The organism is Streptomyces sp. LBL (assembly GCF_029893585.1).
Taxonomy (GTDB): Bacteria; Actinomycetota; Actinomycetes; order Streptomycetales; family Streptomycetaceae; genus Streptomyces.
The window spans coordinates 1-57,671 of the sequence record NZ_JARXYX010000023.1; the positions used below are offsets into that span (position 1 = coordinate 1).

General features: G+C 69.1%; 47 protein-coding genes, 1 tRNA gene and 5 pseudogenes (1 of these 53 running past the window's edge). 25 read left to right on the forward strand and 28 right to left on the reverse strand.

The window, feature by feature from the left end; genetic code table 11:
- The 3 genes and pseudogenes from M2271_RS26095 to M2271_RS26105 form a co-directional block, all read right to left on the reverse strand.
- A pseudogene (locus tag M2271_RS26095) lies at positions 1–411 on the reverse strand (hypothetical protein); the annotation flags it as partial.
- Between the two features lie 103 nt (positions 412–514).
- Positions 515–643, reverse strand: coding sequence for a hypothetical protein (locus tag M2271_RS26100; RefSeq protein WP_280889772.1), 129 nt, complete (start codon positions 641–643; stop codon positions 515–517).
- 93 nt (positions 644–736) lie between these two features.
- Positions 737–1,255: a dual specificity protein phosphatase gene (locus tag M2271_RS26105; RefSeq protein ID WP_280889773.1), complete on the reverse strand. Its 519-nt coding sequence runs from the start codon at positions 1,253–1,255 to the stop codon at positions 737–739.
- A 132-nt stretch (positions 1,256–1,387) separates the two neighbouring features.
- Between M2271_RS26105 and M2271_RS26110 the strand changes: the two genes are divergently transcribed.
- Complete coding sequence (locus tag M2271_RS26110; RefSeq protein WP_280889774.1) at positions 1,388–2,194, forward strand: nuclease-related domain-containing protein; 807 nt, start codon at positions 1,388–1,390, stop codon at positions 2,192–2,194.
- A gap of 100 nt (positions 2,195–2,294) precedes the next feature.
- Here the strand turns inward: M2271_RS26110 and ligD are convergent, their stop codons facing one another.
- The gene (ligD, locus tag M2271_RS26115; protein WP_280889775.1) at positions 2,295–3,176 is read right to left on the reverse strand and encodes a non-homologous end-joining DNA ligase; all 882 of its coding nucleotides are present in this window, start codon (positions 3,174–3,176) and stop codon (positions 2,295–2,297) included.
- A 72-nt stretch (positions 3,177–3,248) separates the two neighbouring features.
- Between ligD and M2271_RS26120 the strand changes: the two genes are divergently transcribed.
- On the forward strand, positions 3,249–4,328 hold the full coding sequence (locus M2271_RS26120) for a Ku protein (protein WP_280889776.1): 1,080 nt from the start codon (positions 3,249–3,251) through the stop codon (positions 4,326–4,328).
- Positions 4,329–4,397: 69 nt separating this feature from the next.
- Here the strand turns inward: M2271_RS26120 and M2271_RS26125 are convergent, their stop codons facing one another.
- The 3 genes from M2271_RS26125 to M2271_RS26135 form a co-directional block, all read right to left on the reverse strand.
- A complete protein-coding gene (locus tag M2271_RS26125; RefSeq protein WP_280889777.1) occupies positions 4,398–4,898 on the reverse strand; it encodes a peptidylprolyl isomerase in 501 nt (166 codons plus the stop codon).
- 289 nt (positions 4,899–5,187) lie between these two features.
- Positions 5,188–5,844 (reverse strand): DUF3105 domain-containing protein, encoded by a 657-nt coding sequence (locus M2271_RS26130; RefSeq protein WP_280889778.1) that lies wholly within the window; start codon positions 5,842–5,844, stop codon positions 5,188–5,190.
- A gap of 105 nt (positions 5,845–5,949) precedes the next feature.
- On the reverse strand, positions 5,950–6,549 hold the full coding sequence (locus M2271_RS26135) for a hypothetical protein (protein ID WP_280889779.1): 600 nt from the start codon (positions 6,547–6,549) through the stop codon (positions 5,950–5,952).
- A gap of 254 nt (positions 6,550–6,803) precedes the next feature.
- On the opposite strand from M2271_RS26135, the gene M2271_RS26140 reads away from it, so the two are divergent.
- Positions 6,804–7,643, forward strand: coding sequence for a patatin-like phospholipase family protein (locus tag M2271_RS26140; protein ID WP_280889780.1), 840 nt, complete (start codon positions 6,804–6,806; stop codon positions 7,641–7,643).
- A 127-nt stretch (positions 7,644–7,770) separates the two neighbouring features.
- Here the strand turns inward: M2271_RS26140 and M2271_RS26145 are convergent, their stop codons facing one another.
- From M2271_RS26145 to M2271_RS26165, 5 genes and pseudogenes are all read right to left on the reverse strand, one after another.
- Complete coding sequence (locus M2271_RS26145; RefSeq protein ID WP_280889781.1) at positions 7,771–9,150, reverse strand: HAMP domain-containing sensor histidine kinase; 1,380 nt, start codon at positions 9,148–9,150, stop codon at positions 7,771–7,773.
- Positions 9,147–9,809, reverse strand: a complete 663-nt coding sequence (locus tag M2271_RS26150; protein WP_280889782.1) for a response regulator transcription factor — start codon at positions 9,807–9,809, stop codon at positions 9,147–9,149. The genes M2271_RS26145 and M2271_RS26150 overlap by 4 nt, the downstream gene beginning before the upstream one ends.
- A 289-nt stretch (positions 9,810–10,098) precedes the next feature.
- Positions 10,099–10,731, reverse strand: a pseudogene (locus M2271_RS26155) (phosphatase PAP2 family protein); the annotation flags it as partial.
- Complete coding sequence (locus tag M2271_RS26160) at positions 10,728–11,336, reverse strand: phosphatase PAP2 family protein (RefSeq protein WP_280889783.1); 609 nt, start codon at positions 11,334–11,336, stop codon at positions 10,728–10,730. The gene M2271_RS26160 and the pseudogene M2271_RS26155, both read right to left, overlap by 4 nt.
- Positions 11,333–12,001, reverse strand: a complete 669-nt coding sequence (locus M2271_RS26165) for a DedA family protein (protein WP_280889784.1) — start codon at positions 11,999–12,001, stop codon at positions 11,333–11,335. The genes M2271_RS26160 and M2271_RS26165 overlap by 4 nt, the downstream gene beginning before the upstream one ends.
- 150 nt (positions 12,002–12,151) lie before the next feature.
- Here M2271_RS26165 and M2271_RS26170 point away from each other — a divergent pair, with 150 nt between their 5' ends.
- From M2271_RS26170 to M2271_RS26210, 9 genes and pseudogenes are all read left to right on the forward strand, one after another.
- Positions 12,152–12,523, forward strand: coding sequence for a BlaI/MecI/CopY family transcriptional regulator (locus tag M2271_RS26170; protein WP_280889785.1), 372 nt, complete (start codon positions 12,152–12,154; stop codon positions 12,521–12,523).
- Positions 12,520–13,449, forward strand: a complete 930-nt coding sequence (locus M2271_RS26175) for a M48 family metalloprotease (RefSeq protein WP_280889786.1) — start codon at positions 12,520–12,522, stop codon at positions 13,447–13,449. Before M2271_RS26170 ends, M2271_RS26175 begins: the two co-directional genes overlap by 4 nt.
- Before the next feature lie 598 nt (positions 13,450–14,047).
- Positions 14,048–15,712 carry a hypothetical protein gene (locus M2271_RS26180; RefSeq protein ID WP_280889787.1) on the forward strand — a complete coding sequence of 555 codons (1,665 nt, stop codon included), beginning with the start codon at positions 14,048–14,050 and terminating at the stop codon, positions 15,710–15,712.
- Between the two features lie 168 nt (positions 15,713–15,880).
- Positions 15,881–16,164, forward strand: a pseudogene (locus tag M2271_RS26185) (M48 family metalloprotease); the annotation flags it as partial.
- A 96-nt stretch (positions 16,165–16,260) separates the two neighbouring features.
- Positions 16,261–17,322, forward strand: a complete 1,062-nt coding sequence (locus M2271_RS26190; RefSeq protein WP_280889888.1) for a YihY/virulence factor BrkB family protein — start codon at positions 16,261–16,263, stop codon at positions 17,320–17,322.
- Between the two features lie 22 nt (positions 17,323–17,344).
- Positions 17,345–17,494 (forward strand): annotated as a pseudogene (locus tag M2271_RS26195) (ribonuclease BN); the annotation flags it as partial.
- Positions 17,495–17,689: 195 nt separating this feature from the next.
- Complete coding sequence (locus M2271_RS26200; RefSeq protein WP_280889788.1) at positions 17,690–19,036, forward strand: Clp protease N-terminal domain-containing protein; 1,347 nt, start codon at positions 17,690–17,692, stop codon at positions 19,034–19,036.
- Positions 19,037–19,131: 95 nt separating this feature from the next.
- Positions 19,132–20,616, forward strand: a complete 1,485-nt coding sequence (locus tag M2271_RS26205) for a histidine kinase (RefSeq protein WP_280889789.1) — start codon at positions 19,132–19,134, stop codon at positions 20,614–20,616.
- Between the two features lie 4 nt (positions 20,617–20,620).
- On the forward strand, positions 20,621–21,274 hold the full coding sequence (locus M2271_RS26210) for a response regulator transcription factor (protein ID WP_280889790.1): 654 nt from the start codon (positions 20,621–20,623) through the stop codon (positions 21,272–21,274).
- A gap of 238 nt (positions 21,275–21,512) precedes the next feature.
- On the opposite strand, the gene M2271_RS26215 is transcribed toward M2271_RS26210, so the two are convergent.
- Positions 21,513–23,030 (reverse strand): ATP-binding protein, encoded by a 1,518-nt coding sequence (locus M2271_RS26215; protein WP_280889791.1) that lies wholly within the window; start codon positions 23,028–23,030, stop codon positions 21,513–21,515.
- 1,113 nt (positions 23,031–24,143) lie between these two features.
- On the opposite strand from M2271_RS26215, the gene M2271_RS26220 reads away from it, so the two are divergent.
- Both M2271_RS26220 and M2271_RS26225 read left to right on the forward strand, forming a co-directional pair.
- Entirely contained in the window at positions 24,144–25,076 is a 933-nt protein-coding gene (locus M2271_RS26220; protein ID WP_280889792.1) for a hypothetical protein, read from the forward strand.
- 39 nt (positions 25,077–25,115) lie between these two features.
- Positions 25,116–27,239, forward strand: a complete 2,124-nt coding sequence (locus tag M2271_RS26225) for an AIPR family protein (RefSeq protein ID WP_280889793.1) — start codon at positions 25,116–25,118, stop codon at positions 27,237–27,239.
- A gap of 27 nt (positions 27,240–27,266) precedes the next feature.
- Here the strand turns inward: M2271_RS26225 and M2271_RS26230 are convergent, their stop codons facing one another.
- The 3 genes from M2271_RS26230 to M2271_RS26240 form a co-directional block, all read right to left on the reverse strand.
- On the reverse strand, positions 27,267–28,883 hold the full coding sequence (locus M2271_RS26230) for a serine/threonine-protein kinase (protein WP_280889794.1): 1,617 nt from the start codon (positions 28,881–28,883) through the stop codon (positions 27,267–27,269).
- Positions 28,884–28,962: 79 nt separating this feature from the next.
- Complete coding sequence (locus M2271_RS26235; RefSeq protein ID WP_280889795.1) at positions 28,963–29,154, reverse strand: hypothetical protein; 192 nt, start codon at positions 29,152–29,154, stop codon at positions 28,963–28,965.
- Positions 29,155–29,165: 11 nt separating this feature from the next.
- Entirely contained in the window at positions 29,166–30,017 is an 852-nt protein-coding gene (locus M2271_RS26240; protein ID WP_280889796.1) for a helix-turn-helix transcriptional regulator, read from the reverse strand.
- A gap of 242 nt (positions 30,018–30,259) precedes the next feature.
- Between M2271_RS26240 and M2271_RS26245 the strand changes: the two genes are divergently transcribed.
- On the forward strand, positions 30,260–30,397 hold the full coding sequence (locus M2271_RS26245) for a hypothetical protein (RefSeq protein ID WP_280889797.1): 138 nt from the start codon (positions 30,260–30,262) through the stop codon (positions 30,395–30,397).
- On the forward strand, positions 30,349–30,663 hold the full coding sequence (locus M2271_RS26250; RefSeq protein WP_348539194.1) for an ATP-binding protein: 315 nt from the start codon (positions 30,349–30,351) through the stop codon (positions 30,661–30,663). Before M2271_RS26245 ends, M2271_RS26250 begins: the two co-directional genes overlap by 49 nt.
- 52 nt (positions 30,664–30,715) lie before the next feature.
- Here M2271_RS26250 and M2271_RS26255 read toward each other — a convergent pair whose 3' ends face one another.
- The 7 genes and pseudogenes from M2271_RS26255 to M2271_RS26285 all read right to left on the reverse strand — a co-directional run bounded on the left by M2271_RS26255 (position 30,716) and on the right by M2271_RS26285 (position 41,332).
- Positions 30,716–33,916, reverse strand: coding sequence for a DEAD/DEAH box helicase family protein (locus M2271_RS26255; protein ID WP_280889799.1), 3,201 nt, complete (start codon positions 33,914–33,916; stop codon positions 30,716–30,718).
- Positions 33,917–33,922: 6 nt separating this feature from the next.
- Positions 33,923–34,537 carry a DUF4276 family protein gene (locus M2271_RS26260; RefSeq protein WP_280889800.1) on the reverse strand — a complete coding sequence of 205 codons (615 nt, stop codon included), beginning with the start codon at positions 34,535–34,537 and terminating at the stop codon, positions 33,923–33,925.
- Positions 34,534–35,214 (reverse strand): AAA family ATPase, encoded by a 681-nt coding sequence (locus M2271_RS26265; protein ID WP_280889889.1) that lies wholly within the window; start codon positions 35,212–35,214, stop codon positions 34,534–34,536. The genes M2271_RS26260 and M2271_RS26265 overlap by 4 nt, the downstream gene beginning before the upstream one ends.
- Positions 35,215–35,604: 390 nt before the next feature.
- Positions 35,605–35,775, reverse strand: a pseudogene (locus tag M2271_RS26270) (AAA family ATPase); the annotation flags it as partial.
- Positions 35,776–35,782: 7 nt separating this feature from the next.
- Positions 35,783–36,976, reverse strand: a complete 1,194-nt coding sequence (locus M2271_RS26275) for a restriction endonuclease subunit S (protein WP_280889801.1) — start codon at positions 36,974–36,976, stop codon at positions 35,783–35,785.
- An 86-nt stretch (positions 36,977–37,062) separates the two neighbouring features.
- Complete coding sequence (locus tag M2271_RS26280; RefSeq protein ID WP_280889802.1) at positions 37,063–39,129, reverse strand: class I SAM-dependent DNA methyltransferase; 2,067 nt, start codon at positions 39,127–39,129, stop codon at positions 37,063–37,065.
- A gap of 79 nt (positions 39,130–39,208) precedes the next feature.
- Positions 39,209–41,332, reverse strand: coding sequence for an N-6 DNA methylase (locus M2271_RS26285; protein WP_280889803.1), 2,124 nt, complete (start codon positions 41,330–41,332; stop codon positions 39,209–39,211).
- Between the two features lie 200 nt (positions 41,333–41,532).
- Between M2271_RS26285 and M2271_RS26290 the strand changes: the two genes are divergently transcribed.
- The 4 genes from M2271_RS26290 to M2271_RS42585 all read left to right on the forward strand — a co-directional run bounded on the left by M2271_RS26290 (position 41,533) and on the right by M2271_RS42585 (position 46,612).
- The gene (locus M2271_RS26290) at positions 41,533–43,227 is read left to right on the forward strand and encodes a TIGR04141 family sporadically distributed protein (protein WP_280889804.1); all 1,695 of its coding nucleotides are present in this window, start codon (positions 41,533–41,535) and stop codon (positions 43,225–43,227) included.
- A 327-nt stretch (positions 43,228–43,554) separates the two neighbouring features.
- Positions 43,555–43,914 carry a hypothetical protein gene (locus M2271_RS26295; RefSeq protein WP_280889805.1) on the forward strand — a complete coding sequence of 120 codons (360 nt, stop codon included), beginning with the start codon at positions 43,555–43,557 and terminating at the stop codon, positions 43,912–43,914.
- Between the two features lie 112 nt (positions 43,915–44,026).
- Positions 44,027–45,958 (forward strand): DUF262 domain-containing protein, encoded by a 1,932-nt coding sequence (locus M2271_RS26300; RefSeq protein ID WP_348539192.1) that lies wholly within the window; start codon positions 44,027–44,029, stop codon positions 45,956–45,958.
- A 147-nt stretch (positions 45,959–46,105) separates the two neighbouring features.
- On the forward strand, positions 46,106–46,612 hold the full coding sequence (locus tag M2271_RS42585; RefSeq protein WP_348539193.1) for a hypothetical protein: 507 nt from the start codon (positions 46,106–46,108) through the stop codon (positions 46,610–46,612).
- A gap of 76 nt (positions 46,613–46,688) precedes the next feature.
- On the opposite strand, the gene M2271_RS26305 is transcribed toward M2271_RS42585, so the two are convergent.
- The 5 genes from M2271_RS26305 to M2271_RS26325 form a co-directional block, all read right to left on the reverse strand.
- Positions 46,689–47,207 carry a hypothetical protein gene (locus M2271_RS26305; RefSeq protein ID WP_280889806.1) on the reverse strand — a complete coding sequence of 173 codons (519 nt, stop codon included), beginning with the start codon at positions 47,205–47,207 and terminating at the stop codon, positions 46,689–46,691.
- Positions 47,208–48,298: 1,091 nt separating this feature from the next.
- Positions 48,299–48,712 carry a PIN domain-containing protein gene (locus M2271_RS26310; protein ID WP_280889807.1) on the reverse strand — a complete coding sequence of 138 codons (414 nt, stop codon included), beginning with the start codon at positions 48,710–48,712 and terminating at the stop codon, positions 48,299–48,301.
- On the reverse strand, positions 48,709–48,972 hold the full coding sequence (locus M2271_RS26315) for a CopG family transcriptional regulator (RefSeq protein WP_280889808.1): 264 nt from the start codon (positions 48,970–48,972) through the stop codon (positions 48,709–48,711). Before M2271_RS26315 ends, M2271_RS26310 begins: the two co-directional genes overlap by 4 nt.
- Positions 48,973–50,023: 1,051 nt before the next feature.
- On the reverse strand, positions 50,024–51,445 hold the full coding sequence (locus M2271_RS26320) for an ATP-binding protein (protein WP_280889809.1): 1,422 nt from the start codon (positions 51,443–51,445) through the stop codon (positions 50,024–50,026).
- 569 nt (positions 51,446–52,014) lie between these two features.
- Positions 52,015–52,086, reverse strand: a tRNA-Arg gene (locus tag M2271_RS26325).
- A gap of 119 nt (positions 52,087–52,205) precedes the next feature.
- On the opposite strand from M2271_RS26325, the gene M2271_RS26330 reads away from it, so the two are divergent.
- The 5 genes from M2271_RS26330 to thrC all read left to right on the forward strand — a co-directional run.
- A complete protein-coding gene (locus M2271_RS26330) occupies positions 52,206–52,730 on the forward strand; it encodes a response regulator (RefSeq protein ID WP_280889810.1) in 525 nt (174 codons plus the stop codon).
- 215 nt (positions 52,731–52,945) lie between these two features.
- Positions 52,946–54,184, forward strand: a complete 1,239-nt coding sequence (nrtL, locus tag M2271_RS26335; protein WP_280889811.1) for an ArgS-related anticodon-binding protein NrtL — start codon at positions 52,946–52,948, stop codon at positions 54,182–54,184.
- Positions 54,185–54,242: 58 nt separating this feature from the next.
- Positions 54,243–55,634 carry a diaminopimelate decarboxylase gene (gene lysA / locus M2271_RS26340; RefSeq protein WP_280889812.1) on the forward strand — a complete coding sequence of 464 codons (1,392 nt, stop codon included), beginning with the start codon at positions 54,243–54,245 and terminating at the stop codon, positions 55,632–55,634.
- Positions 55,635–55,848: 214 nt separating this feature from the next.
- Entirely contained in the window at positions 55,849–57,138 is a 1,290-nt protein-coding gene (locus M2271_RS26345; protein WP_280889890.1) for a homoserine dehydrogenase, read from the forward strand.
- 6 nt (positions 57,139–57,144) lie between these two features.
- A protein-coding gene (thrC, locus tag M2271_RS26350) for a threonine synthase (protein ID WP_280889813.1) crosses the window boundary here: on the forward strand, positions 57,145–57,671 show its 5' portion. Its footprint extends 532 nt past the window's final position; 527 of the gene's 1,059 nt are visible here — the first part of the coding sequence; the start codon lies at positions 57,145–57,147; the stop codon falls past the right edge of the window.

Sequence of the window (57,671 nt, forward strand, 5' to 3'; positions counted from 1 at the left end):
GCTGCCGCTGCCGCTGCCGCTGCCGCTGCCGCTGCCGCTGCCGCTGCCGCTGCCGCTGCCGCTGCCGCTGCCGCTGCCGCTGCCGCTGCCGCTGCCGCTGCTGCTGCTGCTGCTGCCGCTGCCGCTGCCGCCGCCGGTGTTGGTGCTGTTGCTGGTGCTGCTGCCTGCGTCGGCGGTGTTGTTGCCGCTTGCGTTGCTGTCGGGGCTGCTGCCGGTGCTGGTGCCGCTGCCGCTGGCGCCGCTGCCGCTCCAGTCGCTGGCGCTGCTGCTGGTGCCGGTGTTGGCGGTGTTGCTGCCAGTGCTGCCGGTGTTGTTGCCCCACTCGTCACCCGCGACAGCAGGGGTGGCGGCGGCTGTGGCGGCGAGGGCGCCGGCGGCGACGGCTATGGCACAGCGGAAACGCAGGGACATGGGATACCTCCGTGAAAAGGGGCGAAGTTGACCATTCGCCACATTAGGAGGGGGTCTCGGTCGTCGCGAGCCACGCTGGGCCATAGGGGCGCGCACTGCCCCTTCAGGGGTGCTCTCGCCGCAGGGTCAGTTCGGCGACGGCTCCCCCGTCCACCGCGTTGCGGAAGGTGAACCTCACCCCCAGCACCTCCCCCGGTGCCCGTTCGCCACCGGATCGGTTCGGGGCGAGCATGATCGTGGATGACGTGCAGCTTGTTCCGCGGGACGTCCTTTGCGTACAAGGCGAAGAGCGGGGAGGGCGGGGGAGAAACGATTGCCCAGACGATTATTCGAGCGACTGTTCGGTGAGCTCTTCCAGCAGCCGGGCCGTCGGCAGCCCGGCTTTCAGGTATGCGACGAACAGCTCGTTGTGCAGTGCCCAGGGCGAGCGACGGGACCGTATCAGCCCGATCGCCTCGTCCGCGGAGCACCCCTGGCGGATCAGGGCGTGCGCGATGACCAGGCCCGAGCGGTTGTAGCCGTGATAACAGCGGACGAGGACCTTGCGGCCCTCGTCCAGCGCGTCGCACGCGGCCCGCGCGAGCCGGATCACCCCCGCGAGCTGGGTGCCGTCCAGCGGCCCGTCGGGAATCGGCCACACATGGTGCTCGACACCGGGGTCCGGCCCGTGTCCCGGCAGTCTCAGCAGGGTCTGCACGACGTCGAACTCGCTGTGTACGACGACGAACTCGACCTGCCCCGGCCGGCTCCTGAACGCGTGCCCGCCCATCCACAGGCCGGGCACGATCTCGCTCCACGGACGGTCCGGAGCGGGTACGTCGGGTTTCTTGCTGCGTGTCCGCAACGGCGCCTCCCCAAGCCCCTGCCCACTCACACCACGGCCGACAGAACCTACCCGGGTCAACTCCTCCTCAAAGGTAACCGGCTTCTTGCGATGGGCGCACCCGCCTGTTCCCATGGGCAGGGGTGATGGCACATGAGTGGACTGCGCGTCGTACCGGCCTGGCGGCACGGTCAGGAACGGCTCTACGTCTGTCTCACGGACGGCAGGAACATAGCCTGGTACGACCGTGAGGCGGCCCGGATCAACCTGCTCAGCGAGGACCGCAGACAGGACGTCCTCGACGTACTCGGACCCTTCCTGACCGGGCCGGTGGCCGTGGGCCCGCCCCCGGTCCCGACCCCCGCGGAGCTGGCCCGGCTGTCCCTGCACCCGGACGACGACCTGGCGCCCAACCGCCCCGGCGAGGCGCTCTTGATCGCCCTGGACCGGGACCCCGGTCCCGCGCACCGGCTGCGCCCCGACCCACGCCGCCGGGCGCTGGCGGCGGAGCAGGCGGTGGGGGAGGCGCTGGACCGGCTGGACAGGGCCGGCTGGCACACCCTGCACTCGATCCCGCTCCCCGGCGGCGACCGCGTGCACCACCTGGTGATCGGCCCGGGCGGTCTGTTCGCCGTGCACGCGCTGTCTGCCCGTAAGCAGCGGGTCACGGTCGCCGACCCCCTGGTCACCCTGGGCCGCCGCGAACCGCTTCCGCTGCTGCGCCGCGCCCGCGCCGACGCCGACCGCGCTTCCTACGCCCTGACGGCCGAGGTCCGCCCGGTCCTGGCCCTCCTCGGCCCGACGGAGGTGTCGGTCACCGTGCCCCTGCGCGAGGCCCGGGTCCTGACAGACACGGAGATCGAGGGCCTGGCCCGTACCGGAGGCGTCCTCAAACCCGCGGACGTCGAGGCACTGCACGCGATGGCCCGCGACCGGCGGACGTGGGCCTCCGGCGGTTGAGCCGTCTACGGTGCGGGTGGGTGGGGGTGGGCGCAGGGCGCAGGGCGCAGGGCGCAGGGCGCACACGGCGCACACGGCGCACATAGGGAACACGGCGCGTTCAGGGAAGTGATGCCGCTCGGTCCGCGTCGAACAGTGGGCCCAGCAGGTCGCCGTGGTCCTGGACGCGCGGAGCGACGTCCGGTGCCTGGAAGGCCAGCTGCGTGGGTGTGCCGCACTCCTCGACCTCCGCCCAGGTGACCGGCGCCGAGACCAGGGGCTCCGCCCGGGCCCGCAGGGTGTAGGGCGTGGCCGTGGTCTTGCGGGCGGCGTTCTGGCTCCAGTCGACGAACACCTTTCCGGGCCGCAGGCTCCGCGTCATCCGGTGGACGACCAGCCGGGGCATCGCCCGCTCCGCCTCCACCGCCAGCTGTCTGGCGTACTCCGACACCTGATCGGAAGAAGCGCCGCGCACCGCCGCCAGCAGGTGCAGCCCCTTCGACCCGGCGGTCTTGGGGTATGCCTCGATGCCGTCCGCCGCAAGCCGTTCCCGGAGCCAGAGGGCCACCTCGCAGCACTCGACGATCGTCGCGGGCGTGCCGGGGTCGAGGTCGAACACCAGCCGGTCGGCCTCGCCGGGGGCGTCGACCAGCCACTGGTGGGTGTGGAACTCGGTGACCAGGTTCGCCGCCCAGATCAGGCTCGCCAGGTCCTGCACCAGCACCATCCGGGCCGGCCCCTCCGAGCGGGGCACCTCGGCGGTGGTCACCCAGTCGGGCGTGCCCGGCGGCACGTTCTTGGTGAAGAACACCTGGCCCTCGGGCCCGTTCGGATACCGAAGGAAGGACACCGGCCGGTCACGCAGGTGGGGCAGCAGGACCTCGGCGACGGTCGCGTAGTAGTGCAGCACCTCGCCCTTGGTGAAGCCGGTCGAGGGGTACAGCACCTTCTCCAGATTGCTGAGCGCGAGCCTTCGCCCCTCCACCTCTGTGATCGGCGTCATACGATGAGAATCCCAGACTTTTAGCTTGAAATGGATGTAAGTCATATCAAACCGATCGAAAGGGTGCTGAACGTGCGATCCATCTGGAACGGCGCCATCTCGTTCGGCCTGGTCAGCATCCCGATCAAACTGGTGAACGCGACCGAGAGCCACTCGATCTCCTTCCGTCAGATCCACACCGAGGACGGCGGCAGGATTCGCTACCGCAAGGTGTGCGAACTGGAGGACCGTGAGGTCACCCAGGCGGAGATCGGCAAGGGGTACGAGGACGCGGACGGCACGATCATCCCGATCACCGACGAGGACCTGTCCCATCTGCCGCTGCCGACGGCCAAGACGATCGAGATCGTGGCCTTCGTGCCGACCGACCGGATCGACCCGCTCCAGATGGACGCCGCGTACTACCTCGGGGCAGGCGGTGCCCCGGCCGCCAAGCCGTACATCCTGCTGCGCGAGGCGCTCAAGCGCAGCCAGAAGGTCGCCATCGCCAAGTACGCGCTGCGCGGTCGGGAGCGCCTCGGGATGCTGCGCGTGGTCGGCGACGCCATCGCCCTGCACGGGCTGCTGTGGCCGGACGAGGTCCGTGCCCCCGAGGGCCTCGCCCCCGACGCGGGGGTCACCGTCAACGACAAGGAACTCGACCTCGCGGACGCCCTGATGGACACCCTCGGCGAGATCGACCTGGACGACCTGCACGACGAGTACCAGGAGGCCCTGGAGGAGGTCGTCGCCGCGAAGGCCGCCGGCGAGGCACCGCCCGAGGCGCCCGAACCGGCCAGGGGTGGGAAGGTCCTCGACCTGATGGCGGCCCTGGAGAAGAGCGTGCGGGCGGCGCAGGAGTCCCGGGGCGAGGGGGTGGCCGAGGAGCCCGCCGAGGTCAGACGGCTGTCGGGCGGCACGTCGGCGCGGGCCACGCCCAAGCAGGCGGGCGGCAAGGCATCGACGGTGTCAGGGGCGAAGAAGACCGCTGCTGCCAAGAAGACCCCGGCCAAGAAGGCGACCGCCGCCGCGAACAAGTCGACGTCGACACAGGGCGCCAAATCGACACAGGGCACCAAGTCGACACAGGGCGCCAAGAAGACCGCGTCGGCGAAGAGCACAGCCAAGAAGACCCCGGCGAAGAAGACCACGTCCCGCAAACGGACCGCGTGACCTGCGCACCGCGTCGACGGCGTATCCCAGGCCGCGGGCCCCGGCAGCCCGTCGTGTGCCGTCGTTCCGTCAGCCGAGGACCTTGGCGGCCTCGATGATCACCGGCTGGGTGGGCACGTCCTGGTGGCCGCGGCTGCTGCCGGTGCGCACCTGCTTGATCTGGTCGACGACGTCCTGGCCCTCGGTGACCCGGCCGAAGACGGTGTAACCCCAGCCGCGCGCGTCCTTCGACGTGTGGTTGAGGAACTCGTTGTCGGAGACGTTGACGAAGAACTGCGCGGTCGCCGAGTGCGGGTCGCCGGTGCGGGCCATCGCCACGGTGTACGCGGTGTTCTTCAGGCCGTTGTCGGCCTCGTTCGGGATCGGCGCGAGGGTCGGCTTCTGCGCCATCTCCGCGGTGAAGCCACCGCCCTGCACCATGAAGTCTGGGATCACCCGGTGGAAGATCGTGCCGTCGTAGTGCCCGTTCCGGACGTACGTCAGGAAGTTCTCGACGGTCTTGGGTGCCTCGGCGTCGTTGAGTTCCACAACGAAACGGCCGAAGTTCGTGGTCAGCTCGACGCTGGACATGGAGTACGTCCCTTTCTGGCGGGGCTTGGCCGCAGCAGTTTGTCACACGGCCTTCTTCCCGCCGCTCGGTCGGGCCGACCTCCCGGGTCAGGCGCGGGGGGCAGCCTTGGGTACCGAGCGGTGTGTGCCCCCGCCCAGCGAGGCCGGTGATCCGACCTCGCTGGAGACGTCGACGCTCCGCTGCTCCGCAACGGCGATGCGGGGAAGGCCCAGGGATGCGGCCCCGCCCGTAAGGTCCACAGGTCCACAGGTCCACAGGTCCACAGGCCCCCCGGACCGTCGTACGGGCTCAGGCCCCCGTCAGCCCTCCCGAGCAGGCGGCACCCGGCTCGGGAGTCTGCGCACCCTGGACGTACTTGGCCAGGAACTGCTCGACCCGAGGGTCGGACACACTGGTGACGGAGAGCTGACGCCCCCAGGCCGACAGCATGATCGCCCCGGCCTGGTCCTTCTCCGGACTCATGAGCGTGTACGGCGTGCCGGACACCTTGGCGGCGAGCTTCTTGACGTCGGCGTCGGAGGCCTTGTCGCTGTACGTGACCCAGACCGCCCCGTGCTCCAGCGAGTGGACGGCGTTCTTCTTCGCGACGGCCTTGGTGTAGACGGTGCCGTCGCACGTCATCCACGCCTGGTCGTGATCACCGCCGACGGGCGGCGTCATCGGATACGACACAGCGCTGGTCACGTGGTTGCGCCCGAGCTTCTTGGCATCCCAGCTCTTCTCGCCGCGCACCGGCTCCTTCGCCGCGGCGGCCTCCTGCTCCTTCTTCTCGTTGGCGCTGTTGAGGGCGTATCCGCCCCAGCCGACGAGCCCGGCGACGATGACCGTGCTGACCCCGATGGTGAGGAAACGATTGCGCCGCTCGCGGGCTCTCTCCGCCCGGCGCATTTCCTCTATCCGTGCCTTGCGGGCCTCGGAGGTCGCCTTCTTGCTGGTCTTGCTCATGAGTACGTCCTTGTCCCCGCCGCGCGGTGATCGGTGTCGTGGGGCGGCGGTGCGTGAGTGCAGGGGTGACGGGTGACGCGCCCTCGGGGCGCGGGCATCCGTCGTCTACGTCCGCTGCACCTGCAGGACGTGAAGATCGGGGGCACCCCGGTCGGACGGGGACCTCTCGGCCGGTCCGGAACGACCGTCCGGAGCGGGGAGCCGCGACAGCCGGGGAAGGAGGGCCGCGAGGGCCTGGACGGTGCCGGGAAGCGTCGTCCGTACGGAATGCAGGGCGGCGAGCTGAGGCCGGGCGAAGCAGCGGGTGCCGGAGGGGCAGGGTTGGGGGCGTTCCGCGGCTACGGGGGGCTGGTTGAGCTCTGTGTCGTGCTGGTTTTGCTTCTGGTACTGGGATTGGTACTGGTACTGCTTCTGGCTCTGGCTCTGGTTCTGGTTCTGGTGCCGGTACTGGGCCGGTGCGTCGTGGCCGGCCCCGGCGTGCCCCTCGTACGCCTGTACGTCTTCCCGTACGTCTTCCCGTACGTCGACAGCGGCCGTCGCCCGTACGTCGGCAGCCGTCGTCGGGGTCGGGTCGGCGTCGGTCCGTCCGACGTGTCCCGGGCACACCGCCAGGGAGAGCAGCACACCGAGGACAGCCCACAGCATCGCGAGGGGTGTCCGTGTCCCCCCGCCAAGCCCTGTGCGCTGCTCTGCCCGGCTGTCCATCACGGAGATGCTAAGCGGTGCCTGCGCACACGCATCAGGCCGCCCCAGCAGCCCCGTCGCCAGAAACCTCCAACGGGCCTCACGCACCACTCGGCGTCATCGGTCCAGGGATCGCGCCCGGCCCCGGGCCGCACAACGGTCTCCGCGTCCAGTGGGGGACAGTCCGCCGAAACGGGGACCGTTCCCCGCTTGCGTGTTAGCGTGAGGACGAAAAACGGGGAGTGGTCCCCGTTGGTGTGGGAGGGGTAGCGGACGTGGCGGATACGGCACTGGTGTTGGGCGGCGGCGGGCTGACCGCGTACGCCTGGCAGGTCGGAGCCCTGGCGGGACTGGCCGAGGCCGGGGTTGACATCAGCGGCGCCGACGTTCTCGTCGGCACATCGGCCGGCTCGCTGCTGGCGGTGGAACTGGCCGCTGGGGCGGTGCCGGCCGACCTCTACGCGGAGCAGGTCGCCCGTAAGCGGGCCATGATGAAGGTGAACTTCACCCTGGCCATGACCGTCAAGTACCTGTGGGCGGCGCTCGGTTCACGCGACCCGGACACCGTGGTCATGCGGCTGGGCAAGCTGGCGCTGAACGTGCGCGGAGTGTCGGAGGCCGAGGTCCTCGACGCGATCCGCCCCCAACTGCCGGTGCGGGAGTGGCCCGAGAGGCCGGTGCGACTGATCGCCGTGGACGTGCTCACCGGCGAGCCGACCGGCTTCGGCGCCGACAGCGGGGTCGAGCTGGCACGGGCGACGGCGGCCAGTTGCGCCCTGCCGCCCCTGTTCCCGCCGATCACCATCGGAACGGGACGCTGGATGGACGGGGGCGTACGTTCCACCGCCAACGCCGACCTGGCCCACGACTGCCGACGGGTCGTCGTCCTGGCCCCCATCCCCAAGGGTCCCGGCGCCGGCCCGAGCGCCTCCGACCAGGTGGCCGCCCTCGCGGCCGGCGGCACCAGGGCCGCTCTGCTGACCCCGGACCGGCCGGCCCGTCGAGCGTTCGGCCGCAACCCCCTGGACGCCTCCCGCATCCCCGACGCGGCCCACGCAGGCCACCGTCAGGCCACCGCCCACGCCGAACAGATCCGCACCATCTGGCAGGGCTGAGCCCTCGCCTGCCGTGTCGCCTGCCGTGTCGCCTGCCGTGCGTCGGCTGTGCCGTGTGTAGCCGTGCGTAGCCGCGTGTCGCCGTTGTCACGCCGCGATACGCCCGTACCGCCGAACGGGGCTGCCGTCACCCGGCCGGCAGGCTGACCGTGAACCGTGCCCCGGGCGTGTGCCCGGGATCGTACGTCACCTCGCCGCCGGCGGAACGGGCCAGCCGTCGTGCCAGCGGCAGCCCCAGACCCGCTCCGCCGTGTCCGTCGCCGGGATCCGCACGCTGACCGGGCTCGAAGAGCTGTCCGGCGAACGGGTGCGGTACGCCGGGTCCGTCGTCGATGACATCGACGCGTACGCCGTCGGGTGTGCGGTGCGCGCGGACGGCGACGCTGGAGCGGGCGTAGCGGGACGCGTTGGTGAGGAGCGGGCTGACGATGCGTTCGAGGAGGGCGGGCGGGACTCCGGCCACCACACATGGACCCTCAGTGATGACCGTCAAGTGGCCTGGTAGGTAAAGGACTTCGGCGAGGCGGTGCAGTGTGGGCAGGATCTCGGCAGTGCCTGGGGCGGTGAGTGCGCCGCCCCGGGCGTCGTCCAGGAGGGTGTCGCAGATGGTGCGCATGGACTCGGCGGCATCCGCGATGACCTGGTGGGTGGCGCGGGTCTGGTCGTCTGTGCGGGGACTGGTCTGCCACCAGTCGAGTTCGGCGATGATCCGGCTCAGGGGCGTACGCAACTCGTGCGAGAGTTCCCCGGTGAGCTGCCGCTCGTGGCGCAGAAGTGTGCGGATGCGGTCCAGTATGGCGTCCAGCGATGTTCCGAGGCGGGCGAGTTCGGCCGGGTGCCGCACGCTGCCGAAGCGTTCATCGGAGGCGACGGCGCTCCACTGGGCCGCCTGGTCCGTCATCGTGCGGACGGGCCGCAGCGCGCGGCCGACCGCCAGCCGTGTCAGGGCGTAGGTGCAGGCGAGCATGACGGCGTCCAGGGTGAGTGATCCCAGGAGCAGGGTGTCGGCCGAACTCCGGTAGGGGGAGAGGTCGAGCGCGGTGACCACCGTGGCGTCGCTCTTCTGCCCGGAGACCGGCTGGGAGCACAGCCGGAGGGGCCCATGGACGTCGGCGGTGACGCACCGCCGCCCGCCGCGCCCGGCGAGTGCGTCGGCGACGTGGGTCAGCGGGCCGGCGGCCGGTGGCTCCTCCAGCAGGCGTCCGTCGACGTAGATCCACACGTTGGCGTCGAGGAGTTCGTCGTGGGAGGTCTCCAGGACACGTACCGTCGGGCCGCTGGTGTCCACGGTCGTCGCGACGGCGGCGGCGCGGGTGCGCAGTTCGTCGTCCGCCTGGTGCTGGAGGCGGTGCTGGGCCACGGCGTTGAACGCGACGGTGAGGACCAGCATCAGCAGCGCGGCCGTGGTGAGGGCCACGAGTGAGAGCCGACCGCGCAGCGTGCGGGGCCCCAGACGGTGGAGGGAGGCGGCCACGGCGGGCCGCAGCCGGTGGCGGGTGCCGCTCATGACAGACGGTGGCCGATCCCGCGGGCCGTGCGAATCGCCCGGTCGCTGCCGGCCTCGCGCAGCTTGCGGCGCAGTCGGGTCAGATACTGGTCGAGGGTGTTGTCGTGTACTTGGGCGCCCTCGTGCCAGCCTGCCCGTACCAGGTCGCGCCGGCGCACGATACCGCCGGAAGCCGCCATGAGAGCGGCCAGGAGACGGAATTCGGTCGGGGTCAGGTCGACCCGGGTGCCTCGGACGCTGACCAGGTGCCGGACGGCGTCCAGTGCCAGGTCTCCGGCTGTGGTGGCAGGCGGCGGCGCGGTCCGTTTGAGGGCTGCCCGCAGTCGGGCCGCGAGTTCGGCGAGATGGAACGGCTTCGGCAGGTAGTCGTCACCTCCGGCCGAGAAGCCGGACAGCCGGTCGCTCAGCCGGTGATGGGCGGTCAGGAAGATGACGGGGGAGAGGAATCCGTTCGCGCGCATCGCCTGGCACACGTCCCGCCCGTCGGCGTCGGGCAGCCCGATGTCGAGCACGGCGGCGGAGATGTCGGCGGTGGCCAGCCGCAGGGCGGTGGCGCCGTCCGGCGCGGGCACGGTGTCGAAGTCCTCGTCGCGCAGCCCGCGCAGCAGCACGTCACGCAGGGCGTGATCGTCCTCGACGACCAGGATCGTCTGGCGCATGGTCCTCCCTCTGCTCTCGTCGCGCGTCCGTCTGTTCTGGTGCCGGAGCGGTCTGTTCTCGTGCCACGTCCGTCTGTTCTCGTCGCGCGTCGGTCTGCTGTCGTGCCACGTCCCTCTGTTCTCGTCGCACGTCCATCTGCTCTCGTGCCGGGGCCGTTCGGCTTCCTGTTGTGACCGTCGGCGCTGACGTCCGGCGCACCGTGTCCATGCCCATGCCCATGCCCATGCCCATGCCCATGCCCGAGTCCGAGTCCGTGTACGTGTCCGTCGTACGGGGGGTCAGTCGCTCGGGCAGCCAGCGGGCCACGGCGGACAGGCACGCTCCCAGCCAGCCGAGGGCGAACAGCCAGCCGCCGACGACATCGGTGAACCAGTGCACCCCCAGGTAGACGCGGGTCAGTCCGACCAGCGCGCCCCAGCAGCCGATGACCAGGATGAACGGGGTTCTGCCACGCGGGCCGTGGACGCGGACGGCGATGATCAGCAGTCCCGCGGTGAGGGCCGCCGTGGTGGTGTGACCGGACGGGAACGCCCATCCTGAGGCATGGGTGTGCCAGTCCGTCCGGGGTGGCCGCGGCCGGGCGACGAGCGCCATCACCGCGTACCGAAGCGCCTGGCCCGCCCCAAGGCAGGCCAGGCAGAGCGCGACGGCGATCGCCCGCTGCCGGATGGTGCGTCCCGCGACGATGCCGGCCAGCGCGGCCAGCGCGAACGGGACCACACCGGTCCCGGTGGCGGTCAGCCCGCGGGCGAACGCCAGGGCCACGTCCGGCCGGTGGCCGACGGACCACGAGAGGAGGTCACTGTCCGCGAACAGAGGTGTGCCGTCGTGGCCCACCACGACCATGGTCAGTACGCCGAACGCCGTCCACGCGCCGAGGCCGCAGCTGCCGGCCAGTTCGACGACGTCGCCGCGCTTCATGACGCCACCACCAGCAGCGGACGCAGGCGGGTGGCCGTGAGCCGCAGGGCCAGGGCCTCCGCATGTCTGCGCAGTGCCGACATGACGAGCAGCACGGTCAGGGCGCCCACCAGAACCCCTGCCAGCACGTCGTGGGGGTAGTGCGCGCCGACCCAGACCCGTGAGACCGCCATCGCCCCGGCGGCCACCGCCGCGACCGTGCCGAGCCGGCGGGAGACGAACAGCAGGCCGACGGCCGCCGCGGCGGCGATGGCCGCGTGGTTGCTGGGGAAGGACCAGTCGCCGGGCGCCGGACACGCCTCCAGCGTGGTCACCCACAGGCTCTGGCAGGGCCGGTCCTCACGCACCAGCAACTTCAACGCCGCGTCCACGCCGTACGCGACAACCACGATGAACGGCACGGCGAGCGCCGTCACCGACGCGGTGGCGCCCACCCGTCGGGCGCGCCACCAGCCGATGGCCATGAGCACCACGAACAGGGCGAGCCCGTAGGTCGACCAGGCCGACACCGCGTCGTTCAGCCACGCGGGAGTGTGCCGGGCGAGGTTCACCACGTCGGTGTAGGCCGAGCCGTCGACCGACGAGGCGTCGAGGGCGAGAATCATCCGCGTGTCTCCTTGGCCTTCGTGTCCCGGCGCGAGCGGTACACCTCGGAGGCGAGCGGAATCAGCGACAGGGCCACGATGACCGCGACGATCGGCAGCAGATACCGGTCCACGTTCGGTACGGAGGAGCCCAGCGCGTAGCCCGCCAGTGTGAGGCCCAGGCTCCACACCAGCCCACCGGTCACCTGCCATACGGTGAAGGTCCGCACCGGCACCCGCAGGGCGCCCGCCATCGGGTTCAGGACCGTGCGCACCACCGGAACGAAGCGGGCCAGCACGATCGCCTTCGCGTACCCGTAGCGCTCCAGCAGCTCCTCCGCGCGTCTCGCCCCCTCGTGCAGGCGGGCCGACCGGCTGCGGGCGAGCACGGTACCGCCCGCTCTTCGGCCCAGGAAATATCCGCACTGCGCGCCCGCGAGCGCGCCCACCGCCGCGGCGATCAGGAGCGGGGCGAGTGACAGCTTCAGGCCACGGTCGGCGGTGCCGGTGCACAGCAGACCGGCCGTGAACAGCAGAGAGTCGCCCGGGAGGAAGAAACCGATCAACAGCCCGGTCTCGGCGAACAGCACCACACCCACGCCCAGCACGCCGAACGCGGACAACAGTGACCGCGCATCCAGCACATTGACCGCGAGCTGCGACGATAGGTGCATGGCTGTGGTCATCGCCGGGATTCCCCTTCATCCTTCTTCCGGACCGTCGGATGCGGCAGCACAGTGGCACGGCGACACCCGACGACTGATGTCTGACGGCTGACTACAATCTTGTAGACGGTCTACCGAACTGTAGACGATGGCGGAGTGAGGAACGTTCCCATGACCGAAGCGAGGGACGAGAGGCGGCCGGCCGGCGAGCTCGAAGCCGCTGTCATGGCGGCGCTGTGGGCCGCCGGGGCCCCGCTCACGCCCGGACGGGTGCAGACCGAACTCGGCTCCGGCCTGGCCCGGACGACGGTGACGACGATATTGACCCGGCTGCACGAGAAGGGCGTTGTGGACCGTGAGCGGCAGGGGCGCGGCTACGCCTATTTCCCCGTCCAGGACGCCCCGGGGCTGACAGCCCGGCGCATGCACACCGAACTCGACCGGGACACCGACCGGGAGACGGTCCTGGCCCGCTTCGTCGCCCAGCTCAGCCCCGGCGACGAGCAGCACCTGCGCCGGCTCTTGGAGGGTGACGAGCGATGACCGTCCTGCTGCTCGTACCGCTGATCCTGCCCTTCCTGGCGCCGCCGCTGGCCCGCCGAACCCTCGACCGCCTCGCCCCCGCCACCGCGCTCCCGGTCCTCACCGCCTCGGCCCTGGCATTGGCGGGCGCCTGCGTCGCCGCCCTCGGAGCCCTCGTCCTGACCGGACTGCTCACACTCCCCGCCTTCGCCGTCCTCGGTGAACTCATCCACCCCCTGCGCACCCCCTCGGACTACCTCGTCCTCCCCGCGGCCATGGCGGCCACCGGAGTGCTCACCCTCAGCGCCTGGACCCTCGTACGCTCGGCCCTCCGGCAGACCCGCGCCTTCCGCACCGCCCGCACGCAGGCCGACCGCCGCCCCGCCGCCGGCGACCTGTGCGTCGTCGACTCGCCCCACCCGGACGCGTACGCCCTGCCCGGACGGCCCCACCGCATCGTCGTCACCACCGCGATGCTGCGCAGCCTGGGACCCGGCGAGCGTGAGGCCCTCTTCGCCCATGAACGCGCACACAACCGCGCCGGCCACCACTACTTCCTGGCCGCGGCCGAACTCGCCGCCCACTGCCACCCCGCCCTGCGCACCACCCGTGACACCATCCGGCTCGCCGCCGAGCGGGCCGCCGACGAGGCCGCCGCCACCGCCATCGGCGACCGGCGCCTGATCGCCACGGCCATCGCCCGCGCCGCCCTGGCCGGCCACGCTTCCCCGTCCACCCGGCCGGACTTCGCACCCGCGGCGGCGACCGGCCCGCTGCCGCAACGCGTCGCCGCCCTCCTCGAACCCTCCGGGGGGCGCTCACGCGCCACGCGCCGTACCGCCTTGCTCCTCGTGGCCTGCGCGGTCCTGTCCGTCGTCGCCGGAGCAACCGGCGTCGTCGACTTCCACCACGAGGTCGAGATCGCCCAGGGCGAGGAGGGTCCCTGACCGGTTCGGTCCAGGTTCGGTCCCGGTTCGGTCCCGGTGGCAGGTCGGCCTCCGCCGGATTCTGAAACGCCTTCCGCGTCGGTCAGGCAACCCCACCTGCTGCTGCCGGTCCTCGCCTACGGGCTGATGCAGAAAACGGCAGCGAACCGGGTCGTCACCCGGCTGCGGTACGGCTCCGCCTCCGCGGCACCGCCTTGAACGGGTGGCCATCGCTCTGAAGGGCCGGCCACCGCTCTGTGAACGGGCGGCCATCGCCCGAGCGGCCGCCACGCCCCTGAACGAGCCACCGCCGTTCCGGCCTCGTCGCCACCACGCAGGTCCTGCTGCGGCGCTTCAATCGGCGCGTGGCGTACGGGCGTTACGCCACGCGCATGACGACACCCTGAACACCAAGCCACCTTCTTGTGACGCTTTCACCCTCCGCCGATGAACCCGGCGTGCCCGTCTTCGCTCTACATGCTGTAGTGACAGAGTGGAGAAGGTGGACATGAGTAGCTATACCGTCACAAAAGTGCGGCGACGTGACGCGCCCCCGTCCGCTGTCACCCGGTCCCGGGCGACCGATGGTGCAGGCCCTCCGCAGCAGTGGCACCGCGGTATGACGCTGATCGCCACGATCAGCCTGTTCATCGGCACCCGCTCGGCCTGGACCCAGGCGATGCTCTCCCATCCGCCCGTCGCGGGAGTCATCTCCGTCTGCTATGCGGGGATTCTCGTGTCCGGGGTGCTCGTCCTGACCGTGCGGAGCAGGCGGGCGCTGGCCCGGGTGGACGCCGTGGTTCTCGTCCTCGCGGTGACGCTGCTGGTCTGCGGTTACTGGCTGAACCACGCCGGCACCGACGAGGGCGTGCTGACCGCGCAGGCCGCGAACGAGATCCTGCACGGCCGTCCGGTCTACGGACAGCCCTGGCCGTGGCTGTTCGGTACCCCCAAGTCCGGCCTGACCAAGACGATGTACGGCGGGGCGGATCTCACGTACGGCTATCCGCCGCTGACCGCCATGCTCGCCGCACCGGTCCACGCCGTGCTGCACTCGACGGCCGCCGCCACCGTCGTCACCACCGGTGCGCTGATCGCCGGAGCGGTCGGGTTGTGGCTGCTCCTCCCGGTCCCCTGGCGGTCGGCGGCCACCGCCGTGTGCCTCGGCTTCGGCTTCCTCCCGAACTACGCGCGCTCCGGCTACCCGGCCATCGTCGCCCTGGCCCTCCTGGTCCCGGTGGTGGTCCGATGGCCCGCCACCGGCGCGGGCGGACGGCTGGGACGGAACGGGGTACTCCGGGCGGTGTGCCTGGGCGCAGCCTGCGGGGCTCAACAACTCGCCTGGTTCCTGACCCCTTTTCTTCTCATCGGCCTGTACGCCGTGCGGCGCGGCGAACTCGGGGCCCGGCCCGCGACGGCCGTACTGGCCCGTTTCGCCGGCATCGCGGCCCTGACATGGGTCGCCGTCAACGCCTACTGCGCCGCCCAGGACTTCTCCGCGTGGCTGCACGGGATGCTGTTGCCCCTCACCCAAAAGGCGATCCTGCACGGCCAGGGCCTCATGGGCATCTCCTATTACTTCACCGACGGCAGTAGCCGTCTCGACTACTACTCCTACGCCAGCATGCTGCTCCTCGCGGGCCTGCTCGCCGCCACGGTGCTCTTCGTCCGCCGCCTGGGAACGGCCCTGACCGTCCTGCCCTGGCTGGCCTTCTACCTCGCCACGCGTTCCCAGGACGGCTACTACCTGATGATGACCCCGCTGTGGCTGGCCGCCGCCGCGACCGTCCCGCCCTCCGCCCTCGCCTCCGCCTGGGAACCCCGCATTCCCCGCATCCCGCGTATCCCCCACATCCCCCGCCTCACCGGCCGCCCCGCCAAGGCCGTCCTCGCCGCGGCGCTCGTCACCCCCGCCCTGCTGTGCGCCGGCATCGCCGCCGCCAGCCCACCCCCACTCGACATGACCCTCACCGCCCACCTCACCGACAGCGCCCGCCCCGCCGTCAGCTCCGTCACGGTACGCGCGGTCAACACCACCGGCACCGCCCTCACCCCGCACTTCGCCAGCCGCACCGGCCACAGTGCTTCCAACTGGTGGACCATCACCGCAGGGCCGACCACCCTCGCCCCCCACAGCACGGCCGTGTACGTCGTACGGCCAAAGGGCGGCCACCGTGCCCTCCCCACCAGCACGGACCAGTACATGTACCTCATCGCCGTCACCGGCAGCCCCATGACGATCACCACGGCCTCCCTGGGGAACGCCGCCCACCCCCCAGGCTGACGACCGTTCAGGTCTTGGCCCGGCCCGCGGTCTTCTCCCCGACTCGGCGGACGGTCCCGGCGCTTGACAGCGCCGCCCGGGTGACTGCCGCAGGCTGGTTCGGCGCGGGAGCGGCGGTCCGGCGGCCACGTCTTTGGTTCGACACCCGCGTCGTCGACCGCCACGTCGAGGTATGCCCGCGCCGACCGCTGCCGTGCCCACCGGGCCCCGGCCGGGCTGCCGGGCACCCAGGTGGCGGTGCCGGCCGACGAGGTGCCGTACGCGTACGCCCTCCCCGGGCGGCGACGGGACCGGGTCGTGGTCACCACCGCCCTGCTGTCCTGCCTCGAACCGGCGGGGCGCCGCGCCCTCTTCGCCCGCGAGCGCGGCCGGTCGGCGGCCGCCGGGATGTGGCCCGCGCGATCGGCGAGGCGGGCCTGGTCTCCCGCGGCACCCCCGCGCTCACGCTCGCCCAGCCTGCCAGCCGCAAAAGATGGCAAAACCAACAAAGCGCCTCAATGATTCATAAGCGCATGTATAGGTCGATTGCCTCCGGATACCCGGGTGAGATGACACTGACATTGAGACGGCATCGAAGGCACAGCGGGCACGCCGTGGCAGACCGCGAGGTCGAGACCGGGCGGGGGACGGGTGTCGGACCGGATGCGGAGGTGGAGGAGCGGGCGCCGGACAGTCTGAAGGACCTGCCGAAGCGCTCCTGGGGGGCGGTGCTGAAAGGCACCCTGAAAGAGTTCAAGAAGGATGAGCTGACCGACCGGGCCGCGGCGCTGACCTACTACGGGATCCTGGCGTTGTTCCCGGCACTTCTGGCGCTGGTCTCGCTGCTGGGAGTCGTTGGCCGGTCGGCGACACAGCAGGTGCTGGACAACATCCAGAATCTGGCACCCGGCGCGGCGCGAGATGTCCTGAGCAACGCGGTGCAGCAGATGCAGGGCAACGGCGGCCTCGGCTCGATCATGGCCATCGTCGGTCTGGTGCTCGCGGTGTGGTCGGCATCAGGCTACGTCGCCGCGTTCATCCGCAGCGCGAACGCGGTCTACGACGTCCCCGAAGGCCGTCCGGTGTGGAAGGTGATGCCGGTCCGGCTCGGGGTGACGGTGGTGCTGATGGTCATGGCCGTGATCAGTGCGGTGATCGTCGTCTTCACCGGCGGCCTGGCCCGCCAGATCGGCAGCGCGCTGGGCCTCGGGGACACGTTCCTGACAGTGTGGTCGATCGCGAAGTGGCCGGTCCTCGCGCTCCTGGTCACGATCATGATCGCCATCCTCTACCGGGCCACACCGAACGCGAAGATCCGCGGCTTCCGCTGGATCACGCCGGGCAGCTTCCTCGCGCTGCTCATCTGGATGATCGCCTCCGCCGGGTTCGCGCTGTACGTGGCCAACTTCGGCTCGTACAACAAGACCTACGGTGCGCTGGCGGGTGTGATCATTTTCCTGGTGTGGCTGTGGATCACGAACCTGGCGATCCTCCTGGGCCTGGAGTTCGACGCGGAGCTCGCCCGCCAACGCGCTGTCGAGGGCGGTCACCCGCCCGAGGAGGAGCCGTACGTGCAGCCGCGTGACACCCGGAAGTGGGACGAGGAGGATCGCCGCCGTACTGAATCCTGAGCGACGCCGTCATCCCGGGGGCGATATCGCGATCCTGCTCGGCCTGGAGTTCGACGCGGAGATGGCCCGCCGGCGCGCCGTCGCCGGCGGTCTGCCCGAGGACGAAGAGCCCTATGTCCCGCCCCGCGACACCCGTACGTGGAGCGAGGAAGACCGGCGCCGTCTCGAATGACCCCCGCCGGTCGGTGATCTGGTCCAGCGCTCCTCCCAGCAGTTGACGGAGCTGGTACGTGCCGCGAGGTTGCCCTTGGACGAGAGCCGGTTTGGCCGATCGGACCGTGAGTATGGCCGGTCGGCCGACGCGGTGCCGTGGGAGGCGCGGTTAGCGTCGTCCGGGCCAGCCACCGCGCTTTGAGGGGAATGTTCGATGGAGCAACGAGGGACGACCGGAGCATTCGCCGACGGCACCGCCGTGGTCGGAGTGACCACGGAGTTGGAATCGGACGTCATGAACCTGCTCGTGGACACACTGCGCCGTGCGGTCAGGAGCGAGTTGTCGGCCGTGGGGACCGACACCCTGCTGGGGGAACTCGTGATGGGGGACACGGACGCCGGCGCGGCGATCGCCCCGGGGATGCGGAAGGCCGGTGCGCTCAGCGGCGTGATCCGCGGCCGGGCGGGCCAGGGTTGGGTGAGCGACGACGAGGTGCGCAGTGCGCCGGGCATGGCCGACGGCGCCGATGAGGAAGCCCATCAGGAAGCCCAGCGGCAAGCCGATGAGAGCGAGGTCGACGCCGCCTGGCGCGAGGCGCGGTGGCGCTTCGGCCTCGGTTCGCGCGGATCGGCCCCGGACAGCGGCCGGTCGCTGCCCAGGATGACCGGGGCCATGCGCGCGTGCCTGCTGCTCGCGCTCAGGTCGGCCCGCGCCGAGGGGACGATCTCGGTGCGCTGTCGGCATGTGGCCCGTGCCCTGCTGGACCTGCCGGACACCAGAGCACGGGAAGCCCTGCTGCTGCAAAGGCTGGATCCGGCCGCCGCGGCGACCACGCTCGACGGACTGGACGCGAGTGCCTCGGCGGACACCGAGGGACCGGAATCCCGCGGCGTCACCCTTCTTCGCCGGGCCGGAACGCTGGGCAAGAGCGGTAACCGCCTGACACGCGCGCTGACTTCGTGGACCTCCGGGACCTCCGTGAACGGCTCACCGGTTCTCTTCGCGGTGTCCGTCGAGGCCGCGCGGCAAGCGGTGCGATGCGGACGTGTCGTGGTGGAGCCGGTGGATCTTCTGCTGGGGATGCTGGCCCTGGACCGGGCACTGTCCGTTGCCGGGCTTTCGCTTTCCGGGAGTCTGGCCGATGCCAACGTTGGTGCGACCCTGATGCGCCGGCACGGCATACGACAGTCTTTCCTGGTCTCCTCGGCTACGACGATCCTGTCCGCCGCTGTTCCCGATGCCGATACCGCAGCCGATACGGAAGCCGATGCCGATGCCGATGGCGACGGCGACGGCATTCGCGTACCGCGGTCCGCGGCCGAGGGCGACCGCGTACGGCAGTCCGCAGCCGCCGACCGGATCATGGCCGTCGCGCGCCTGTCCGCCGCCGAGCATGGTTCGCCCACGGTCGGTACGGTTCACCTGCTGTCCGCGCTGCTCGACGAGTCGGCGACGGATGCGGACGCCGGGCATGGTGGCGCGGTCGTACGACTGCTGGCCGCCGACCAGGTGGACGTGCCCGCGTTGCGGTCGGAGCTCAGCCTCCGGCTGGGCGCGTGACGCCCGGGGGCCCGCCGTACTGTGACCGCCGACGCCGCAGCTACTGTTCCTCACCGGAGATCCACGGTGGCGGGGCAGAGGTGATGATGCGTCAGATGCCCGAGGACGCGCGGCCGTCGCGCCCAGCCGGAGGCCTGGGGCACTCCCTGAACGGTGTGCCACGGAGGGTGTGGCGCGAGGCGGCCGAGAGCTGGGCCGCGGTACGCGCCGCCACGCGCCGTACAGTCGTCGTCGAGGCGTTGGCCTGTGCCCTGACGGCAGCCTTCGGTCTGATACCGCTGCTGTTGATGCCTGCGGACCGGCTGGTGTCGGCGGTGCTGGAGGCGTTGTGGGCGGCGCTCCTCGTTCCCGCTCGCCGTGGCCGGCCGGTTGTGGCGGTTCTGGGCGTGTCTGTGCTGCTCGTGGGAACCAACGTGTGGACGCTGGCGGTGGTGCCGCTGATCGTGCTGTCCGCCACCCGTCGTATCGCACCGCCGCGGCGTGCCTGGCAGGTCGTCGGGGTGGCCTGCGCCGCCGTGGGTGTCCTGACCGTCGTCCGTGCCCTGGTCCGGTCCGATGCCCTGCTGTGGGAACTGGCCGGCAACGCGGTCTCGGCGGTGCTGCTACTCCTGCTTCCCGCCCTGGCCGGGACCCTGCTGGGGCGTCGGCGGCCCCTGGTCAGCCTGCTGCGGGAGCGCAACGCCTATCTGGAACAGGCCCGCACACTGACCGCCGCGGCGGCCCGGACGGAGGAACGGACCCGGATCGCGGGAGAGATGCACGATCTCCTGGGACACCGGCTGAGCCTGATCTCGGTACACGCCGGGGCGCTTGAACTCGCTGCCGCGCGGCAGGCACCCGCCCTCGTCGGACAGGCCGAGCTGCTGCGCACGACCGCCGGTACGGCCATGGGGGAACTGCGCGAAATCCTCGGTGTCCTGCGGCAACTGGACCTCACGGACCTGACGGACAGGACCGGGGACGAGAGAGGAACGCGTGAGGACATCACCGCACTGGTGACGGAATCCCGGCAGACAGGCAGCACCGTCACGTTGGACTGGTCCGTTCCCGACCCGGCCGAGGTGGCCCTTCGCACGCGTCAGGCGATCCACCGGGTGGTCCGCGAAGGGCTGACGAACGTGCTGAAACACGCATCCGGCGCGCCCGCCAAGGTGGAGGTCAAAGGCACGGACAGGGGGATCGAGGTGTCCGTCACCAACGAGGCACCGCGCGCCATGGACCGCTCCTACGGGGGCACTCGCAGCGGCTTGGCAGGTTGTCAGGAGCGGATCTCGTTGCTCGGCGGCACGTTCGAGGCGGGTGCCCTGATGAACGGCGGTTTCCGCATGGCGGCTTGGTTGCCCACCCACGGGAGCAGACCCGTGGAACGCGCCGCGCTCCCGGGGACCTGTGCGGAAACCTCTCCGGATACGGCCTACCTCACGTCCGGCGGCCTCGAACAGACATGGACTCATGCCCCGCTGTCGGCCGAGACCCTGACCTGGCCGCGCGTCCTGGGAGCGGGCTGCGTGGCGCTGCTCGTGGTCCTGCCGACGGTGGGCTTCCTCGTCGTACTGCTGACAACGGCGGCCCTAAGATGAGCTGATGATCCGAGTCCTGGTCGCCGACGACGAGGCGCTGATGCGTGCGGGAATCCGGCTGATCCTGGAGAACGCCGAGGATATCAAGGTCGTCGCCGAGGCGGGTGACGGTCGGGAAGCCGCCGCGGCATGCCACGCCCAGGACATCGACGTCGCCCTGGTCGACATCCAGATGCCGACCAGGGACGGAATCGCGGCCGCCGAGGACATCGCCCGCCTCTCGCCCCGCACGTGTGTCGTGATGCTGACGGCGTTCGGCGAGGAAACGAGCGTGACGCGCGCCCTGCGGGCCGGGGCGAGCGGATTCCTCCTCAAGGACACCGGTCCCGCCGAACTGATCCGGGCCGTGCAACTCGCCGCGAAGGGCGAACCCGTACTGGCACCCCGGATCGCCCGGCAACTGCTGGAACGGCACGTACAGTTCGGCCGGCACACCGAGGCCGCTCTGCGCAGAACCGAAGAACTGACCCCGGCCGAACGGGACGTCCTGCGGCTGCTCGGCACGGGCCTGTCCAACACGGAGATCGCCGATCAGCTGTATCTGAGCACCGGCACGGTCAAGGCGCACATCAGCCGGATCCTCACCCGCACCGGCTGCACCAACCGCGTACAGGCCGCAGTCCTCGCACACGACGCCGGACTGCTCACCGACCGTTGATCCGCCCCTCCGCCCCCTCCGCCCCCATCCCAGAGCGGCCCGTGCAAGGCCCCGCGCGAGTCGGGCGCATCGGCGGACCTGCAACACCGGATACGACTGCTCGGACTCACCGGTGAGGACCGCTGGACGGATCCGCACTGGCCTGGACACCGCTACTGACGGCCGGCGGGCACGAACGCTCCCGCGGCTGCCGCGGAGCGGGAGGACTACTGCCGGCTCCGGAGCACGCAACGCCGGCTCACGTCAGGCCGTGGATGGGTCCGGCGCCGTACAGCGCGCCGACGTCGACCAGGAGGACATCGCGGCGGTGTCCGGCGGCGTCGATGAGGTCGGGATGGAAGCCGTGCAGGGAGAACAGAGCGAGGGTCGCGTGATCGGGCCGGTGTCCCTGGTCGGTGAGAAGGGTCCGGATGTGCTCAAGACGCTCGAGGTCCTTGAGCCCCCGGCGTTGGACGGTGGCCTTGGCCTCACCGATCAGGGCGATGGCGGCTCGCGGGTTTTGAGGGCGTTCGCCGGGGGCCATGGCGAGTAGATCGACCTCGTGATTGGTTCGGGCGGTCGGGTCGGCGATCTCCGCCGTGCCCACCGCGCCGAGCGACAGCCCCGTCTCGTCGATGGCGAAGGAGCGGGCCCATTCGCGCGCGGTCTCCTCGAAGTGCGGGCCGAGGATCTTCGAGTGGTACGTCGGTCGGGACGACTGCCAGACCTGGGCACCGCGCCGCCGTTCCACCATGTCCACCATGGGCAGTGTGATCAGCTGGTTGAAGCGGATCACCGGGTCCGCCACGCTGATGGTCGGGTGCCGCGCCTTGAGCATGTCCTGCTCCTTGCGGATGTAGCCGGTGGACTCGAGCACCTCCAGCGGGGCGACCATGGCGGAGCGGGACCGTTCCAGCATCGAGCCGACCTTCGCCGGGGTCGAGGCGCCCCGGGCGACCGCGGACAGTACGTCGTAGTACAGCGTGCGGTGGGTGATCCGCGGGTCCTCGCGCAGCAGGAACTCCGCCTCCACCCGGGAGTACAGGGCCCGTCCCGGGTCCAGCAGGGTGCGTTCCACCCAGGGGGCGAACTCCTCCTCCGTCTGCGGGGCTCGCCCCGCGGCCAGCGGCCGATAGCCAGGGGCGCCGCCCAGCACGGAGTCGACCTGCAGTGCCACCGCCGGGTCCGTGATCCCCCAGTGGGTGCGGGCGGTGCGGTAGTCGAAGGCCGGCAGGCGCAGGTCCAGAACGGCTCGGCCGCGTAGCGGCTTGGTCCCGGACAGCAACTCGGTCATCACGCTCATCGCTGAGCCGCACAGCACGATCCGGCCGCCCGGTGCCTTGCCTGACTGCGACTGGTCGTACAGCAGTTGCAGGAACCCGGAGATCTCCGGGGAGTGCTGCAGCAGGTACGGCAGCTCGTCGATGACGATCAGCGGCGCCCCCGGCGCCCGGTTCACCACCTCCAGCGCGGCGGTGAGCACATCCCGCCAGTCGTCCAGCCGCATTGCCCCGGGCCGCACACCCGCGTGCGCGGCGATCGTCTCGGTGAACCGGTGCAGCGCGGGCACCCGGCCTTCCTCCTGTACGGCGGTCAGGTACAGCCCGCCCACTGCATCTGCGAGCGCCTCCAGCAGGAACGACTTCCCGTTTCTCCGGCGCCCCGAGACGATGGCCAGCCGCAACTCGGTGGCTGGATCGGCGAGAAAATCGTTCAGAAGGGCCCACTCGTGATCGCGGTGCAGCAGCCGCCCCGGCTTGTCGATCCGTCCAGCCACAGTTTCCCATTTCTGTTCAGGTGTACCTATACAGAAACCGTACAGGTTGAGCTTAACCCTCACGCCATCCCCGCAGTGCCACGCTGCGGGGATGGAGCGTTCCTCCCGATGATGTTCCGTGAGCATCCTGCGACGGACGGGAGCGACTCCACGCGTAAACGGCTCTGGACGGTGTTCGGGTGACACGCGGAGTGGAATCCGGTCTGGCCGCCTGCTCCGCGCCCCTGGGGCACTGAGCATGGCGAACGTCTTGATCCAGGGGCCGCAGACGCGGTCGTGCATCTGCTGGCGCAGAGCGGTGCCAAGGTACGCGACGGGTTATCCGAGGCCACTCCGGACCTGGTACGGGCCGTGCTGCTCAAGCGAGCGGGGCGGTCTCGGGGGCCGCAGTAACCATTGGCGCGTGTGGCGGGCCGCTCGGGAGTATGCGCTCTCGCCAGACCTTCTCCCGGCGACGCCTGAACCGTTCAACAGCCGTCGCCAGCGACAGCGGCCTGCGCGCAGCGCTGACTGGGCGGCCAGACAATCGGTGAGTCCGTCGGCTTGGTCCCCGAGGAACTGGGCGAAGACGTATCGGAGCCGGTCGGGGGGCGGCGAGAACTGGGGACGCGGAAGCCGGAAGCTGGAGCGGGCGCGCTACCATCCCCCTGAGCTTGGCTCGGTGTGGTGGCAGGCGGTTCGGGGGATTGGATGGCATTAGCACGACCAAGGCGGGCACAGCTCCCGTCTTCGGCGCGATCGCCGCGGCTGGCGATTTTGCGCCCTGACAATGACTTACTTCGTCTGCTCGATGCCGACCACGCCAAGGAAAGGTCCTACTCCCAATCCTGCCGTGACTGGCCCGAGGTCAAGTCACACCTCGCGATCCTGCTTGCTCCTGTCGACCAGCAGGGTGACGAAGGTGGCGGGGAGCAACCGGAGCGGATCTGGGGGCTGGGTATCGTGCGCCCTGTTCGTGGGACCGACCGAGACCGGAGTGTCGTCGTCACCTGTGCGCGAAGCCTTCGAGGTCCGGTGCCCTTCGCAGGGCTCTGGTGCGCTGGCGGCGAGCGAGACGCCGCACTCGCCAAGTCGTTACCGGAAAGCGGCCCTGTCACAGTCGGCGCGGACACCGTGTTCGCCAATCTCCGGCGGATCTCCCCTGATGTCGAGGCCGAAGTCCAGAGGCTGATGCCTTTGCTCGACGCCGCCGAAGGCTGGAGCGAGGGGGAACTCCGATGGCGTGATGAGCGTGACGCTCTTCTGCTCTTCGCCAAGATAGCCGGGTTGGCTGCCCCGAACGACTTCTCGGAGGTACGTCTCTGGGACAGGACAGCCACCCGGGCAGCCTTTATCAGCGGGCTTGTCGGGACATCGGTCCAGCCGATGCTCGATGACATCCGCGGGCGGGCAGCGACGAGGTTCAGCGGTGTCGGCGAGACGGTCGTCCAAGCGTTCGCGAGTCGCGGAGTTAACCGAAGCTATGACTTCGAGGCCACGTCGATAACCGATCAGTCGGTGGTGGACGGTCGGGAAGGCTCTCTCGACGCCTACTACTACCACGTCGACACTCGGACGCTCGTCATGCTGCGCTACGTGCGCCCTGGCCCGAACGGACTCTTCTCGTCCGACGCCCGGCACAGTCTGGACGAGTTCCACAGCCGTGTTCACCGCCTGCCGAGACGCGACCGGCGGAACGCCGACGATTACAGCTTGCTGGACGACCCTCTCTTTCTCCGCATTCATGATCCGGTGCCCTTCACCGCCGCTCTGCACCGGACGAGCCCCGGTGCGATCTACCCCTGCGAGCAGGTCGCCGCAGCGATCTCGGCCGCGGCGGAACCCGGTCTCCCAGGCCCTTCCGTGGGCGCGCTCACTCGCCATCTGGTACCGACCCACTTCGCCCAGTTGGTGCGCGACGGTTGGTTCGGTGCGAGCGGGGTGCCCTTCGAAGCGGCCTTGGACTGGGTGGAGGCCACGATCGACACGGCTGGTGTTGCTTTGGTGGTCGTGGACTTCAGCCTCCGCCAGCGTGGCAACGGCTCAGGGATCAAGGCGGGGGCCTAGGCCATCAACAAGACACCACCAGTGGGAAGGCAACCATCCATGGCCACCTCGGGGGCGGACACACCGCGCCAGGTCACGCAGGTCCGCGAGCAACTGCACGAGACATTCGACGGGGTGATGGACGTCAGTGACATCGCCCACTTCCGCGGCGACAACTACGAACAGCGCTTCCTCTCCCGCGCCCTCGCAGCCCTCGCGGTACGACGCGTGGCCAAGTGCAGCGTGGCCGAGGCGGCCCGGTTCGTGACGGACGGCATTGCGGACCAGGGGATGGACGCCATCGCCCCTCTGCCGGAGAGCGGACAGGCTCTGCTGGTCCAGGCGAAGTGGAGCAACGAGGGCAAGGCGACCTTCGATGTGCACGCCGCCAAGGCGATGGTGGACGGCCTGAACCGTATCGAGAACGAGTTGTACGACCAGTTCAACCAGCGTGCCGGCGCGCTCGCTCTGGAGGCCAGGCCGTTCATCGTCAACGAGAGAGCCACTCTGGTCATCGCGCTGATGGGCACTGTGGAGCCCTCTCCGCCCGCACGCGAGGTTCTCGACAACGCTCTCGACGAGTTCAACAAGCACGGCGCCCGCATGAGCGTCGAAGTGCTGTATGCCGCAGACTTTCATGACCAGATCCACGCGGATCTCCGGCCGGAGCCGATCTGTCTGGACGTACGCCTTGACGACTGGTACCAGCAGAAGGGACCGCTCAAGGCCTATCAGGGCACGGTCTCTGCTGAGAGCGTCGCCGAGTGGTACGAGACGCACGGTACCGGCCTGTTCGAGCAGAATCTCCGGGCCCCGCTCGGGACCACCGTCACCAATGCGGAGATCGGTCAGACCCTTACGTCCGATCCCACGAGATTCTGGCACCTGAACAACGGCATCACCATGATCTGCGACTCGCTCACGGCGAAGAACGACAGCGCCAAGGCACCGCAGAGCAAGCCGACCACCCTCACCGTGACGGGGGCGAGCATCGTCAACGGCGCTCAGACGGTACGGGCTGTCGCCAGGGCCATGCACGACGACGGTGAGGCTGCGGCCAACGCCACCCTGAGCATCAAGGTCATCAACACGCATGAAGACCGGGAATTCGGCGTCCAGGTCTCGCAGGCGGCGAACCGGCAGAACGCCATCGAGCAGCGCGATCACATCGCGCTGGAACCCGTGCACCAGGCGATCAAGGCCAACCTGCGTGCCGAACTGCGCAAGCAGTACGTGATCAAGCGCGGCGAGCCGGTCGCCGCGCCCGAGACCGGTTGCTCACTGGACGAACTCGCTCTCGCACTCGCGTGCCTGCACCCCGATGCGGAACAGGCCGCCCGGGCCGCCAGTTCCACGGAGAACCTCTGGGAGCAGGGCCCCAAGGGCAGCCACACCCTGCTGTTCAAACGTGAACCCTCTCCGCAGAAGGTGTGGCGCTCCGTGCTCACGCTGCGTGCGGCACGGAGTGCGGTATACGAACTGGGCAGTGGTCAGAACAGCCGCGAGGCTGCGACCACCGAGCACGGTGGCTTTCTCGTCACCCACCTGCTCTTTCAGCATCTCGGTGCCACGAGTATCGACGACCCCGACTTCGACTGGGACAGCGAGGTCCTGGAGAAGATTCCCGCCCTCGTACCAGATCTGGTGCGTCGGCTGACGCACCAGATCGTCACTCGTTACGGGCCACGTCCCCAGATCAGGACTGCGTTCCAGACCGCGGAGACGTGCCGGGAGCTCGCGAAGCATGTCCTCGGCGACCTGGCCGATGGCGTCGCCGTTCCCGCACCTCCCGTGAAGGAACGCAAGCCGCGTCGCCCCAACACCGTGCCGCTCCTGGTCGACCGCCGTGTCATCAAGGACGGAGCTCCCCTCCTGTACGTGGCTTTGAACGAGCCTGAGCGCGACGCCATGGAAGAGTGGCTTGTCCAGGACGAACGGCGGCGCCAGGCGACCTGGGTGAATCACCGGACCAAGCCGATCCTGTGGGCGTACGACGAGCAGCAGTACTCGCCGTCCGGGCTGGTGGCGAAGATGTGGGCGGACGCCGACTGGGACGAGCGACCCGTGGCCAACCAGGGAACGGCTCGCTGGTTCCAGTCGGAGGGCCTGAGCCTGTGGGATCTGGCTCAGCGCATCCACAGCGAAGATACCGAGGCCGAGGACGAGGACGGGGCCGAGGCCTGACGGCGTGTGCACCGCACCGGCAGGACGTCAGTAAGGGCGTGGTCCCTCCGGGCCGCGCAGCCGGGCGAGGAGATCGGCGATCTCGCGGGTCTCCTCATGGTCCTCGCCGAGGAGGACGCACATGTCCTCGTGGAGGGCGTCGAGGACCCCCTCGGCCTCGGTGCGGCGGCCCTCGGAGAAGAGGAGCACGCCGATACTGCGGCGCAGGTCGAGAGCGGTTTCGGAGGCGTCCCCGGCCGCGTCGGACACGACCTCCAGGACCTCCTGGAACTCCCGCAGGGCGACCGTGGCCTGACCGAGGTTGGCCCGGCAGTGGGCGGCGTGCCGACGGCACTCCAGCGTGCTTTCATCGGCCGGTCCCGCCGTGCGGGCGTAGACGGCGGCCAGCGCGTCGAACTCCGGCAAGGCACGCCGGAAGTCCTCGCCGGCCATGAGGACCGCCGCGCGCTGCCGCCGCAGACCGAGCACACGGGGGTTGTGTGCGCCGAGAGTGGTGGCGGCCTTTGCGACCACCGCCTTGAGGACGTCCGCGGCCTGGGCGAACCGTCCGCTTTCGGCGAGGTCCGCGGACCGGGCGTAGGCGTTCCGGATCGCGTCCCGCAGTGCGGTGTCGGCGCGTGCGGGGACCGGTACGGGAGCCGTCGGCTCGGGTGAGGGCGCGGGAACTGTGGCCCGTCGCAGGGGTGCGTTCGGCTGTCGGTAGACCACCGTCGGGTCGGGAACTTCGGACGGGGAGCCGCCGTGGGTGAGGGTCACGGGTTCGGCTGCCGATCCCGGTTGCGGCAGGTGCGGCGACAGGCGCTCGTACACCGCGTACGCGTCGGCGGGACGCTGCTCGGGCACCTTGGCCAGCAGGTCCAGGGTCAGCGCCTCCAGGTCCTCCGGCACGTTGGGCCGCAGGTTGCGCAACGGCTTCGGCGGTACGTTCATGTGCTGGTGCAGGAGCGGGTACTCGTTGTCGCCGCTGAAGACCGGCTCTCCGGCGAGGAGTTCGTGCAGCACGCAGCCGAGCGCGTACAGGTCGCTCAGCGGTGTGATCTGCGCGCCGTCGATCTGCTCGGGCGGCATGTACCGGCTGGTACCGACCCGGCTGTCGGTGGCCGTGAGCCGGGTGACGTCCGTGTGCAGCAGCTTCGCGATGCCGAAATCCAGCACCTTGACCGTGCCGTCAGCGGCGATCAGGACGTTGTCCGGCTTCAGATCGCGGTGCACGACCGGGATGGCGTGCGCGTACGACAGGACGGTGCAGATCTGCGCGGCGATCGACGCGGCCCAGCTCACCGGGAGCCGGGCCGCCGCTCCGTCCTCCGCGCCTGCCAACACCCTGCGCAGGGAGATCCCGCGCACGTACTCCATCACCAGGTACAGCCGGTCGTACGACGCCTCGTCGAGTACCGCGTCGAACACCTGCGGCACCCCGTGATGCCCGATCCGAGCGGTGACGCGCGCCTCGCGCTCGAAGCGGCGGGCGAACTCCGCTGCCTGCGCGGGCGATGCGACGACGTCGGGCCGGATGAGCTTGACCGCGATCTCCCGGTCGAGAACGGCGTCGTAGCCGCGCCAGACCGTGCCCATACCGCCGGACTCGATCTCCTCGATCAGCTCATAGCGGCCCTGCTCGCCGATTCTCCTTGCCTGCGACACGCGTTGAGCCCCGGTCGTCCTGATGCCACGTCAGTCGATCGCTGTACACGGTACCTATCGGCGGGGCGCGCGGCAGGTGTTACAGCAGGTGGTCGGCCTTGCCGGCCTTGATGTCGGTGATGAGGGTGCGCAGGGCTTCGAGGGAGTCGGTGAGGTATCGGTCCTCTTGTCCGTTGACGGCTATGTAGCCGTTGCCTTCGGCGTCGGTGCCGAGGCGGAAGCAGTTACTCGCATCCTGGCAGAAGGGGGCTTCCCAGCTGATGTCAGACATGACCAACTCTCCTAAAGGCTCTGGGAAATGGTGTGCATGAGATCGAGGGTCTCCGCAGGCTTGAGCGCGATCCTCTGCATCTCGTCGAGTTGCAGACGGTACTTGCACAAATGGGCGCCCAAATAAAGGAATTCTCCTGCCGTGGTGCGATCCAGTTGCACGGTGTCGAGCGGGGGCATCTGGCCGAGGGCGTACAGGATCGCCTGGCCCGAACCGGGGAACGCCCCCGCGGAGAAGGGGATGGCCTGGATCGTGACGTTGCCGCGGTCTGCGGCTGCCATGAGGTGACCAAGCTGGTTTCGTAGCACCGCGCGTCCACCTACTTCGATCCGTAGGGCGGCTTCGTGGATGATCAGCACGTAGTCCGGAGCTCCTGGCCGGTCGATGACCTGGTGTCTTTGCACGCGGTGGGCGACTCTGGCCTCGAACTCCTCGGCGGGCAGCGGCGGGATGGCAGCTTGGAAGAGAGCGTGCGCGTATGCCTCGGTCTGCAACTGTCCCGGCATGTGCGTCATCGTGCTGACACGCAAGCCCTGGGCGTGCCACTCCAACTCGGCGATGTCCAGGAATGTCGCGGGCAGGAGGTCGCGATACGCCTCCCACCAGCCGATCGTGCGGTCGCCGCACATGGCGACCAGTGCATCCACCAGGGCCTGGTCAGTGCACTCATACCGGAAGGCAATGCGCCGGACACGCTCCGGGCTGACGCCGTGGCGTCCCGCCTCGGTGCTGGTGATCACGGTCCGTTTCGTGTCCAGCAGCACGGCGGCCTGTTCCGTGGACAGCCCCGCCCCTTCCCGTAGCTTGCGAAGCTCTGCGCCCAGACGCTGCTGGCGTGCGGTCGGATTGCTCCTCGGCGGCATACGTTCCCTCTCGTCGCGTGCGGCTCAGTTTGCCGCGAAGCGAAGTTCGCTCCAACGGACCTTCGGGACGTGGTAGCACATGTACCCCCGTTGCCCTACTGTGAGTATCGCGCACGCTACACACCGCAATGCCGGAAGCGCACCGCGTGAGCATGCCCGTCCGCCCTGGGACGGGTGTGTCCGCGACCAGGGCGGTAGGTCACCGGCGGCCCCAAACCCCTCACAGAGTCGTGGAGTTCGCCATGCCCGAGATCCCCCTCGTCCCCGCCCACTGGCGCTTCCCCGCCCATCCCGCCTCCGTACGGGGGGCCGGCACGCCGTCGCCGAATCGCTGCCGGACGTCCTCCGTCCACAACTCGGCGACGACCTGGGCCTGTTGACCTCGGAGCTGCTCACCAACGCCATCCGTCACGGCGCCTGCGGGAAGGACGGGGACCTCGTCGAACTCGTTCTGTGGCCGGCCGACGGACACTACTGGCTGGCCGTCTCCGACCCGGGTACCGGCAAGCCCGTCCTGGCCCACCCGGGCACTGACTCCGAGAGCGGCCGGGGCCTGATCCTCGTCGAGAGCCTCGCCACCGCCTGGACCGTCCGGCCCCGCCCCACACGCGGAACGTCCGTGATCGCGGGGCTCTCGTTCCGCTAGGGAGGCTGACCAGGGGAGTGGTCGGCAGGGAGGAGACCGAAGGCGGGGCGGGTCAGGCCGCCTCGTCGTCGATGTTCTCCTCCCGGCGGATCATCCGCCAGGCCGCCCGGCGCGCACTCTGGTTGAGCGACTGCTTGAAGCTGTCGTCGTGGCTGAAGTACTGCCGTCCCAAGTCGGCGATGGTGTCGATGTGTTCGGCCATCTTGTCCTCGAAGACCTCGTCGAAGACGAGACCGAAGTTCTCCAGGTCGTTGACGGCAGCTGAGCGGACCCTCGGTTCCGCGTTCGTCTCCAAGAACGGTGTGATCACGTCCTGATCGGTGAGATTGGTGCCGTACTTGTCGTTGAACTTCTCGATCAGCTCCGACAACAGCGACTTCTCCTGCTCCTTGGCACTGCCCCCACCTTCACCGAAGCCGCGCAGCTCCGCCGCTCCCTCGGCGGTCAGCGCGAGGTCGTGCTCGCCGGTCTTCTGGATGCGCAGGTGACTGAGGTCGACGTCCCCTATGTCCACGCCGCCGTCTCCGCGTCGCGGCAGGCGGTTGAGCAGGTGGCGGCCGTAGAGGTAGAGGCATTCGAGGTCGGCGTCGCGGTAGGGCACGATCTGCGAGAGGAAGCCGTACTTCCGTACGTAGTCGTTGAGATCCGCGCGGAACTGCTCGGCGGCCTCGGCGGCTTCCTCGTCGGGGTCGCCCGCCTCGTCCTTGCGGTCCAGTAGCTCGGTGAACCGTTTGACGGCGGGGTCCAGATGCCGGTACAGCTCCGCGTGGAGCTTCTCCCAGCGGGCCACCGAGCCCGCCGCCTTCTCCTCAGCTGCCAGATAGGCATCCGCGAACTCCCGCATCTCCTCCTCGACGAGGATGTCGGGCCGCATGACCTGGCTCTGGGCGGTGTAGAGGAGATTGGGGTCGGAGGGAAGGGTGTTCGCCTCCTCGAAGTACGGGCGGAAGGACTCCTTGATGTCCTCGGCGTCATTGACGAAGTCCAGTACGGCCAGGTCCGCCTGCGACTTGCGGTCGGCGGTGCGGTTCAGACGGGAGAGAGTTTGGACGGCGCTGATGCCCGCGAGCTTCTTGTTCACGTACATCGTGGTGAGCAGCGGCTGGTCGAAGCCGGTCTGGTACTTATCGGCGACGACCAGGATGCGGAACTCGCGCTGAGTCACCGTCCCGCCGGTGCGCACGGCCTTGTCGTCCTTGCGCGTGTACGCGAACGCCTTCGGCAGCGCGGACTCGGCGAGGCCGCGGTTCTCCTTCGGCTCGGTGGTCTCCTCGCCGTCGTACGTCAGGCTGCCGGAGAACGCGACCAGGACGCCGGGGTCGGCGTACGCGTTGTCGCCGACGTACTTCCTGATGGCGCGGGCCATCTGCACGGCACTGTGTCGGGAAGCCGTCACCACCATGGCCTTGGCACGCCCGCCGAGCCGCCCGGCGGTGTGCGTGCGGAAGTGCTCGACGATCACCTGCGCCTGCTGGGTCACGGTGGAGTCGTGCGTGAGCGCGTACCGGGCGAGCAGGGGATTCGCCTTGGACGGGTCCACCTCGCGCTCGGCCGGGTTCTTGTTCACCAGCTTCCAGTACGTGTCGTACGTGACGTAGGTGCGCAGGGGGTCGAGGATGAAGCCTTCCTCGATGGCCTGGCGCATCGAGTACGTGTGGAAGGGGACGTACGCCGGCTTGCCGTTGACGGTGTCCAGGGTGCCGAAGAGTTCGAGCGTCTTGGCCTTGGGCGTGGCCGTGAACGCGAAGTAGGAGAGGTTCGCGGCCTTGCTGCGCTGGATGGCTTTGCGGACGAGCTTGGCGTCGGTGGTGGCCGCCGCCGCCTGTTCGGTTGCCCCGACGTCGTCGGAATCCGAGTCCAGTCCCAGGTCACGCAGCGCCGCGCGTACGTCGGTGGCCGCGCCGCCGGACTGGGAGGAGTGCGCCTCATCCACGATGATCGCGAAGTTGTGGCCCTGGAGTTCGGTGGGCTTGCGGCGCAGGTAGTCGATGAGGGCCGGGAAAGTGTGCAGCGTGACCGTGATGATCTTCCCGGTCTCGCGGGACAGCGCCTTGGCAAGCTGCTCGGACTTCGCACCGTGCTTCTCGTCGATCTTCACCACCAGACCGGCGTTCTTCTCGAAACTGCCGACGGTTTCGCGCAGTTGGGCGTCGAGATTGCGGCGGTCGGTGATGATCACGACCTTGTCGAAGACGGGCGCACCGGGCTTGAGTCCGGCGGCCAGGGCATCGGGGTCGATCTCGGCGGGGTCGGTGGGCGTGTGCAGCGACGACAGGCGGTGCGCCAGCCACCCGATGGTGTTTGACTTGCCGGAGCCGGCGGAAGCCATGCCCAGGTAGTTGTGACCGGCGCCGTGACGGGCCGCATGACCGGCGAGCTTCTTGACGATGTCCCACTGGTGGTAGCGCGGGAAGATCAGCTTCTTGCGCGTCCGCCCGTCCGGGCCCTTCTCCTTGCTGAGGTGCACGAACCGCTCGATCAGGTCAAGCCAGGTGTCCCGCTCCCAGATCTGCTCCCAGAGGTATGAGGTCGCGTACGTCCCGGGGACGGTAGGCGCAGGATTCCCGGCACCGCCGGGCTTCCCCGGGCCCTCCGATCCCGTGTTGAACGGTAGGAACCGCGTCAGCTTGCCGCGCAGTTCGGGCGCGACGTAGACCACGTCCGTGTCCACGGCGAAGTTCGCGATGACGCGGCGCGCGAAGATCAGCTCAGTGGGGTCCCGCTTGAGCCGGTACTGCTCCTTGGCGTGCTCCGCCCCCTGCCGCGTGAGGGCGTTCTTCAACTCGGCGGTCGCCAGCGGGATTCCGTTGAGGAACAGGGTGAGGTCCAGCTCGTTGCCCTTGTCCGCCTGCTTCGCCGCGTACTGCAACTCCTTGACGAAGGTCAGCCGGTTCGCCCGATAGTCGTCCAGGACAGCGTCCGAGGCGACGAGCGACGGCTTGAAGTACGCGAGCCTGATCAGGACTCCGTGGTCCTTCACGCCCTTGCGGAGTACGTCCAGCACACCGTCGGTTCCGATCGCCTGGTCCACGCGCTTGGCGAACCCGGCCTGGGCGGCGTTGGCATCATCGCCGTAGAGGGCGATCAGTTCGGCCCAGTCGTCGGCTTGCGTCTTGCCGATGAACTCGGTGAGCTGGGCGGTGTCCAGGCCGAGTTGGGGTTGGTAGTTCTGCTTGTTTCCCTCAGTCCAACCGCGCTCCAGCAGGGCGGCGACTATGGCGTTTCCGAATGCGGCTTCGTCGTGGACGGACATGAGCGGCTATTCCCCCCGCTTTCCGGTGACCAGATAGGTGATGTCGCGGCAGAACTTGTCGAAGGAAGGTGAGTTGGCGCGGGCCAGGTCGAGATCCATGTCCTGGGTCAGGGCAGGCTGGTCCACACGCGGGCGGTACCGCACTCCGTCGCGCCGGTGGTGGGTCAGCCAGCCCTTGCAGTCGCGTAACGTCTCGCTGTTGGCCGGGACCTCCAGGTGCTCGGCGAGACCCGCCCGGCTGCCGAGCGAAGGCGCTGACGCGAGGAACCACGCCTCGAACTCCCGGTTCGCCAGCACGACGGCCGTCCGACGGTCTGGGCGGGTGGCCTCGGCCCTGGCGAGCAGCGAAGGCCCGAGGCTGGCCGGGCAGTCGTCGTCGGCGTCGATCACGACCAGGACGCCGCCCGGGTGGTCGGCTGGTACGCGTCGAGCCTGGGCCTCTACGGCGGCTTCCAGCCCGCCTGGCCGGACGAGTCGGCCGCGGTCGAGTAGGAAGGGCCGCTGGATGTCGGCGGTCCAGATGCCCGCCTCGTGCATCAGCCGCCGGAGGAGGACGGGCAGCGCGCTCATCTCGCCCTCGCCCTCGACGATGGAGGCGATCGTGACTCTTGGGTGGTTCACTCCTCGTCCTCCGGCTGCTCGTCCGGTTGGGCTGGGGGCTTGACGACCGGGCGTAGCTGGTCGGAGCGCAGTAGTTCGGCCGTGGTGGCCAGGCCGTCGGCCACGATCGACCGGCTCACGGGGTCCACTTCGCCGATCACCGTCACCCCGTGCTCGGCGGCGACAACGCGGATCGCCGACAGGTCGGCCTCTTTGCGGTCGAACAACTCCGCGCTTTGTGTGGTGGCAAGGACCTGTACGTGCTCACTGGCTTCCGTGAGAGCGTCGTAGAGGGCCCCGGCCGCGAGCGGGTGCAGGGCGAGTTCGGGTTCCTCGACGGCGATGAGCGGAATCCAGCCGTCGCGGGCGTCGTGCTGGAAGAGTGCGGTCAATAGGCCGATGGCTCGGATGGTCCCTTCCGACATGGACTCGGCCCGGAAGACGTGCGGTTCGGTGTCGCCGTCAGTGGCGAAGCTGATCCGCGCCGCGATGTAGTCGGCGGAGGGGTCCGTGGGGCCGACCTCCACGACACCGGGCACGATCGCCCCGAGGTACTGCGAGATGCGCTCCCGCTGCTGCTCCCCGAGCGCGGCCAGCGCCGGACCGAGGTCGCTGCCGTCCTCCTTCAGCGTCCCGGCGGTTGGCATGTTGGGGCGGGCCGCACGGAGGCTGGACAGGTCAGGGCTGTAGAAGAACATATCCGCGAGAGTCCCGTGAAGTTTAAAGAACGGCTCTGTGTCAGCCACTTGTGAAAGCCTCAGCCGACTCGGACGACGTCCCGCTTCCGGGCGGTCTGGCACCTCGAATCGCTTGGCGTCAGTCCCGCCCTGGCCGCCAGGGCGACTCATTTCGCAGAACTCACGCTGGACACGGACATCAGATCCTGAGTATCGGCCCGACCTTGTGGCGGCCGCCGGCCCGAGGGTGATCTCGTACGACCCCACCCATGCCTTCCTGTCGTGGGGGAACGGTGGCAGGTAAAATTCCAGACCGATCGTGCAGGAGGTTGCCGGCTCAGGGACCCGGCGCACAACCTCCTCCCACCCGCCACGCGCCGCCACGGCCTCGGCCGGACCGTTCACCAGCGCGTCGCGGACGAAGCGCAGGGCGTCCAGGAAGTTCGACTTGCCTGCGGCGTTCAGTCCGAGCAGCACGGTGAACGGGCCGAGAGTCACGTCGCAATGAGCGATGGACTTGTAGTTGTCGACGCGGACACGGGTGATGAGCGGCATCGGGAGGTGAGGCGCGGTGGGGCTCATGACGCGATCATTCCTCGATCCCTCGTCCGCTAGCGGTGGACACGTCGATCTGGCCGGTGACGGCGGCGGTGATCAGGGCCTGGCGGCGCTCGGCGAGTAGACCAATCTGGCGATCGATACGTCGCTGCAGATCCTTTCCCTTTCCAGCCGCATCGTCCATCAGTAGAGCGATTCTCTTCTGCTCTTCAGCGGGCGGACATGGGATTGAAATTTCGAGAAGGGTTCCGATGTTTACGCGCGTGAAAGTGCTTCCAATCTGAACTGCGCGCAGCTCGTTTAGTGCCACTGTGTTCAGTGTGTAAGTTAGAAAGAGTTGATCTTCCGTCGCGCTCGTGATTTTACATACGTCCTGCCCCATGGTGAACGGAGTGTCGGTATCGACGTATGCGGCGGTTCCTAGGGAAGCATTCCGGCTGTATACGATGTCGCCTCGCCGAGGGCGCCGCAACTGGTCCGCCAAGTCCGCAAAGTCCTCTTCGCCGACGAAGCGGTTAGCTCTCGCTAGGTCAACTCTACCTGGTGAAATATCACCGGGACTCATTACTGCGTACCCTTCGGTCAAGTACGAAGGCGTTCGATGTTTGCAGTCAATAATTGACCATCTCCTCTTCAGGGGTAGCACATTCCAATTGATTGGAATGCGCGGAATCCATGCGTTCTGGGTGTCCTTTTGCTGGGGAAGGTTGCGGCCGGTGCACAGATCTGCAATACACTGTTGCGTGCGCTCTTTGAGCAGCCCTTGCTGTCTCTTTCTGAGATTGATCAAAATGTCAACGCGTGCGGTCTCGGTGTCTAGGAAGCCGGCGATGCGACGCTGCTCCTCCAGCGGTGGCAGGCTGATTGGAAGTGCACGTACTCGTTCAGCACCCAGGTGGTAGATGTTCGCGCCTGACGCAATTGACGCAAATACTCCAGAGCCGAATGCCGAGCGAGCCCACCATTCCAGGTATCGTCCATCAACGCCCACCCGGGGGCGAAGGCGCAACAGGGTGTTCTGGAAACAGACCATGCCATCCAGTTCACCGCGCCATACCGCTGAAGCACCTACGCTGCTGAGGCTCCCGCTGCCTTCGCTTACGAGGACATCGCCGGGTCGCAGCGCGAAGGTACTCTGTTCGGCTGGGGTGAAGTTCATCGACTGAACGTCGGTGAGGTCTAGCGTGCCGTCTTTTACGTTGGCGGCTCGCAGATAGCGCACCATGTGCTCGCCGTCAGCGTGCTGAGGGGATCGTTGCCTTCCAAGTGCGACTTCCGCGGCTGAGCGGAGCGTCGTTGTGCTTGTCCCGGTCATTCCGTTACCTCGCCCAGCAGCGCCTGGATCTCTGCCTCCAGAGCCTTCAGCTCCGCGTCGATCTCCCCCAACGGCCGCGGCGGCTTGTACACGTAGAAATGCCGAGTGAACGGAATCTCATACCCCACCTTCGTCTTGCCGTGGTCGATCCACGCGTCCGGGACATGCGGCAGCACCTCCCGCCGCAGGTACTCCTCCACGTCCTCCTCCAGCGGCACGTTCTCGTAGTCCCGCAGCTCCGGATCCGGTTCCGGCTCGCCCTTGATGCGCTGGACCTCGCCCTCCGGGTCGCGGACGCCGACCGCCTCCCGTAGGGCCTTGCCGAACGGCGCGCCCGTCGGCCACAACAGGCCGGCCGCGACGATCGCGTCCTTCAGGTCGATCCACGCGTCGGACTTCGTCGTCCAGGACTTGCCGACGAGCGGGCGCAGCGCCGCTACGAACGCCTCGACGTCCGTGACCCTTCCCATCGGCTTCGACGCGGTGAGGGCCGTCAGCGTCTCCTCCGTCACCTCGAAGCGGAGCTTCAGCGGCCGTTCGACGGTGATCCGGTGATACCCGAAGTTTTCGTTGCGGAAGACCTTGATCTTCCCGGCCCGGTCGGCCAGGTCGTGGCCGCCGCCCTTCTCCGCCGCGTCGACGACTGCCAGCGCCTCCGTGTACAGCCGCGTGATCTCGGAGATGTGCTGCTCGCCCAGTTCCTTGCGCTTGTCGCCGAGCGACTTCCGCATCTTGCGCCAGTAGTCGCGCGCGTCCAGCAGGACGACTTTGCCGCGCCTGTCCCTGGCCTTGCGGTTGCTGAGCACCCAGAAGTACGTGGAGATGCCGGTGTTGTAGAAGAGCTGGTCAGGCAGGGCGACGATGCCCTCCAGCCAGTCCTTCTCCAGGATCCACTGCCGGATCTTGGACTCACCCGACTCAGCCGCCCCCGTGAACAGCGGGGAGCCGTTGAAGACGATCGCGATGCGGCTGCCGCCCGCCCCCGACGCGTCCACCGGCTTCATCTTCGAGATCATGTGCTGGAGGAAGAGCAGCGACCCGTCGTTGATGCGCGGCAGGCCGGCCCCGAACCGCCCGCTGTCACCGAGGTGTTCGTGTTCGTCCTCGACGGTGTCCTTGACCTTCTTCCACTCCACGCCGAACGGTGGGTTGGCCAGCAGGTAGTCGAAGGTGGCGCCGGTGTGGCCGTCGTCGCTGAACGAGTTGCCGAACTTGATGTTCTCCGGGTCCTGGCCCTTGATCATCATGTCCGACCGGCAGATGGCCCAGGACTCGGGGTTGAGTTCCTGGCCGAAGACCTTGACCGTGGCGTCCCGGTTGTGGGCGGTGATGTGTTCCTCGGCCGCGCTGAGCATGCCGCCGGTGCCGCAGGCCGGGTCCATGACCGTGCGGACGGTGCCCGGCAGGGCCAGCGCGTCACTGTCCGGTGCGACGAGCAGGTTGACCATCAGCCGGATGACTTCCCGGGGTGTGAAGTGTTCACCGGCCGTCTCGTTGGACTGCTCGGCGAAGCGCCGGATCAGTTCCTCGAAGGTGTAGCCCATCTGGTGGTTGGTGACGATCTCGACCGGATTGCCGTCCTCGTCGAGCACGACATTGCCGTCGGCGTCCCTCTCCACCGGCCGCAGGTCGAGATCGGCGAACCGCCCGACCACCTGGTACAGCAGGTCCGCCGCCTCAAGCCGCTTGATCTGCTGGGCGAAGTCGTACCGCTCCAGGACCTCCCGCGCGTTGGGGGAGAAGGCGCCGTAGTACTGGTTGAGGTACTTCGCCGCGTGCGAGGCGTCGCCCGCGATGGCCTTCAGCGTGTAGGTGCTGGTGTTGTAGAAGCTGTGGCCGGACGCCTTGCGCAGGAAGCGGTCGGGGTTGATGTCCTGGTTCTCGTAGCGGGCGGCGACCTCCAGGACCTTGTCCTTGGTCGGGGCGAGGACGCACTCCAGGCGCCGCAGCACGGTGAACGGAAGGATCACCTTGCCGTAGTCGGACTGCTTGTAGTCGCCGCGCAGGAGGTCGGCGACCGACCACGCGTGGTTCGCCAGTTCCGTGTGCTTACTGCTGTTCAACGCTGTCCTTCCGGAGTTTCGCCGTCCCAGAGGGACGGAGAGGTCAAGTCTGGTCGTTCGTGGTGCCAGGCCGCACGTTTCACGCCGATCCGGGATCGAGCGGCAACAGCGCGCCGCCGGTGAGTCCGGTACTGAGGAGACGTGTGACGTCCTCGGCGGCCTGGTCGGCACGGTTGGCGGCGGTACGCAGCTCGTGCAGGTGGCGGAACGCGTCGCCGTAGCGCTGCTGTTCGGCGAGTGGGAGCAAGGGAACGCGTAGTCGTCGTGGGTCCACTCGAACGATGGATGTGCCGGTGGCTGCGGCGTTGACGTTCTGCTCCGCTGAGAGGAACCCGGCCAGGAACCAGGGGTCGAGCCGACGCTGATCCGGGCGGAACAGCAGCAGATGGGGCCCTAGGGAGCAGCCTGTCTCGCCCGGCTCGACGACCCGGGCCACGGCGGCACGCCCCACGTGGAGCGTCTCTGTGAGCAGCACGTCACTTCCCTGGATCAAGGGGAGGTCGGCGCCGGTGGGAAGGTCCGCTTCCGTTCCGGAGGCGGGTCGGTTCTTCACGACGTCGGTTGCCGTGATCGTCGGTCGTCCGCCGAGTTCTGGTTCGGGCTGCGGTAGTGGTTGGCCGCTACGGGTCCGGCGGCTTCCGGGCGCGGTACGAAGCAAGCTGAGAGCGCCGCCACGCAGAAGATCCGCGACCGTCGCTGTGCGCCAGTCGCGGGGGCGGTCGTCGGCCGGTGACCAGTCGCCTTCGGCGCTGAGGCCGGTCAGGTCCCTTGCGGCTCGGTGGAGTTGGCCGTACAGCTCCGATGCCTGCCGGGCCAGTACGGCGGGGCGCAGAGTCTGCCGGGAAGCGGTTCGGATGTGGCGGGCCGGAGTCAGGTCCACGGCCTCGTTGAGGAGGTCGGTGATCGGTACGGCGCCGGCGATGCCCGGGGCTCCGGTGAAGCCGTCCTGGTCGGCAAGATACGGCCGCCATGCTGAGAGCACGGTGTCGTCGATGGCGGCCCAGTCGAGATCCCGGTTCTCGGAAGTGGCGGCATCGACGAGCAGAACCGTCCCCGGAGCTTCGGCCTGCGGATCGGGCCGTTCGAGCACCCACAGGTGCAGGCCGATGTGGAGCGGAGTGGCCGCGCCCTGGGGAAGCGAGACGACCGCGCGGAGGGCTCCGTCGCGTACGAGCTGTGCTCGGATACGCCGGCCGGCGGTGCGCTCCGCGACCGCGGGCGGCATGAGCAGCACGGCACGGCCCCCCGGCGCGAGGTGGGCCAGGCAGTGCTGGACCCAGGCGAGTTCGGGCTCGCCCTTGGGTGGCACGCCGTAGGCCCAGCGTTCGTCGTACGCCAGATCCTCGTGCCCCCAGTCACGGACTCCGTACGGAGGATTGCACAGGACGGCGTCAGCGGTGAGGCCCTTGAAGGCGTCCGAGCGCAGGCTGTCTCCCGCACGTACGGTGACGGCAGCCTCAGGGGCGCTCAGTCGGAGCCGCACTGCGGCATGGGCGGCCTGCGCGGCCAGGACGTCCTGGCCGCGCAGTGCGGTCGCGCCGACGGATGCCGCAGCGGCGAGCAGCGATCCGGTGCCGCACGCGGGGTCGAGAACGCTCGCGGGGAAGGCGCCCGCGCTGTCGGTCAGGAGCCGGGCCATGAGGTCGGCCAGGGGGCGCGGCGTGAGGTAGGTGCCGGTGCCGCCGGTGTCCTCCAACAGGCGTTCGGCCAGGACATCCGTCGCGCTCTCGGCGCCATCCACGACGACGGCCTGCAACAAGGCCCTCAGCGGTCCGGCTGCCTCTGGGCCGTATGCGGCGTCCTCTGCTCCCGGGATGTCCTGGGCTCCGTCGTCCGCGGCTGACCGGACCCACCGCAGCAGTGCGTCGTCACGCAGTTCGGGAAGGGCTTCGCGCCAGCTCCGGTCCAGCCGGGCAGCTGCGAGCACTACAGGGAGCAGGTGCAGGGCCAGTTCGCCGTCGCCGGGGTGGGTGCGCAGCGCGGTGCGAAGCCGGTCCGCCGGTGTGTCCTCGGGAAGTTGGCCACGGGCGGAGAGCCAGGCGCGTACGGCGTCGAGATCGTACGTGGGGCTGGCGTCCGTGCCTCCCGTAGGGGCGGGGAAGTCCGGATGCCGACGACGCCAGTTACTCACCGTGGCGCGAGTGACGCCGGCCAGCCGGGAGATGTCGGCGGCGGTCACGAGGGCACTGGCCTGCTGGTTCATGGGCTCCTGCCGGGTGACGTGGGGGCGGGCGTGCTGGACGGCTTCACTCTATACCGACACCTAACCGATGTGAAGTATTTGACAGTGCTTTCAGTTGTTGCTCTACTGGTTGTGCTTTCACTGGCTTCCCGGCTTCCCGGCTTCCCGGCTTCCCGGGCATCCCCCTGCCCGCAACACGTCGATTCGAATGGAGCGGCACCATGGCCACCAGCACTTCCGGCACGTCCAAGCGCACCCTGTACCGGCTCACGGGTATCGCTCCCACCGTCGACGCGATGTTCGACGTACTCGACCCGGCTCGGCTCGAAGCCGTTGACGCGGAACTGCACTTCCCGGAGGAGCGGTTGGGTGTTCCGGCGCTGCTGGTCACCGGCAGCTTCGAGCAGCCGGTCGCGAGTTGGTGCGGCGAGATCACTCGCACGACCGGGTGCGAGGTGTCGCGGCCCGTGAACCGGTCGGCTGGGCTGCTGATGCTCGCGGTCGACGACGAGGTGTACGCCGTCGGCTACGACCAGGGCTTCCGCCTGGTGCCCGACCGGGTCAAGGACCGGCGGTTCGGACTGAGTTTCGTGATCCGCAAGGTGGACCCCGCCCAGATCCGGGACATGGTCTCCCATACGCCGGGCGGCGGCCGGACCGACATCACCCTCGTGCCCGGCGGTGCTCCGGTCTGGAGCCTGGGTGTCCAGGAGCACGCGCAGATCGTGCGGCGGCTGGGCGGTCGGCTGGACGCGCTTCAGCTGACGATCGCTCAGGACGACCGTACGAAGATCTCCAGCGTCGAGGGCGGTACCGGGCTGCGGATGCGCCTCGGCATCGACGCCGCAGACCTGGTCGCGGACATCCGGGCCATTGCCCGTGTCCTTCAGGATGAGGCCCCGACTCCGGAACTGGAGTTCGTCGAGCACATCGTCCCGGTCAAGGACGACGACCTGGTCACGCGGCTGGAGGGGCGGCTCGACGACATGCTCGGCGAGCAGCCGGACGGACGTATCGCCGTCGCCGTCCCGTCCGATCGCTGGGACGACTACGGCGTCGCCCAGGCGTTCGCCACCAAGGTGCACAGCAAGGACGCCCACCTCACCGACGACTTCAGCCTGGAGTACGTCCTCAACCGGGCACGTGTGCAGAGGGCGGGAACGCGCTTCGCTGCGCTCCGGGACGGCACCGTCACCCTCCACGCGCACACCCGTGCGGACAAGGGTGACGTCATCTGGACGTCGAGCGTGCTGCGGTGGATCGAGGCGGAGGTGGCGCTCGGTGCCCGCCGGTTCTTCCTGCTGGACGGCCAGTGGTACGAGATCGGTGAGGCATACCTGGAGGCGATCCGTTCGCAGGTGGAGCGGCTCATCACCGACACGCCCTCGGTCGACCTCCCGGTCTGGGTGCTCGGGGACAAGGAGCGGGACTACAACGATTCGGTGCCCGACCTGCGGCCCGGGTACGTCTGCTTCGACCGTGACAACGTCCGGACCGCGCTTCATCGCGGCAACGGCGTGGAGATCTGCGACCTGCTGAGCCCGGACGACGTCCTGGTCATGGTGAAGCGGGCCAAGGGGTCCGACGCGCTGAGCCATCTGTTCGGTCAGGCCGTGGTCGCCGTGCAGACCCTGCTGCACTCGCCGCAGGCCGCGGACGGGTTTGCCCAGAAGGTGGCCGCGGCTCGGCCCGGCCGTGCCCTGCCGGAGGGTTTCCGGCCGTCGAAGGTCGTCTTCGCGATCCTGCTGAAGAACGGAACCGACCTCACCGCTGACACGCTGTTCCCGTTCTCCCAGGTCACCCTCGTGCAGACGGCCAAGATCCTTGAGGCCTGGGGCGTCGAAGTCGAGGTCACCGGGATCCAGGCCACGGTGGTGCCTCCGAGCCGGGCGGGAATCCGTCACCTGGCCGCGTAGCGGGGGGTCTCAACACGCATCCACCAGCAGGTCGAAGCAGTCGTACAGTACCGCCCGTTCGGTGCTGCAGGGCGTGATTCACTTGATCTCTGACGCAAGCTTCGAGGAGCGCGCCAGGGGCCAACTCAGAGCGATCTATGGGTGATGTGCATCAGCCTGTAGAGGGGCTCGAATGTGGTGACAGTCCGAGGAGCCTGCACGGTGTCAGAGGTGTGTTGCGACCACTGAGAGACAACGAGAGACCCCGGCCCCGACCCCGAGCCGCATCCCGATCCCACGGCCCGTTACCGGCTGCGCGGGGGACCGATCGCTGAGGAAGCCGGCCGCGTGCGCGCGAGAAACTCCCTGCGTGGCCGGAGCCGTCGCGCTTCTTGGCTGGGGCGGGGCGAGTTCGCCGACCGGATCGCCCTGGCCAGGGCTGAACTCGACTCCACAGGACCCGCTGCCGAGTGCGCGCAGCTCGCATCGGCGCTCGCCCGTGCCCTGTCCGCGTGGGGCCCCAGGGAACCCGCCGTTGTGGATGCGCAGTTGGTGTGCGCGGACGCGGCGCGCCTCGACGGCGACACCGGGCGGGCGAGGAGGCTGTACGAGGAGGTGGCGGTGGCGCTCGGAGACAGCGCGGATCCTCGCCTCTCAGCACTGGTGCTGGAGGCTCGGATCGGCCTCGCGGAATGCTGTGTCTCTTGACTCAGTTTATGAACGCATCGTTCAGTGTCGAGATTTTCCGGTTGCTCCCGTGCACACCCCTGATCGTGGAAAATGGGCAGCCGGTCGGGGACATCCAGGGGGAGAGGCGCGCGTGCACGCTCAGGAGACCACGTTCAAAGAGCTCGTCCAGGGTGAGAAGCAGTACCAGGTGCCGCTCTACCAGCGTACGTACAGCTGGCAGCGTGAGCAGCTGCAGCAACTCTGGGACGACGTGCAGGAGTTGGTCGACGAGCAGCTGGAAGGGCGGGCGCCCGCAGCGCACTTCCTCGGCTCCGTCGTGCTGGCACCGGGCCGGATCACCGCCGGCGGCATGCAGCGCTGGCTCGTCGTCGACGGCCAGCAGCGGCTCACGACCCTCATGCTCGCCTTCACCGCGCTGCGCGACCGCCACCGGGAACGCGGCGGCGCGGAACGGCAGGCCGACCGCATCCATGACCTCGTGCTCGTCAACAAGTACCGCAACGGTGACGACCACTACCGGCTCCTGCCGACGCAGGCGGACCGGGATGCCTTCACCGCATGTGTCGAGAGCTCACCCAAGGCGGGGGGTCCCGGCAACGTGGGTGCCGCCTACCGGTTCTTCCTCGCCGCGCTGACCGAGGGTGAGGAGAGCGGCGGTGAGGCGTGGACGGACGCGGTGGAGACCGTACTGAGCGGCCTGCTGTCGATCGTCGAGATCACCGCGGCCGAGGGCGACAACGTCTACCGGATCTTCGAGTCGATCAACAACACCGGTGTCGGACTCAGCCAGAGCGACCTGCTGCGCAACTACCTCTTCATGTGTCTGCCGGTCCGCGGCGAGTCGGTCTACCGCAACCGCTGGCTGCCCATGCAGGAACTGCTCGGCCCGGCCAACCTCGAACTCCTGGTCTGGCTCGACCTGGTCGTGGCCGGCAACAGCCGGGCCAAACAGAGCGAGATCTACCGCGACCAGAAGAAGCGCCTGGAACCCCTGAGCGCGGACGAAGCGGCACTCGAAGCCGAGATCGAGTCCCTCTCCCGGCGGGCCGAACGCCTGATGCGGATCCTGGAGCCCGAACGGGAGCCTGATCCGGAGTTGCGCGAGGTGCTGGAAAGACTGTCCCGCTGGGGCGGCCAGACCCACTACCCGCTGGCGCTCCAGCTGCTCGACCGGGTGGACGGTGGACAGGCCACACCCCATCAGGCCGCCCGCGCACTGGCGTACGCCGAGAGCTACATGGTGCGACGGCTCTTCGCGGGCTACTCCACCACGGGCAGCAACCGGGTCTTCATGGAGATGCCCAAGGAACTGGAGAAGGACGAGGACCCGGCGGAGGCCGTGCGCCGCATCCTGTCGAAGAACAAGACGGGCGCGCGCGTCTGGCCCGACGACGACGCGGTCCGCGAAGCGATCCGCACCCGGCCCTTCTACAAGGCGGGCCGCGGCAATCAGCGGTTCCAGGTGCTGCGCAGGCTGGAGGAGAGCTACGGGGGGAGCGAGCCGGTCGACTACGCCAAGGCGCGTCTCACCGTCGAGCACGTACTGCCGCAGAACCCCGCCGAGCAGTGGTTCGACCTGCTCGCCGAAGAGGCCGAGGACGGACAGGGCCCGGACGAGCTCCATGCCCTGCTCGTCCACACACTGGGCAATCTGACCCTCTCCGCGGACAACGCGAAGCTCTCGAACCATCCGTTCCGCCGCAAGCAGGAGATCCTGGACTCCAGCGCCCTGCGCATGAACCAGGAGATCGCGGGGCGGGAGCGGTGGGGGAGAGCGGAGATCCTCGACCGCGCCGCCGGCCTGGCCGACCGGGCGGTGCGGCTGTGGCCCGGCCCCGTCGCCGGAACGGTCCCCGAGGACGACGAGTGGTCCGGCTGGAAGGAGCTGCGGGCCGCGCTCCTTGCCATGCCGGCCGGTACGTGGACGACGTATGGCGATGTCGCGGCGCTCATCGGCACCCATGCCGTCCCGGTGGGCCAGCACCTTGCGTCCAAGGCCGGCCTGCACGGCGCCTACCGGGTGCTGACGGCGGACGGCCGCGTCTCGGCGGGCTTCCGGTAGCCCGACGGTCAGGAGTTCGGAGATGCGCGAACCCGCCTGGAGGCGGAGGGCGTTCCCTTCGACGACGCGGGCCGGGCCCGCCGCTCCCACCGGCTGACGACGGCCGACCTGGCGGCCCTGCTGGGCAGGGAAACCGCCGAGGAGACCGTGCCGTCGCCGGGGACCGAAGACGAGCGGCAGTCGGCGGCAGACCGGTTCGAAGCGCAACTGCGTGACAACCAGACCAAGGAAACCGCCGAAGGTGTTCTGGGCGCGCTCCGCTTCTGGGAGCAGCAGGGCGGCCACCTCGCCTACGGCCGGGCGAGCGAGACCAGTTGCTTCCCCATGGTGCGGTTCGGCGGCACACCCGACACTCGCGCGCTGTGGCCGCTGGCGATCTACCCGGTCTCCGGGACGGTCGAAGTCGTCTTCCAGTATCTGAAGCGGCGCCCTCCGTTCGACGACGAGCCGCTGCGGCGCGAGTTGATGACGCGGCTGAACGGCATCGAGGGCATCGACCTGGCCGAGGCCAAGCTCGACCTGCGCCCGTCCTTCCCCGTGGAGATCTTCGCCGGGCACAGCGAGGAGATCTGCGCGGTGCTGGAGTGGTTCGCGCACACGGCTGCCCTCGCGGAGGCCCGTCGCATGCTGGACGAGGACCCCGGCACCCTCTGACGCTCCGCATCCGTCGCGTGCGTGGGGCTCAGGGGACTCCCCCGGGGCCTCACGCAGGTCAGAGTCGCTCCCGGCGCTACGGGCGCGGGCCGGCGACCGGCGCCAGGAACGGACTCGGCTCGCCGTGCCAGGACACCCGCAGTGCCTCCCGCGCCCGCGTGCACGCCACGAACAGCAGGCTCAACTCGCTGTTCAGGTACCGGGGAACCGAGTCTTCGACGATGCGTGTCCCGCCGGACGGCCCATCGGACTCGGGGCGATGGAGCAACTCCCAGAAATGCTCCCGTGTGAGGTACATGCCGGGGATGAGGGCGGCTGAGTTCATCATGAAGGGAACGGTTCGGCACAGCTTGACCATGCTCGGCGTGGTGACCAGGCGCGGGTCTCCCAGCGTCCTGGAGCCCTGGTGATTCGTCCGAGCCCACTCGTCTGCGGCCCTGCACTCTTCGTCCACGGCCTCCATCCGCTTCAGCTCCCGCTCACCGGTGCCGTCGTGCCAGTAGACCCAGCTGCGTCCGCTCTGGCGCATGCGCTTGTACTGGACCGTCGCCACGCTGCGCGTGTGCTCGTTCACGTAGATCATGTCGACGCCCATGACGGTCTCTGCGTGTGTCCGGTTGGCGTTGTACACGAACAACCGATGAGAGGATTCGGAGTTGCGGCGGTAGATCCGCCAGCCGACCTGTACGGCGTCCTCGGAAGACGCTGCCCACTCCGATGATCCTGCGCCGCTCGTATCTGGCGTGACGGTCTGTGAAGAAGGCGAGGCACCATACGCGCGGCTTTCTCCAGTCTTTGTGCGGGTACGCGAAGGTCCGCTCACCACGGAGGAGCCACGCCGGAGGTTTCTCGGGGAGCCGCTCCATCATCAGCGCGGTGCTGTGCACCAGAGCGACGGCGACCATCTGACCTCCTGCATCTTGTGGGACTGGAGGCTCACATTGTTGGGCGGGTTCCGGCCTCCAGAGCGGAGTAGCTGTCAATCAGCCATATGAATGGCAATGATTCGACGGTGACGGCGTCGGTGGAGCCAGGCGTCAGGAAGCGGCCGGCCACCGCGCGAGAACCCCTCGGCGCTGCAACTCCCGTATGTGGTCCGCCATCCGCCCCCGCAGAGAAGCGGCAGCGGTGCCCCCAGACGGTTCGCCTGCTTGTCGACCACGACGCCATCAGCGACGGCACGCCTCTCGTCTACGCCCCCAGCACCGTGGAGGAACTGGCCATCGGGGCCTGGCTCGACGAGGACCCCCGGCGTCGCAGGGCGAGTTGGGTGAACGACCGGAAGGCCCCCATCCTCTGGGAGGCCGACGGCAAGCGGTACTCCCCGACCGGACTGGTCTCCCAGATGTGGAACGCGGCCGACTGGAAGGAGCAGTGGAGCGCGGTCCAGGGCCCGAAGCAGTGGAGGGTTCCGGGGGACGGGACGCTGGTGGAGATCGCCGAGCGAACTCGGCCGCTTTGGGCCGGTTGCTGCCCATCACGATCAAGTTCTCGGGACTGGTCGGAGAAATCATGCGAGAAATCCCTCCTGGCCGAGACCCATTACCTCAGTTCAAGTACTACATCTGAGACTGCTCCGGGTACTGCTGCCTGGCTGCTGCCTGGCTGCTGCCGTCCGATGGCTCGAGGTCGGCCCGGCTGCAGGTAGGTGTGGGCCTCGTGACTGATCGGGCGGGCGGCGTCCCGTCAGATCTTGATGACGGTGACTCGCCCGCGGCAGAGCGTGGCGAGGTCCTCGGGGGCAGAGGTGAGGACGGTGACGGGGCCGGGGGCGGCCAGTGCCGTGGCGCTGAGCATGGCGTCGATGGCGTACTTGTGGCCGTGCAGGCCGGCGTCGGCGAGGAGGGCGGCGGCGCGACGGGCGATGGGCTCGGTGACCGGTTCGATGACGAGGCGGGACAGGGTCCATTCCAGCGCTGGGCGATTGATCCGTGGGTGGATCACTTCCACGAGGGTGGCTGCGGAAGTGATCATCCGTAGGTCGTCGGCGCGGGCGAGGGCGAGCCAGCCGGTGACCGTACGGTCGCGCAGGACAGCCTTGGCCAGCCCTTCGCTGTCGAGGACCAGGGTGCCGCCGGGGGCCGCGGGGGAGGGGGTCACGCGGCGTTCGCCCGGCCTTGGGTCTGCTGCTCTCGGGCTTGGTGGAGTTGGTCGCGCAGAGCTTGAATCTCTTCGTCGGTGATGGGGCCGTGTTCGGCCTCTGCCACCGTGATGAGTTCGTTGAGGTTGTCCCGCTCGATCTGGCGGGCGACGGCTGCGGCGACGTAAGCGGACAGTCCGGAGGGGCCACTGCGGGCCTTCGCTGCTTCGGCGATATCGCGCGGCATGGTGATCGAGTACTTGCCGGTAGGCTCGCTCATGCCACCTATCCTACCTTGCATCCCCCCTGGCTGAATGGGGTCGGCAGAGAGAGTCGCCGCGGTGCTGGTCCGACGCGAGTTCGCATCTGGGTTCGGGCGTACGGCGGGACTCCATGGGGCGTTGTTGCTGCTGGGCTTGATATGGGCATTCCGGGACGTTCACGCGGCAGAGAGGTGGTGGACGTCATGAGGGACTCGACATCTCAGGCGCGCGGCGTCCCCGTGAGGAGACGAGGAGGCGTGGAGGAAGGGCCGTGGCCGGCCGGCGCACGGCGGGTGCGACGGATCTCAGGGCCCTGGCCGATGACCTGGGCGCTGTGCTCCTCCATGCCGCCGCAATGTGAAACTCGGTGTGCCGACGGACTCCGCGAGGTGTTTCGCGGCGAGCCGTAGCTCCTGACGGTACCCCGCCCGTCAATCACCGAGTGCCGGTGTCACCCATTGGAGTGATCGATGCTCTGGTGGCCCGCCGGGCTTCTGCCCACGCAAGCGGACATGCCCCACCCTCACACGCTTCTTCGAGCTGCCCGGGGATGTCTTGTGTTGTGCTTCCACGACGAGTGCCACCCGCTTTCCCGGCCGCTCCCGCTGCACCTCGCGAAGCTGGCCCAGGAGTACGTCCGGCCGTTCGCCCCGGCCCGGCTCCGGCGGCCCGAGCCGCGCTCCGGGTAGCCGCCCGCGACTCGGTACCGGCCGCTGCACAGCTCGCCGGACCGTGGAGCGGCACCCGGTCGCCTCCGGGCGTCGGCGAAAGGCTCGAGTTCCGGCGTCATTCGCCTTGGTGGACGCGCTGCAGGTCGATGAGCTGGATGTCGCGGTCGCGAGCTGCGGCTTGTCGCAGATCGTCGGTGAGGCTTGCGCCGCTGAAGCACATGAGGCGTGCCTGATCGGCCGTGGCGCTGCCTCGAAACGGCGGTCCCAGTTGTGTGGGTGGGAAGGCATCGGAGCACTGTGGGACGGTGCCCGGGAGCTCGGGATTACCACCCTGACCACCTGTCAGGACTGGCTACCGCGGCGTCTCTGGCCCTACCTCGGGCGGCTTGGCCGCGGGTCAGGTCCAGGCGGCGAGGAGGTCTTCGGGGGTGAGACTGGGGATGCCTGAGGCAGTGCAGCCGTTGCGGGCGATGGCGAGGAGGGGGGTGGTGTCGTCGGCGCCGGGATGTTGAGAGCGGTGGGTGATGAGGCGGGCGAGGTCGCGGGTGTCGAAGGGTTTGCTTTCGAGCCATTTGATGGATCCGATGAGGGTGATCTTTTTGGCGATGGGGGAGCGGTCGGCGGCGATAATGTCGATCTCGGGGTCGTTGGTGCGGGTCCAGTAGCCGCCGATGGCGTTGCTGTCCACGGGGAGCCGGTCGTCGGCGAGACGCCAGAGGGCTTCGCGGATGACCGGCTCGATGGCGCGTCCGCGCCATGCCGTCCAGCTGGTGCGGATGGATTCCAGGACGCGGTCGCCGCGGCCTCGTTCGACGGCAGGGATGCCGGGGCCGATGAAGGAGAGCCAGAAGCGCAGGTAGGGGTCATCGATGCGGTAGCGGGTCTCGCGGCTGGGGCGGGTGGACAGGGGGAGTTCGGCGGCGACCATGCGGCGTGTGGTGAGCAGTTCCAGGGAGCGGGCTACGGAGCCGGGGTTGAGGCCGCCGGCTGCCCGGCCGATCAGGGTGAAGGTGCGCTCGCCATGGCCGATGGCGCCCAGTACGGTGCGGGCCTGAGTCTCGGTGGGGAACTCGGCGGCCAGGGTGCGCTCGCCGCTGACGAGCAGGGCCGAGGTCGGTCGGCGCAGAGCTGATGCGAGATATTCCCACAGGTCGGCACCGTGCGGCCACTCGTCGAGGATGAGCGGGAGTCCGCCGGAGACGAGGTAGGCGTCGAAGGCGTCGGCTGCGGGCAGACTGAGCATCGCGGCGACGTCGGCGGGGCTGAGCGGGGGAACGACCATGTCGGTACCGCGCTGGTAGAAGGGCCGTCCGTAGGTGTTGAGTTTCTCCATCATGGCGATGTCGGAACCCACCAGGATCAGGAGCACGGGCAGCTTGCACAGGGTCCGGTCGAAGACCTTCTGCAGGGCGCCCTCGAAGCTGGGGTCCTCGCGTACGAGGTAGGGCATCTCGTCCAGCACGACCACGCTGGGTCTGTCCATAGGGAGCGCTCCGGCGAGCAGGCTCAGGGCCCCGTCCCAGGTCTGCGGCGCCGTGAAGTCGGCGAAGCGGGCCGCATCGGGAAGGGTGGAGGCCGCCACCTCGGCGGCGAAGCCCGCCAGATCCTCCTCCTTCGAGCCGCCGACAGCGGTGAAGAAGACGTGAGGCAGCCCGGCGCGCTCCAGGAACTCCTCCACCAGCCGGGACTTGCCCACACGCCGGCGCCCCCGCAGTAGCACAGCCCGACCGGGCCGCCCGCTGCGTCCGCCGGTCCGCACGGGGGCGAGTAGATCGTCCAGAAGGCCGAGTTCGGCCCGGCGGCCGATGAATCCGTTCACGGCGACCGACCTCCGTCAGAAACAAACAGAAAACTTTCATCGATGATACTTTCACCGATGCATGTATTGCAAGGGTCGCGGCCGACAGTGGCTGCCCGTCCGAGTCGACCCTGGCGGCTGCGGGGGCAGGGCGCATCTGCATAGCCCCGGACCGGCCCGTCGTGGTTGCGGCGGCCGCCCGTCAACTGAACTTCCGCGATGAGTGCCACCCGCTCTCCCGGCCCCTCCCACTGCACCTCGCGAAGTTGGCCGAGAAGTACTTCATGCCTCTTTGCCGTGGTCCCGGCCTCGGCTCCGGAGACCGGGCAGGACTCTGAGTAGCCGCCTGCGCCGTGATGCGAGTCGTGGCTCGAGGAACCCCGATTTCGGCGTCTCCGTCCCGCACATGTCCCGCACGGGGTGATGTCACGAGATCGGACAATTGGGGCCTGGGTTGAGCAGTGCGGCAAAACTCCAGGTCGGAGTACGTGAATCAGCGAGCGCGCACAGACTTGTTGGCCGTTGCTGTTTTGGCATGCACAAGAAAGGCCCTGACCGGCGTTTCCGCTGGTCAGGGCCTAAGTTTCCGGTGCCCCCGGCAGGATTCGAACCTGCGCACACGGCTCCGGAGGCCGTTGCTCTATCCCCTGAGCTACGGGGGCGTGTCGGCTGCGGAGTTGTTAGCTCGTGGCGACGGGTAGAACACTACCAGCTCCGTTGAGGTGATCAGGAACGGGTTTCCCGGCGTCAGCGGGGTCGGGGTAGCCCACACGGAGTGGAAGTGGGGAAAGCCCGGACGCGGTGGCCGGTCCCGACCTACTCTCGAGTTGTGTCAGGCGCTTCCGGCCGGGTTCTTGTTGTGGACGACAACAAGGTCATCCGGCAGCTGATCAGGGTCAATCTCGAACTGGAGGGTTTCGAGGTGGTGACCGCGGCCGATGGTGCCGAGTGTCTGGATGTCGTTCATCAGGTGCGACCCGATGCCATCACCCTCGATGTCGTGATGCCTCGGCTGGACGGCCTCCGGACCGCCGCGCGGCTGCGTTCCGATCCGCGGACCCGTCGTCTTCCCCTCGCCATCGTCAGCGCCTGTACGCAGTACGAGATCGACAACGGCCTCGATGTCGGCGTCGACGCCTTCCTCGCCAAGCCGTTCGATCCTGCCGAACTTGTCCGTCTTGTATGGCAGTTGGTCGAGCGAAGTAAGCGCGAGGGTGCTGTGGGGGGAGACGACGAGGGCGCCGCGTTCGATGACATCCTCGGCGGCGCCGGAGAGGCCGAGCGGGCCGGACAAGCCGGCGGCTGAGCGATGAGCCGGTGGCTGAGTGGACCGGATGCGCCGGCAACCAACCGGCAACCAAACGGACCGGACGAATCGGCGGCCGAGGCGGTCGGACAGTCGACGGCTGGTTGAGGCGGGCGACGGCTGAGCGGTGGGGGGCTGCCCCGCCCGTCCATATGCCGGACCGCCACCCAAACCGACTCGCCTACCCACCCCCCTCCTCCCCTACGCTTGTCCCCGTGACCCCCGTCGAGCTCTCCCGTACCGTGCTGCGCGCGGTGCGTCGTGCTGTCGACGAGGGGGAGCTCCGTGTGGCCGTGCCGGAGCGGGTCGTGGTCACGCCGCCCGGGCCCGGTGGATGCGGGGACTACGCCACCAACATCGCCCTTCAGCTCGCGCGGCCGGCCGAGCGGACGCCCCGGTTCGTTGCCGAGGTTCTCCGAGGTCATCTGCTCGGTGCCGATGGTGCCGACGGTGTCGATGATGTCGTCATCTCCGGACCCGGGTTCCTGAACATCAGCCTCCGCAGAGCCGCTTCCGCCGCTCTCGTCGAGGAGATCCTGGCCAAGGGGCGGACATACGGGCACGCGGATGCGCCCAGCGGGCGGGTCCGGCAGCTGCACGCCGCCCACGAAGTCCGCGCCGTCGTCGTCGCGGACGTCGTCGCCCGCCTCCTCCGTTCGCAGGGCGACCGCGTGCGCACCAGCTCCGAGGTCCGCCCCGAGCCAGAATGGGAGAGCGTTCTCGGCGTGCGCGTGGATGCCTACGGCAGCTCTGTGGACGCCTACGGCAGTCCTGTGGGCGCGTACGGCAGTCCCGCGGGCGCGTGCCGCAGCTCTGCGGAACCCGTCCCGATCGAGGTCGACGTACGGCCCGTTCCCGCGCCCTCCGATCCCCTTCCGCTCGGACGTGACGCCGGCCGTTGGGCCCTCCTCCAGCCGGCCACCCACGACCGGCCCCGGATCGGCGCCGAGCACCTCGTGCAGCGTGAGAGCAACCCCCTCTTCCGCGTCCGCTACGCCCACGCCCGCACCCGGGCGCTCAGCCGCAACGCCGCCGACCTCGGGTTCCACGCCGAACCCGGCGACGTACGCGCACTCCGGATCGCCGCACCCGGCGAGGCACAAGCACAAGCGCCCCGGACCGCCGCCCCATGCGACACCCCCGCCCCCCCGATCGCCGAAACGCCCCCCACGCGCGCCACCCTCGACACCCCCCTCGCCCCCCTCCTCACCCCCCTTGCCGACCACCCCCGCATCCTCACCCTGGCCGCCACCCACCGGGCCCCCGACCGTCTCGCCCGGCATCTCGTCACCGTCGCCGATGCCGTTCTCCCCTTCCTCGCCACCGTTCTTCCGCGCGGCGAGGAGAAACCCTCGGCCGCCCACCGTGCCCGGCTCGCTCTTGCCGAAGCCGCCGGGGCGGTGCTGGCCGGTGGCCTGTCCCTGCTCGGTATCGACGCGCCCGAATATCTCTGAGCCCAGAAGAGCCCAGAAGAGCCCAGAAGATACAAGAAGAGACAAGAAGAGATCAGTCATGAGTCGTTCCGCACACCCCGCCGGGCCCCGTCACGCCGATGTGTACCCCGAGGGGCACTACTCCGCCCCGGCCGCCGACCTCAACACCCTCGACCCCAAGGTGTGGGCGCAGACCGTCGGCCGTAACGCCGACGGTGTCGTCACCGTCGGCGGCGTCGATGTGAAGACGCTCGCCGAGGAGCACGGCACCCCCGCCTACGTCATCGACGAGGCCGACTTCCGGGGGCGGGCCCGTGCCTGGCGCGGCGCCTTCGGGGCCGACGCAGACGTCTTCTACGCGGGCAAGGCCTTCCTCTCGCGCGCGATCGTGCGCTGGTTGCACGAGGAGGGGCTCAACCTGGATGTGTGCTCCGGTGGTGAGCTCGCCACCGCGCTGTCCGTCGGTATGCCCGCCGACCGCATCGCCTTCCACGGCAACAACAAGTCGACGCAGGAGATCCACCGGGCCATCGACGCGGGCGTCGGGCGGATCGTCCTCGACTCCTTCCAGGAGATCGTCCGGGTCGCCCACATCGCCCAGTCCCTCGGTAAGCGGCAGCGCGTGCAGATCCGTATCACCGTCGGCGTCGAGGCCCACACGCACGAGTACATCGCCACCGCCCACGAGGACCAGAAGTTCGGCATTCCGCTGGCCGACGGGCAGGCCGCCGAGGCCGTACGGCGGGCCCTGCAGCTCGACGGGCTCGAACTGATCGGGATCCACTCCCACATCGGGTCGCAGATCTTCGACATGTCCGGCTTCGAGGTCGCCGCCCATCGCGTGGTCGGGCTGCTGAAGGAGATCCGCGACGAGCACGGGGTCGAGCTGCCCGAGATCGATCTGGGCGGCGGGCTCGGCATCGCCTACACCAGCGACGACGACCCCCGCGAGCCCCATGAGATCGCCAAGGCGCTGACCGAGATCGTCAGCCGCGAGTGCGACGCCGCCCGGCTCCGCACCCCCCGCATCTCCGTCGAGCCGGGGCGGGCCATCGTCGGACCGACCGCCTTCACGCTCTACGAGGTCGGCACCATCAAGCCCCTCGACGGGCTGCGGACGTACGTCTCCGTCGACGGTGGCATGTCCGACAACATCCGTACGGCGTTGTACGACGCCGAGTACAGCGTCGCGCTCGTCTCCCGCAGCTCCGACGCCGAGCCGATGCTCGCCCGGGTCGTCGGCAAGCACTGCGAGAGCGGGGACATCGTGGTGAAGGACGCTTTCCTGCCGGCCGACCTGGCACCGGGTGACCTCATCGCCGTACCGGCCACGGGCGCGTACTGCCGGTCCATGGCCAGCAACTACAACCATGTGCTCCGCCCGCCGGTCGTGGCGGTCGACGACGGCGTCTCCCGGGTCATCGTCCGCCGCGAGACGGAGGAGGACCTCCTGCGTCTCGACATCGGGTGAACCACCCCGGAGAGGACCGGAGAGGACCAGGGAGGACCCGGGAGGACCGATAGGAAGGGAGACTCCACCGGAGAGGAAGGGGTGGAGGATCTCCTGTCGTCAGGGTCCGTGCAAATGAAATAGATGTCTCACGATCCGGACATGGGATAGAAAGTCCCGTCCGGTGAGTGAGACTGAACCAACCGTAGACGGTATGAGGAAACGAGGTCGGATGATGCGTACGCGTCCGCTGAAGGTGGCGCTGCTGGGCTGCGGAGTGGTCGGCACAGAGGTGGCGCGCATCATGACGACGCACGCCGACGACCTCGCCGCCCGCATCGGCGCCCCGGTGGAGCTCGCGGGCGTGGCCGTACGGCGGCCCGGCAAGGTCCGTGACGGCATCGACCCGAGGCTGGTCACCACCGACGCCACCGCCCTCGTCAAACGCGGCGACATCGACGTGGTCGTCGAGGTCATCGGAGGCATCGAGCCCGCTCGTACGCTCATCACCACCGCCTTCGAGCACGGTGCCTCCGTCGTCTCCGCCAACAAGGCCCTGCTCGCCCAGGACGGTGCCGCGCTCCACGCGGCGGCGGAACAGAGCAACAACGACCTCTACTACGAGGCCGCCGTCGCCGGTGCCATCCCGCTGATCCGCCCGCTGCGTGAGTCCCTCGCCGGTGACAAGGTCAATCGGGTGCTGGGGATCGTCAACGGCACCACCAACTTCATCCTCGACAAGATGGACAGCACGGGGGCGGGCTACCAGGAGGCCCTCGACGAGGCCACCGCCCTCGGGTACGCGGAAGCCGACCCGACCGCCGACGTCGAGGGCTTCGACGCCGCCGCCAAGGCCGCCATCCTCGCCGGGATCGCCTTCCACACGCGCGTGCGCCTCGACGACGTCCACCGCGAGGGCATGACCGAGGTGACGGCGGCCGACTTCGCCTCCGCCCGGGAGATGGGCTGCACCATCAAGCTGCTCGCGATCTGTGAGCGGGCCGCCGACGGCGCCTCCGTCACCGCGCGCGTGCACCCCGCGATGATTCCGCTGACCCACCCGCTCGCCTCGGTGCGCGGCGCGTACAACGCGGTGTTCGTCGAGTCCGACGCCTCCGGCCAGCTGATGTTCTACGGCCCCGGCGCCGGCGGCGCCCCCACCGCCTCCGCCGTCCTCGGCGACCTGGTGGCCGTCTGCCGCAACCGGCTCAACGGCGCCACGGGCCCCGGCGAGTCCGCGTACGCCGCGCTGCCCGTGTCGGGAATGGGCGAGGTCGTCACGCGCTATCACATCAGCCTCGACGTGGCCGACAAACCAGGTGTTCTCGCCCAGGTGGCCACCGTTTTTGCCGAGCACGGGGTCTCGATCGATACGGTTCGACAGCAGGGGAAGGACGGCGAGGCCTCCCTCGTCGTCGTCACGCACCGAGCGTCCGACGCCGCTTTGGGCGGCACCGTCGAGGCGTTGCGCAAGCTCGACACCGTGCGTGGTGTCGCCAGCATCATGCGGGTTGAAGGAGAGTAACCAGCAATGACCCACCAGTGGCGCGGAATCATCGAGGAGTACCGGGACCGGCTGCCGGTGTCCGACACCACGTCGATCGTGACGCTCCGTGAGGGCGGCACGCCTCTCGTGCCCGCGCAGGTGCTCTCCGAGCGCACCGGTTGCGAGGTCCACCTCAAGGTGGAGGGCGCCAACCCCACCGGGTCCTTCAAGGACCGCGGCATGACCATGGCCATCACGCGGGCCAAGGAGGAGGGCGCGAAGGCGGTCATCTGCGCCTCCACTGGCAACACGTCGGCCTCCGCCGCCGCGTACGCCGTGCGCGCGGGAATGGTTTCGGCCGTTCTCGTCCCGCAGGGCAAGATCGCGCTCGGCAAGATGGGCCAGGCCCTCGTGCATGGCGCGAAGATACTTCAGGTCGCCGGCAACTTCGACGACTGCCTCACTCTCGCCCGCGCCCTGAGCGACAACTACCCCGTGTCGCTGGTCAATTCGGTCAACCCGGTGCGAATCGAGGGCCAGAAGACCGCCGCGTTCGAGATCGTCGACATGCT

Excerpts from the sequence above, each read along its gene's own strand:
- M2271_RS26100 (WP_280889772.1), bottom strand. The coding sequence starts at position 643 with ATGCTCGCCCCGAACCGATCCGGTGGCGAACGGGCACCGGGGGAGGTG.
- M2271_RS26110 (WP_280889774.1), top strand. The coding sequence starts at position 1,388 with ATGAGTGGACTGCGCGTCGTACCGGCCTGGCGGCACGGTCAGGAACGG.
- ligD (WP_280889775.1), bottom strand. The coding sequence starts at position 3,176 with ATGACGCCGATCACAGAGGTGGAGGGGCGAAGGCTCGCGCTCAGCAAT.
- M2271_RS26125 (WP_280889777.1), bottom strand. The coding sequence starts at position 4,898 with ATGTCCAGCGTCGAGCTGACCACGAACTTCGGCCGTTTCGTTGTGGAA.
- M2271_RS26130 (WP_280889778.1), bottom strand. The coding sequence starts at position 5,844 with ATGAGCAAGACCAGCAAGAAGGCGACCTCCGAGGCCCGCAAGGCACGG.
- M2271_RS26135 (WP_280889779.1), bottom strand. The coding sequence starts at position 6,549 with ATGGACAGCCGGGCAGAGCAGCGCACAGGGCTTGGCGGGGGGACACGG.
- M2271_RS26145 (WP_280889781.1), bottom strand. The coding sequence starts at position 9,150 with ATGAGCGGCACCCGCCACCGGCTGCGGCCCGCCGTGGCCGCCTCCCTC.
- M2271_RS26150 (WP_280889782.1), bottom strand. The coding sequence starts at position 9,809 with ATGCGCCAGACGATCCTGGTCGTCGAGGACGATCACGCCCTGCGTGAC.
- M2271_RS26160 (WP_280889783.1), bottom strand. The coding sequence starts at position 11,336 with ATGATTCTCGCCCTCGACGCCTCGTCGGTCGACGGCTCGGCCTACACC.
- M2271_RS26165 (WP_280889784.1), bottom strand. The coding sequence starts at position 12,001 with ATGACCACAGCCATGCACCTATCGTCGCAGCTCGCGGTCAATGTGCTG.
- M2271_RS26170 (WP_280889785.1), top strand. The coding sequence starts at position 12,152 with ATGACCGAAGCGAGGGACGAGAGGCGGCCGGCCGGCGAGCTCGAAGCC.
- M2271_RS26175 (WP_280889786.1), top strand. The coding sequence starts at position 12,520 with ATGACCGTCCTGCTGCTCGTACCGCTGATCCTGCCCTTCCTGGCGCCG.
- M2271_RS26180 (WP_280889787.1), top strand. The coding sequence starts at position 14,048 with ATGACGCTGATCGCCACGATCAGCCTGTTCATCGGCACCCGCTCGGCC.
- M2271_RS26190 (WP_280889888.1), top strand. The coding sequence starts at position 16,261 with ATGACACTGACATTGAGACGGCATCGAAGGCACAGCGGGCACGCCGTG.
- M2271_RS26200 (WP_280889788.1), top strand. The coding sequence starts at position 17,690 with ATGGAGCAACGAGGGACGACCGGAGCATTCGCCGACGGCACCGCCGTG.
- M2271_RS26205 (WP_280889789.1), top strand. The coding sequence starts at position 19,132 with ATGCCCGAGGACGCGCGGCCGTCGCGCCCAGCCGGAGGCCTGGGGCAC.
- M2271_RS26210 (WP_280889790.1), top strand. The coding sequence starts at position 20,621 with ATGATCCGAGTCCTGGTCGCCGACGACGAGGCGCTGATGCGTGCGGGA.
- M2271_RS26225 (WP_280889793.1), top strand. The coding sequence starts at position 25,116 with ATGGCCACCTCGGGGGCGGACACACCGCGCCAGGTCACGCAGGTCCGC.
- M2271_RS26235 (WP_280889795.1), bottom strand. The coding sequence starts at position 29,154 with ATGTCTGACATCAGCTGGGAAGCCCCCTTCTGCCAGGATGCGAGTAAC.
- M2271_RS26240 (WP_280889796.1), bottom strand. The coding sequence starts at position 30,017 with ATGCCGCCGAGGAGCAATCCGACCGCACGCCAGCAGCGTCTGGGCGCA.
- M2271_RS26245 (WP_280889797.1), top strand. The coding sequence starts at position 30,260 with ATGCCCGAGATCCCCCTCGTCCCCGCCCACTGGCGCTTCCCCGCCCAT.
- M2271_RS26255 (WP_280889799.1), bottom strand. The coding sequence starts at position 33,916 with ATGTCCGTCCACGACGAAGCCGCATTCGGAAACGCCATAGTCGCCGCC.
- M2271_RS26265 (WP_280889889.1), bottom strand. The coding sequence starts at position 35,214 with ATGTTCTTCTACAGCCCTGACCTGTCCAGCCTCCGTGCGGCCCGCCCC.
- M2271_RS26275 (WP_280889801.1), bottom strand. The coding sequence starts at position 36,976 with ATGGTGCGCTATCTGCGAGCCGCCAACGTAAAAGACGGCACGCTAGAC.
- M2271_RS26285 (WP_280889803.1), bottom strand. The coding sequence starts at position 41,332 with ATGAACCAGCAGGCCAGTGCCCTCGTGACCGCCGCCGACATCTCCCGG.
- M2271_RS26290 (WP_280889804.1), top strand. The coding sequence starts at position 41,533 with ATGGCCACCAGCACTTCCGGCACGTCCAAGCGCACCCTGTACCGGCTC.
- M2271_RS26305 (WP_280889806.1), bottom strand. The coding sequence starts at position 47,207 with ATGGGCGTCGACATGATCTACGTGAACGAGCACACGCGCAGCGTGGCG.
- M2271_RS26315 (WP_280889808.1), bottom strand. The coding sequence starts at position 48,972 with ATGAGCGAGCCTACCGGCAAGTACTCGATCACCATGCCGCGCGATATC.
- lysA (WP_280889812.1), top strand. The coding sequence starts at position 54,243 with ATGAGTCGTTCCGCACACCCCGCCGGGCCCCGTCACGCCGATGTGTAC.
- M2271_RS26345 (WP_280889890.1), top strand. The coding sequence starts at position 55,849 with ATGCGTACGCGTCCGCTGAAGGTGGCGCTGCTGGGCTGCGGAGTGGTC.